This window comes from Pseudomonas sp. Irchel s3a12, assembly GCF_900187485.1.
GTDB lineage: Bacteria > Pseudomonadota > Gammaproteobacteria > Pseudomonadales > Pseudomonadaceae > Aquipseudomonas > Aquipseudomonas neuropathica.
In genome coordinates this window covers 170,928-219,637 of sequence record NZ_FYDN01000014.1, presented here as the reverse complement: position 1 = coordinate 219,637, position 48,710 = coordinate 170,928, and the positions used below count along the sequence as shown (strand labels likewise).

Annotated in this window: 33 protein-coding genes and 1 pseudogene (1 of these 34 only partly in view); 16 read left to right on the top strand and 18 right to left on the bottom strand. The window is 59.1% G+C overall.

The features are described 5' to 3' along the window. Positions 1-200: 200 nt before the first annotated feature. Positions 201-1,652, bottom strand: coding sequence for a pyruvate kinase (gene pyk, locus CKW14_RS23230; RefSeq protein WP_095048237.1), 1,452 nt, complete (start codon positions 1,650-1,652; stop codon positions 201-203). A gap of 170 nt (positions 1,653-1,822) precedes the next feature. Between pyk and CKW14_RS23225 the strand changes: the two genes are divergently transcribed. From CKW14_RS23225 to CKW14_RS23200, 6 genes are all read left to right on the top strand, one after another. Beyond that, positions 1,823-2,209 carry a tol-pal system YbgF family protein gene (locus tag CKW14_RS23225; protein ID WP_093430516.1) on the top strand — a complete coding sequence of 129 codons (387 nt, stop codon included), beginning with the start codon at positions 1,823-1,825 and terminating at the stop codon, positions 2,207-2,209. Positions 2,210-2,438: 229 nt separating this feature from the next. After that, positions 2,439-2,795, top strand: a complete 357-nt coding sequence (locus tag CKW14_RS23220; RefSeq protein WP_095048390.1) for a PilZ domain-containing protein — start codon at positions 2,439-2,441, stop codon at positions 2,793-2,795. Between the two features lie 423 nt (positions 2,796-3,218). Next, complete coding sequence (locus CKW14_RS23215; protein ID WP_095126203.1) at positions 3,219-6,317, top strand: hypothetical protein; 3,099 nt, start codon at positions 3,219-3,221, stop codon at positions 6,315-6,317. A gap of 150 nt (positions 6,318-6,467) precedes the next feature. After that, positions 6,468-10,163 (top strand): Tc toxin subunit A, encoded by a 3,696-nt coding sequence (locus CKW14_RS23210; protein WP_095126202.1) that lies wholly within the window; start codon positions 6,468-6,470, stop codon positions 10,161-10,163. 50 nt (positions 10,164-10,213) lie between these two features. Next, positions 10,214-14,290, top strand: coding sequence for a neuraminidase-like domain-containing protein (locus CKW14_RS23205; protein ID WP_095126201.1), 4,077 nt, complete (start codon positions 10,214-10,216; stop codon positions 14,288-14,290). Then, entirely contained in the window at positions 14,283-18,311 is a 4,029-nt protein-coding gene (locus CKW14_RS23200) for an Ig-like domain-containing protein (RefSeq protein WP_095126200.1), read from the top strand. Before CKW14_RS23205 ends, CKW14_RS23200 begins: the two co-directional genes overlap by 8 nt. Positions 18,312-18,318: 7 nt before the next feature. On the opposite strand, the gene CKW14_RS23195 is transcribed toward CKW14_RS23200, so the two are convergent. The 6 genes from CKW14_RS23195 to CKW14_RS23170 are packed head-to-tail and all read right to left on the bottom strand — an operon-like array spanning position 18,319 to position 25,038. After that, positions 18,319-19,650: a DUF58 domain-containing protein gene (locus tag CKW14_RS23195; RefSeq protein WP_095126199.1), complete on the bottom strand. Its 1,332-nt coding sequence runs from the start codon at positions 19,648-19,650 to the stop codon at positions 18,319-18,321. After that, the gene (locus CKW14_RS23190; protein ID WP_095048231.1) at positions 19,647-20,648 is read right to left on the bottom strand and encodes a MoxR family ATPase; all 1,002 of its coding nucleotides are present in this window, start codon (positions 20,646-20,648) and stop codon (positions 19,647-19,649) included. The genes CKW14_RS23195 and CKW14_RS23190 overlap by 4 nt, the downstream gene beginning before the upstream one ends. Beyond that, the gene (locus CKW14_RS23185; RefSeq protein WP_095048230.1) at positions 20,645-21,808 is read right to left on the bottom strand and encodes a DUF4350 domain-containing protein; all 1,164 of its coding nucleotides are present in this window, start codon (positions 21,806-21,808) and stop codon (positions 20,645-20,647) included. The genes CKW14_RS23190 and CKW14_RS23185 overlap by 4 nt, the downstream gene beginning before the upstream one ends. After that, on the bottom strand, positions 21,805-23,352 hold the full coding sequence (locus tag CKW14_RS23180; protein WP_095126198.1) for a DUF4129 domain-containing protein: 1,548 nt from the start codon (positions 23,350-23,352) through the stop codon (positions 21,805-21,807). Before CKW14_RS23180 ends, CKW14_RS23185 begins: the two co-directional genes overlap by 4 nt. Next, entirely contained in the window at positions 23,339-24,316 is a 978-nt protein-coding gene (locus tag CKW14_RS23175) for a stage II sporulation protein M (RefSeq protein ID WP_095048389.1), read from the bottom strand. Before CKW14_RS23175 ends, CKW14_RS23180 begins: the two co-directional genes overlap by 14 nt. After that, positions 24,313-25,038, bottom strand: coding sequence for an RDD family protein (locus CKW14_RS23170; protein WP_095048228.1), 726 nt, complete (start codon positions 25,036-25,038; stop codon positions 24,313-24,315). Before CKW14_RS23170 ends, CKW14_RS23175 begins: the two co-directional genes overlap by 4 nt. A 181-nt stretch (positions 25,039-25,219) precedes the next feature. On the opposite strand from CKW14_RS23170, the gene sbcB reads away from it, so the two are divergent. Next, positions 25,220-26,650 carry an exodeoxyribonuclease I gene (gene sbcB / locus CKW14_RS23165; RefSeq protein WP_095126197.1) on the top strand — a complete coding sequence of 477 codons (1,431 nt, stop codon included), beginning with the start codon at positions 25,220-25,222 and terminating at the stop codon, positions 26,648-26,650. Positions 26,651-26,746: 96 nt separating this feature from the next. On the opposite strand, the gene mvaT is transcribed toward sbcB, so the two are convergent. Then, positions 26,747-27,124 carry a histone-like nucleoid-structuring protein MvaT gene (gene mvaT / locus CKW14_RS23160; protein WP_007912775.1) on the bottom strand — a complete coding sequence of 126 codons (378 nt, stop codon included), beginning with the start codon at positions 27,122-27,124 and terminating at the stop codon, positions 26,747-26,749. Positions 27,125-27,460: 336 nt separating this feature from the next. Between mvaT and purU the strand changes: the two genes are divergently transcribed. Together purU and CKW14_RS30020 are read left to right on the top strand one after the other, a co-directional pair. After that, positions 27,461-28,309: a formyltetrahydrofolate deformylase gene (gene purU, locus CKW14_RS23155; RefSeq protein WP_007912774.1), complete on the top strand. Its 849-nt coding sequence runs from the start codon at positions 27,461-27,463 to the stop codon at positions 28,307-28,309. Positions 28,310-28,393: 84 nt separating this feature from the next. Continuing rightward, a complete protein-coding gene (locus CKW14_RS30020) occupies positions 28,394-28,570 on the top strand; it encodes a hypothetical protein (RefSeq protein WP_176471326.1) in 177 nt (58 codons plus the stop codon). 48 nt (positions 28,571-28,618) lie between these two features. Here CKW14_RS30020 and CKW14_RS23150 read toward each other — a convergent pair whose 3' ends face one another. The 5 genes and pseudogenes from CKW14_RS23150 to CKW14_RS30565 all read right to left on the bottom strand — a co-directional run. After that, on the bottom strand, positions 28,619-29,614 hold the full coding sequence (locus CKW14_RS23150) for a lysylphosphatidylglycerol synthase transmembrane domain-containing protein (protein ID WP_095048226.1): 996 nt from the start codon (positions 29,612-29,614) through the stop codon (positions 28,619-28,621). Continuing rightward, entirely contained in the window at positions 29,611-30,387 is a 777-nt protein-coding gene (locus CKW14_RS23145; RefSeq protein WP_095126196.1) for a DUF2334 domain-containing protein, read from the bottom strand. The genes CKW14_RS23150 and CKW14_RS23145 overlap by 4 nt, the downstream gene beginning before the upstream one ends. Beyond that, the gene (locus tag CKW14_RS23140; RefSeq protein ID WP_176471328.1) at positions 30,380-31,471 is read right to left on the bottom strand and encodes a glycosyltransferase family 1 protein; all 1,092 of its coding nucleotides are present in this window, start codon (positions 31,469-31,471) and stop codon (positions 30,380-30,382) included. Before CKW14_RS23140 ends, CKW14_RS23145 begins: the two co-directional genes overlap by 8 nt. Positions 31,472-31,862: 391 nt before the next feature. Then, positions 31,863-32,627 (bottom strand): methyl-accepting chemotaxis protein, encoded by a 765-nt coding sequence (locus tag CKW14_RS30570; RefSeq protein ID WP_371043227.1) that lies wholly within the window; start codon positions 32,625-32,627, stop codon positions 31,863-31,865. Positions 32,628-32,720: 93 nt separating this feature from the next. Beyond that, positions 32,721-33,752: pseudogene (locus CKW14_RS30565) on the bottom strand (cache domain-containing protein); the annotation flags it as partial. Positions 33,753-33,942: 190 nt separating this feature from the next. Here CKW14_RS30565 and CKW14_RS23130 point away from each other — a divergent pair. Further along, positions 33,943-35,430: a helicase HerA-like domain-containing protein gene (locus tag CKW14_RS23130; protein WP_095126207.1), complete on the top strand. Its 1,488-nt coding sequence runs from the start codon at positions 33,943-33,945 to the stop codon at positions 35,428-35,430. 124 nt (positions 35,431-35,554) lie between these two features. Here the strand turns inward: CKW14_RS23130 and CKW14_RS23125 are convergent, their stop codons facing one another. After that, positions 35,555-36,010: a DUF721 domain-containing protein gene (locus CKW14_RS23125; RefSeq protein ID WP_016983197.1), complete on the bottom strand. Its 456-nt coding sequence runs from the start codon at positions 36,008-36,010 to the stop codon at positions 35,555-35,557. Positions 36,011-36,318: 308 nt separating this feature from the next. On the opposite strand from CKW14_RS23125, the gene secA reads away from it, so the two are divergent. The 4 genes from secA (at position 36,319) to CKW14_RS23105 (ending at position 42,130) form a co-directional block, all read left to right on the top strand. Next, positions 36,319-39,054, top strand: coding sequence for a preprotein translocase subunit SecA (secA, locus tag CKW14_RS23120; RefSeq protein ID WP_095048223.1), 2,736 nt, complete (start codon positions 36,319-36,321; stop codon positions 39,052-39,054). Between the two features lie 122 nt (positions 39,055-39,176). After that, positions 39,177-40,394 (top strand): bifunctional glutamate N-acetyltransferase/amino-acid acetyltransferase ArgJ, encoded by a 1,218-nt coding sequence (gene argJ / locus CKW14_RS23115; protein ID WP_095048222.1) that lies wholly within the window; start codon positions 39,177-39,179, stop codon positions 40,392-40,394. 159 nt (positions 40,395-40,553) lie between these two features. Beyond that, positions 40,554-41,186 (top strand): glutathione S-transferase family protein, encoded by a 633-nt coding sequence (locus CKW14_RS23110; RefSeq protein WP_095048221.1) that lies wholly within the window; start codon positions 40,554-40,556, stop codon positions 41,184-41,186. Further along, entirely contained in the window at positions 41,183-42,130 is a 948-nt protein-coding gene (locus CKW14_RS23105) for a Nudix family hydrolase (protein WP_095126194.1), read from the top strand. Before CKW14_RS23110 ends, CKW14_RS23105 begins: the two co-directional genes overlap by 4 nt. A 120-nt stretch (positions 42,131-42,250) precedes the next feature. Here CKW14_RS23105 and CKW14_RS23100 read toward each other — a convergent pair whose 3' ends face one another. Genes CKW14_RS23100 through CKW14_RS23090 form a run of 3 tightly spaced genes read right to left on the bottom strand, consistent with a single transcriptional unit; the run spans position 42,251 to position 45,838 of the window. Further along, positions 42,251-42,835 (bottom strand): cob(I)yrinic acid a,c-diamide adenosyltransferase, encoded by a 585-nt coding sequence (locus CKW14_RS23100; RefSeq protein ID WP_095126193.1) that lies wholly within the window; start codon positions 42,833-42,835, stop codon positions 42,251-42,253. A gap of 3 nt (positions 42,836-42,838) precedes the next feature. Further along, a complete protein-coding gene (locus CKW14_RS23095) occupies positions 42,839-44,875 on the bottom strand; it encodes a HAMP domain-containing sensor histidine kinase (protein WP_095048218.1) in 2,037 nt (678 codons plus the stop codon). A gap of 45 nt (positions 44,876-44,920) precedes the next feature. After that, on the bottom strand, positions 44,921-45,838 hold the full coding sequence (locus CKW14_RS23090) for a putative 2-dehydropantoate 2-reductase (protein ID WP_095048217.1): 918 nt from the start codon (positions 45,836-45,838) through the stop codon (positions 44,921-44,923). Between the two features lie 140 nt (positions 45,839-45,978). On the opposite strand from CKW14_RS23090, the gene CKW14_RS23085 reads away from it, so the two are divergent. Beyond that, complete coding sequence (locus CKW14_RS23085; protein ID WP_007912755.1) at positions 45,979-46,464, top strand: YajQ family cyclic di-GMP-binding protein; 486 nt, start codon at positions 45,979-45,981, stop codon at positions 46,462-46,464. 139 nt (positions 46,465-46,603) lie between these two features. Further along, complete coding sequence (locus CKW14_RS23080; RefSeq protein ID WP_034153426.1) at positions 46,604-47,446, top strand: mechanosensitive ion channel family protein; 843 nt, start codon at positions 46,604-46,606, stop codon at positions 47,444-47,446. A gap of 119 nt (positions 47,447-47,565) precedes the next feature. Here the strand turns inward: CKW14_RS23080 and CKW14_RS23075 are convergent, their stop codons facing one another. Next, on the bottom strand, positions 47,566-48,710 hold the 3' portion of the coding sequence (locus CKW14_RS23075) for an OprD family porin (RefSeq protein ID WP_095126192.1). 220 nt of this gene lie beyond the right edge of the window; the window shows 1,145 of its 1,365 coding nt (coding positions 221-1,365); the start codon falls outside the window, past its right edge; the stop codon is at positions 47,566-47,568.

Sequence of the window (48,710 nt, the reverse complement as noted above, 5' to 3'; positions counted from 1 at the left end):
ACTGTACCTTTGCAGCCACTGTTTAGGCAGGCTTGAAAGAGGCGCCAAACGCGTTTCAAGCCTGTAAAGGTGTAAACGATGTCCCCGGTCTAATTTGTAAAGGATGTACCGGTCTCTACAGTGAGGGGCTTTCGATTCAACGCAGACAACAAAAAGCCCCGGCACTCACATGCCGGGGCTTTGGTTTTTCAGCGCGTCACTCAGACCTGCGGGTCGCCCACGTGCAGGATCTTCATGCCGTTGGTGCCGCCGGTGGTGTGGTAGCTGTCGCCCTTGGTCAGGATGACCCAGTCGCCTTTTTCCACAACGCCGCGTTTGGTCAGCTCGTCGATGGCCTTCTGGCTGACTTCGTGCGGTTCCAGCGAAGCCGGATCGAACGGAATGGTGTACACGCCACGGAACATTGCCGCGCGGGCCTGGGCTTCGCGGTGCGGGGTGAAGGCGTAGATCGGCACCGAGGAGCGGATACGCGACATGATCAGCGGAGTGAAGCCACTTTCGGTCAGAGCGATGATCGCTTTGACGCCCGGGAAGTGGTTGGCGGTGTACATGGTCGCCAGCGCGATGCTTTCGTCGCAGCGGGTGAATTCCTTGCCGATACGGTGGCTGGAGGTCTTGCCGGTCGGGTGCTTCTCGGCGCCGACGCAGATGCGCGCCATTGCCTGCACGGCTTCCAGCGGGTACAGGCCAGCGGCGGATTCGGCGGACAGCATCACGGCGTCGGTGTAGTCGAGCACGGCGTTGGCTACGTCGGACACTTCAGCGCGGGTCGGCATCGGATTCTGGATCATCGACTCCATCATCTGGGTCGCGACGATCACCGCCTTGTTGTGGCGGCGTGCATGCAGAATGATTTTCTTCTGAATGCCGACCAGTTCGGCGTCGCCGATTTCCACGCCCAAGTCACCACGGGCAACCATCACCGCGTCGGATGCCTTGATCAGGCCGTCGAGGGTTTCGTCGTCCGCTACGGCTTCAGCGCGTTCGATCTTCGCCACCAGCCAGGCAGTACCGCCGGCTTCGTCGCGCAGTTGACGGGCGTATTCCATGTCGGCAGCGTCACGCGGGAAGGACACCGCGAGGTAGTCGACTTCCATTTCTGCAGCGAGCTTGATGTCGGCCTTGTCTTTTTCAGTCAGGGCCGGCGCGGTCAGGCCGCCACCGCGACGGTTGATGCCTTTGTGGTCGGACAGCGGGCCGCCGATGGTCACGGTGCAATGCAATTCTGTTGCGGTGGCGGTATCAACGCGCATCACCACACGGCCGTCGTCGAGCAGCAGCTCGTCACCCACGCCGCAGTCCTTGACCAGATCCGGGTAGTCGATGCCGACCACTTGCTGGTTGCCTTCGGTCAACGGATGGCTGGTGGAGAAGGTGAACTTGTCACCGATCTTCAGCTCGATCTTCTTGTTGGCGAATTTGGCGATACGGATTTTCGGGCCTTGCAGGTCACCCAGCAGGGCGACGAAGCGACCGTGCTTGGCGGCGAGGTCACGCACCAGCTTCGCGCGAGCCTTGTGCTCGTCGGGGGTGCCGTGGGAGAAGTTCAGACGGGCAACGTCCAGACCAGCCAGAATCAGCTGTTCAAGAACTTCCGGCGAGTTACTGGCCGGGCCAAGGGTAGCGACGATTTTGGTACGACGGACGGACATGCAAAGACTCCTGAGTTCAAGCGCTAGCGAAGGCTACTATGCTCTTGGGGTGTAGTCATTGTTCGTTTGCACTACTTATTACTTTCTTTATTGAACACGACGATTGGCGCAAACACTTCTGAAGAATTCCCGGCAGGGGTCGATACAGAGCACAAGACAGGAGAACCCCCATGCGATTGTTGCCCATTGCCGCCCTTGCCCTCAGCGTCCTCGCCGTTTCGGGCTGCACCCGTTGGTCGATGAACCACCATTTGAACAACGCCTACAGCGCCTATGACCGCGGAAACTGCGAGCAGGTCATGCTCGAACTGTCCAAGGTCGAACGCGCCAGCCGTGCCCGCCCGTACGTGTGGCCGGAAGTGTCGATGATGCGCGGCCAGTGCCTGGAACGGCAGAAAATGTTTGTCGACGCGGCGCAGACTTATCAGTTCATCATCGCCTCGTACCCGAACAGCGAATACGCCTACCGCGCCCGTGCCCGTCTGGAAACCTTGCAGAGCCTGGGCCACTACCCGACGCGCAGTGCCGCTGCCGTGGTGCGCCCGACCCGTTTCTGATGACAGTTGTCATACAAAATCTGGCTGTGTGTACAAGCTGAGCTATAGTCGAATAACCCGGATTCAGCGTCAGGTTCCTGAATCCGGAGCAACACCCGCGACTGGCAGTTGTAAGGTGACGGCGACGTAGCGACCGTTACACCGGAAGCGGGGAGAGCGGCCGGCGAAACCGGCTCGTTCCGAAGCAAGGGTGCGGCTCTGTGATGGAGCCTTGCATGGCGAACTGCGCATGTTTACCGAACGGATCGAACGGCATCAGTTGCCGTATTTCCTCAGAGTGTTCAACAGCGTCACCGACAAGCCCATCGGTTTTCTCGGCAACCTCTCCGAAGACGGGCTGATGCTCATCAGCCAATTGCCCATGATGGTCGGCGTGGACTTCCAGTTACGCCTGAAAATCCCCGCCAGCGATGGCTGTCAGCAGGTAATCGACCTCACGGCGTGTTGCGTGTGGTGCCATGAGGACGCCACGCCGCTGCACTACGACGCCGGCTTCGTCCTGCAACGCGCACCGCCGGAATTTGGGCAACTGGTGCAGGCGTTGCGGCGTTATTTCAGTTTTCAGCCGTTGCCGGCTTCGGCCTGATTTAAACCCGCTAAAAGCTTCGCGAGCAAGCTTGCTCCTACACTGGATCCGGTGCACGTGGATCCTCTGAGCTTGTCGACGAACGCGTCCTCCCCGGCACACGAACACTGACGGACAGGCTCTGTCATTTGGCCGTTCGTGATCCAGGTTCTATGCCAGCCACATTCTCATCTCGCTCAACTGATTGATCCCATCGCGAGACGCGGCGGCCTGTCAGTTCGATCCGTAAGCGTACAGACCACCAGACTCCAAGAGATGCGCAGGTAATGGTTGTGTGATGTACCCACTGGCTGCAGTCGCATGACGTTGCCGGTTTGATCTACCGCTCGTCGGGACTGTCAGATTTTACAGGTGCCTAGGTATCCGCGTGTTCTGTAAAAACAAGACTTATCGGCCGAAGGCCCAGGCGAAAGGCGCGCGATCATGTCAGAGAATACTTTTAATCAGAAGGTTGAGCATGCTCTGAACGAGGATGACGGGAATTCAGATGTTCGGGCTTGGAAACCTCTCCAGTTTCTCCACGCAGACAGCACGATTCTTGTTAGCCCCGATACGCCGCTTAAATTCAGTATCCCATCGTATGTCGGAGAACATAATCAGGTGTGGATGGACTTTCATTCTGCAAACTCGAGCAGGAAGATTCTTGATGGAGACTGGTTTCAGGCAGTTCATTGGAACACTATTCAGGTCAATGGACTTGTAGAAGGGAAGGCCAAATTTGATGGTGTCTGGAGGCGAGGTGACGAGTGGGCTCCGTGGACTTCCCAGCATGTTGAAGTGAGGAAGCCTGCCGCGTTTGATGCCGCTAATGTGGTTGGCGTAAGGGTATCAGGCACTGCAAGTCCTGGCAGTGTAATAAGGCTTGTGCGTCCTGCCGACAAAGCCGTAATGAGCACCACGCACACCACTCAATCTGATAGGCGCTGGACTGTCACATTATCGACGGGTCTTCCCCAAGGTGTGCGCGAGCTACAAATCCGTGAAGACGTCGACGGAACGGTGGGGCGATATACCCAGACGAAGACGTTCACCGTTTTAGGCAAAATCAAAATTACGTCCCCGGATATCAATCTGCCCGTCGAGAGTGTTCTACCCGTGTTCAAGGGCAACGGGGCGCTGCAGGGAACCCGCATCAGTGTTTTCTTAGTAAATCCCCTCATGCCTGTGGCCTCATCCGATCCGGTTGATTCCGACGGCGAATGGCTTGCAACCAGTAGCCATACTTTCGCGCGAGGGGCACGTTACACCATTATTGCCAGACAGAATCTGGGTGGCGGCTACTCCGAGTGGAGCGATCCTCAAGAGTTTTATCTTATTGGTCCTCCCGTGTTTATAACGCCCAGACCCAATCCCGCGTCGCCGCCAATCGTGGAAATGAAATCGATGTTCGAGGGGATCGGCGCCACCGGTTTTTATCAGAACAGAGTCGACGTGTATTCAGAGCAGATGGGGGACGATGCCGTGGCTGTGGGCTGGCCACATCCCGACACTGGTGAATGGCGCCGAGAATGCACCCTTACGCCCGGCCCTCATTCGATTTTTGGCACGCAGACAGTCAAGGGGATTACCTCAATAACGAGTGAACCCTTCGGCATACGGGTACGCCCGGGCAAACCGACGGTCGAGTACACCCTCAATCAGGAAACCATGACGTTTTTCAGTAGTGGCCATTACGACCAGTACCTCGAAACGCAGATTCAGTTCACCATCAAGAGCTATCCGGGCGACCTGCCACCGAACACGCCGCCTAATGCCATTGTGCGAGCCGATGGTAGCTGGACAACAACATCGACAGGCTGGGCTTTGGGGGCTTTTTCAGTCGAGGTCGTGCAGAAGATCGTCGACAACGCCAGTGGCTGGATCGAATCGCTGCCTCTTGAATTCAAACTCCAGAACGACATGCCGGATGTCACCGACGTGACCCACACCAAGGCTTATCGGCCGGTCTTCAGCGGTAAGGGTTACAACGGCGCCACCGTGAGTTTTTACCATCCTGATGGCGACCTCAAGGCAGCCCCTGATGCAGTCGTGAGCGGTGGGACCTGGTCGAGCACAGCCAATGAAGACTGGGGGCCGGTGAAGGATCAGGAAGTCCATATCCAGCAGTGTCTGGAGGAGCATTGTTCACTCAACCGTGTAGTGTTGAAGGTCTCGATTCCACCCCTGCCTCCCACAGTGAACGAGCCACCCCGGGAAGGCCTGACACCGATGTTCCGCGGCACCTGCCTGGAAGGCGCAACAGTGAGCATCACCTTCAGCGGTGACAGCAGCGTTTATGCCGGAATCGTCGACAACGGCACATGGACGTTCCAGCGAACAGAGCCGTTTCCCGCGGAGGTCCTCCAAACCATCTTCGTTACCCAAAGGGCAGCCGAGCAAAACTCTGAGGCGCAATCCAGAAACTTCACGCTTTACCCGGCCATGCTCAAACCGGTCATTACCTATCCGGTCGAGAGCGGTGACGTGGAGCCGGACGTGATGATCAAGGGCATCGAAGGTGTGAGCGGCGCCTTGATGAAACTGCACGAGTCTCAGTTTGGAAACGAAATAGCAGAAGCTCAGCTTGTCGAGGACGGTGAATGGGCCATCCAGCTCACTGATTTGAAGTTCGGTGAGTCTACGATCTTCGCGAAACAGGAGCGCAACGGGCGTCCGTCCGAAAGAAGCGACCATCGAACCTTCAACGTGGTGGTGCCGCCACCGCAGATCACCACGCCGCAGGACGGCGGCAACCTGACGCGTACTGCCACGCTCAGGGGTGTTGGTTTCCCTTCAGCCCAGGTCGAGATCTGGTTCAAGGGCACTGACGTACCGTGGTTGAGCGATATTACGGTGCCCGGTAGCGGTGACTGGCAACGGGAAGTCACGCTGCCGGTCGGCAACTACATTATCCGCGCCCGACAATTGTTCACGGAAAACAACAAGACACATGAATCTGCCTTCACAGACGACTTGACCTATGAGGTGGTCCCGGCAGCGCCTTTTGTCGAAACCCCAGTCGAAAACGAACAGGTTGGCCGGCAGTTGGTGGTGTCAGGTTTCGGTGTGCCGGGCGATACCGTCACGGTGACGCTGGGGAGCGCCACGCCCAGTGCTGTCGTCCTGGAGGACCGAACCTGGTCGATCAGCGTGGAAGCTCAGACCGACGGCGACATGGTTCTGGAAGTGACATCAATGCTGGATGGTTTCGAGTCAGGCGCTGCCATGCGCAAGGTCGTGGCGGGGCTGTATCTGCCTATCATCGCTGAACCGGCAGCGGGACGCTGGGTGCATGATCCGGTGGCCTTTGCCGGTACGGGCGAGGGCGGTGTCGGGCAAGTCGTGAGCTGGTTCAACCCGGAGCAGAAATGGACGCCGCTGCTTACCGTCGCCGGCAGCGCTTGGCGCGGTGAGTCCGCTGTGTCGTTACCACTGGGCGGCAGATGGTGCCGTTTCCGGCAAACCCTCACGCCGGGAACAAGCATGTCCGATTGGGCCGAAAGCGCACGCTTTGAAGTTGTGCAGGTTCCCCCGGACCACTGAATCGCGAAAAGCCGACGGGCGGTCATTAAACCTGTCATTTCTGACAGTAGACGCTTCGGGCTATCCAGCGCCAAATTGTCCTGAACACATGTGCAGCCTGACGAACACGTCGGGCAGTTCAGGCCCGCTCTCGACCCAAGGAATTCGATCATGGCTGATTCGCGCCTTCCCGGTCTGCAACTGTACAGGCAGTTGTTTCCAGAAGAGGAAAATGCTAACGACACTGTTCTGCAACCACTCCACGCCTACCTGAAAAACGGTGGCTCGATTTTCCCGCTGGTGGAGAAGGGCGTGGAGCACCTGGCCAGCCAGTATCAAATGAACCGGGAGGACGCCCATCGGTTTTTGCGCCGTGCCAACAGCATGGCCACTTACGTGAGCCGTCAGTTCATCGAACAGCAGATGAGCGGTGGCGATGGTGTGCCTGAGCCGGCGGGCGGATTGCTATCGTGGGTGACCGGGCCACGATATGAGCTGCTTTTCAAGACCGACTTCGAAAAGCGGGCTCTGCCGGAGTCTCTGGAGTCCATGATATCCCCGGTGGCCTACCTGATCTTTCTGTTGCTCTGGATCCGCGACCGGATCGAGTCCGTAAAGCTTGATCCACCGGGCTTCCCCCTCGAAGAGCGGCGTGCTGATCTGATGGACCTGTCCGTGGATTTCAATGCCGTGTTCCGGCCGGTGTCTTCGGTGGACATCATCGTCTCGGTTCTGGAACGCTTCATTGCTGAACATTCAACACAAACCGATCCGCCAGAGACAATCGAAGACGCGATGATTGAAGCGCGTTATCCCAATGGCCTGCCGTACTACCAACACTGGGTCACCCTTGACGGTGTTGCGCAACTCAACAATCTGTCAGTAGGTGATTTTGCCCGCGCGGTCCATTTGGACTACCCCTACTTTTTGCAGTCCGGCACCTGGATTGATTTCGCCGAACGTGCGCTGGCGCATTCCTCGCGATTCGGCCCCTATCAACGGAACGTATTAACGGAGCCTCCCGTAACGACTCAAGACCGTGATGCATTTTATCGGGACAACTATGGCTCAGACATAGAACATGATGCGGGGCCGCAGAACCTGAATCAGGTTCCGTACTTCGGCGAACACACAAAGCTCGACACGCTGGCGATCGAACGTTTGCTGTCCATTCGTGATTTCGCCCCGGTACTATCGGCCAATTTTGACCCCGAAGATCCTCCTCCGTTACCTTCTACCCCTGCCAGGGGCGCCGAAGTTTCCGTCTCGCCTCTGCCAGAAAGCGGGCGTTCTGGGTCGGTGTACATCAACGCCAATGCCCACCCCGGCGTGAATATCAACGTTGCGGATGAAAATCCTGCGTCTCTGCATCGATTATCTGTTGTTTACAACGATGACAAGGGGCTTGCCACCTTCGACCGGATGAACCGCATGATACGCCTGTGCAACTGGCTGGAACTGCCCAGTGACCAGGTGGACGTCTTGGTGGCTGCTGCGATCAGGGCTGAAGTGCGCGGCGGTGCGGATGAAGGGAAATGGTGGATCACGGACAACGTCGTGCATGCCATTGGGCTGTTCCAGACCTTGCGCGAACGCTACAACTGCACAGCGGCAGATTTTGCGGTATTCATCGATCAGTTGGCCATTTACGGGCGCGGCGAAGCGTTATCGCAATTCGATCAAGTGTTCAACAGTCAAGGCCGCTACCGGGAACCTTTGGTGCTGGATGACGGCGATTTTCCGGTAACGCCCGGACCGGGCGAAGTCAATCTGCCCATCAGCCAGTTGTGTAATAGCCTGGGGATCGACACACAGACTTACCAGTATCTGGCGTTGCAAGTGGCCACGGCCCACGGCATCAGCGACAACACGTTCAAGCGCAGCCTGCCGATCATTTCCAGTTTCTATCGACTGGTGCGGTTGTCCCGATTGCTGAGCATGACCCCCGTTGAAGGCGTGCTGATGCTGCTACTGGTGGGGGGGGAGGCCTGGCTCAAAGAGTTGGCAGGCACTCCAAAAATTGCTTCGGCCGTCAGCCAGACGCCTGATGTTCTGAACATCATTGACGCCCTGCAATCGTGCGTGCAGTGGTGCGAGCAAAACAACTTGCCTGTGCTGTGGATGTTGCAACACGCGGCAACACCGCAAGCCGCCCGTGAAGCCTCTGAACAGGAACAGCAGCTGTTTGATCAGATACGCAATCTGTTGCCCACGGCGCTGTTCTCCAACGCGGCTGTATTGATGGCTGGTTTACCGCCCGCCGGTGCGGCCAGTTGGCTGGATTTCTTGGTATCACCTGAAGACGAACTGGAGCCTGTTGTCGATGCCGATGGGTTGATGTTGGCGCCCATCGGCACGCCGGAGCAGTATTTGATCGATATGCTGAGAAGGGTCGAGTGGGCAGTCGATCACGCACTGGGTAACCTGGAACCCGGAGTGCGCACGAATTTAGTCAATACCCTGCTCCAAGTCCTGCTCGACGCCAGGGATGCTCAGGCATCGCTGGTGAAGGAAACGCTGGCGGTCTATGCCGGTATTGAACCGGATCAGGCAATACCGGTACTGAACTGGGCCGACAAAACGGTTTACCAGTTTTTGCGCCAGGTGAAATCACGCATCGATTCGAGTACCGAACCATCCAAGCGCAGTCCGGATTCCGATGTGTTGCTTACGCTATTGGCCGAGGTTCGGCGGCGCAGTGAGGTGGTTTCAACGCTGGGGCTGAGTGCCACCCTGCTCCAGGATTATCTGGATTACGGTTTTCGGGCCTGGATGGGGCAGTCCGACAAGTATGCACTCACGGTCACCACGCTTTATCACCTGACCACGCTGACCCGGGCATTTGGCTTGAGCACGCAGCCGGCGCAACAGTTGCTCGACTACCTGCGCGAAGCCAACTCACTGGAAACAGTGCTTGGCGAGGATGCGTCGCGACTGGCGGAGCAGGCTTCTACCCTGCGTCTGGCCGAGTTTTTCGACTGGAGCGTGCAGGAGGTGCGTGAGTGCGTCAGTCGCATGGACCCGATTCCGCCGGTGCTGAGCAACCTTAGCCAGCTGGCTGTGCTCATCCGCGTCCTTGAGATGTCCAGGAAAACGGGGATGGATGCGCTGACAATCTTCCTGCTGGGCCATTTGCCTGAAGCGGTGAGCAAGGAGGCCTACGCCGAGGCCGCTGAACTGGCCTTGCTGAGTCAGTCCGAGGCGCGTACGCCGCTCGCGCAAGTGCCGGGGGATCTGCGGCAACTGGTGACCATCAGCTGCGATGTGCAACCCTCCGAGCTGATAGCTCGATCCACCAACACCGCTATTTACACGGTGACGCTCAAAGATCCCGCAGGAGCGCCTTTGAGCGGTATCCGCGTGCATTTTCGCGCCAGCCTGGGCGATATCGAAACCGGCTATACCGGTCACAACGGGCAATTCGAGGCCACCTACACCCCCGGCGCCAAAATGGGCGAGGACACGCCCGTTTTCTGGCTGGACCTGTTTGAGCCCGAGAACGCCAAAACCATCAAACTCATTTCCCACGATAAAAGCCTGGATTTTGTCACGATGCTGAAGTCGCCGGTTCCATCGGGGGTCGTGCCAAGCGGCAGGGAAGTCGAGCTCTATGCAACGTTGATGGATGAGTTCAAGAACCTGGGTGTAGACGAGCTGGTGGATTGGGCTGTCGAAAGTGGTGAGGACGAAACGCACAGGGTGATCTTCCGGGGACGGCACGGGAGCACCAATCAGGAAGGGCTCACGCGCGTCTACGTTTCCAGCGCTACGGGCGGCACATTCAGGTTAAGCGTGCTCTGCCAAGCGAGTGAAAAGCAAGCCTACTTCGATGCCATTACGTTCGAAGGTAGTGCATCACCCAACTGACATAGCCGGTGCAGCACTCACCCCCGGAATTTGATCAAGGAGCCATGATCATGGCATTGAATTACATTGGCGATCTGCAGGAAAAACGGCGTTCCGCTTTGCTTGAATATTGCATCGGCCATGCCAGCCAGGTGAAGTATCCCTTTGTGAAAACGTCGGCAGACCTCTTCGAACTGCTGCGCATGGACCCGTTGGACACCTTCGCCGTGCAAAGCTCCTGGGTGGCCGAAGCGACCAGTTGCGCGCAGCAATACATTCATGCGGTGTATCGCAAACTTGAGCCCGGATATACCACCCACCAGTTTCCCGCCAGCGATCTGGCCGAGTGGGAACTGTGCAACAACTATCCCGACTGGGCGGCGGTGCATTTGATTCCGCTCTACCCGGAAAACTTCATTATCCCGTCTGTCCGCCAACGCAAGAGCAGTCTGTTCAAGATCCTCGAAAACGATCTTAATCAGACCCGTTTGACGACTGATTCAGTACAGCTGGCGTTGCAGAACTATCTGCAAGCGTTCGAGCAGGTCTGTGACCTGGATGTCATCAGTTGCTACATGGACGGCGTCACACCTGACCGCGCCGATTACTACTTTGTCGGCCGTCAGCGGGTGCCACCCTACCAGTACTTCTGGCGCAAGGCCGAGATTGAACTCACGCCGAGCTGTGTCGCTGTCAATCCAGCTGCATGGGGTGAATGGCAGGCTGTGGAGATTCAGCCAGCGTATCGGGTGCTGGATATTCGCCCGGTATTCTGGAACGGCCGGTTGTGCCTGGTCTGGGCCGAGTGGAGTGACAGGGTTGAAGGCAAAACGAATGACGAATTCATCCCCGAAAAACTCAGCGTCAACCTGGCGTTCATGAAGCAGAACGGTCAGTGGTCGGCACCGCTGAGTTTGTACAGTGCACAAGCCGAGCCGGGTGACGACAAGGGGTTTCAGTTGATTGCCTCGGTGTGGATCGATCTGGATTCTCCCAAGGGCAAGCTGGGGGTGTTGATTCCGCTGGTGGACAAGGAATCAATTCCGGAAAAACCAGTGATATACAGGATTTATGACGTACTGATGCGGCCCGATACCACTGAAGGAGGTGGCTGGCTGGATTTCGCGAAAGACCGGTTTGTCACGCCCGAGACGGTGCAGCACTCATTCGGCAGCCAAGTGACGATGACCTCGGAGGATCAAACGCCCGGTTCGATGTCGCGTTATCTCGGCCTCCGGGCCGCGGCCCAGCGTGTAAACGGTCAGGATGTGTTGACCGTCAACGGGTTTTGCAGGCCTACCGGGTTGTCCGGCGGCGTTACTCCAGAGTTCGAGTTGACGCTGGTGGGCAGAACCGGTACGGACCCTGCGCCTTTAAAAGCGCAGTTTTCGCAAGCCGGAGACTGGGCCACGGCATCGCTGGAGTTCAAACGTGACCAGGGGTCATGGCCCGCAGACACCACCGTCACTCTGAAAGCTACGGACACGCAGTATGGCGGCAAGGCATTCAAACTCAAGATCGTCAATCTGGCGAACTTCACCGTGCCAACGCTTGTGAAAAACACCCGCGATGCCGCGCAATTCATTGCCTACGGGTTGCCGGCTCCCTACCTCAAATACAGCCGGCTGAACTCACTGTTCGGCCCTGAACTGGTACTGCGTGCCAGTATTTCCGTTGAAGCCGTACTGCACTGGGATACGCAGTTTCTTGCCGAACCACCGCCGACGGGTAGTGAGTTTATCGAGCCCAACGGCGCCTTCGATGGCGCCAATGGCCTGTTTTTCTGGGAGTTGTTTTTTCATGTAGCGCACCTGTTGTACACGCGGCTGCACGTTGAAGGGCGTTTTGCCGAAGCGCAGAAATGTTTGCACTACGTATTCGACCCGCAAGCCATCGCGGAACCGGACAGCCCCGTTCCCAAAGAGGCGTACTGGCGCTGCCGGCCGTTGGCCCTTGACGCTGGCAATTCAGGTTGTGAGGCGCTGGCCCCTGCCGATCCGGATGCCATCGGCTATTCGGCGCCCAAGCACTTCAGGATTCTGATGTTCTGCGAGTACGTGAAAAACCTTATGGCCTGGGGCGATTGGTATTACCGTCAACTGACCCGAGATAGTCTGGTGGCGGCCAAGTTGTGTTACGTGCAAGCCGAGTTCCTGATGGGCAGGCCGCCTCTGGCCCGTGCGGTGAATCGTTGGCAAACCACGACAGTGAAAGAAATTTTGGACGCAAGCAGTAGCCGTCCGGCGCTGGAGGCGTTTGAACAATCGCTCGAATTCGATCTGGCGGATGTCCCGGCCGGTTCCGAGCGTGCGCCAAGGCTCGGTTTGTTGGCTTACGGGCCATTCAGGATTCCGATCGATCACTCGCTGGAGGACTTGTTTGCCGCCCCCGGTCAACGCCTGCATAACTTGCGTAACAACCTCACGCTCGATGGCAAACCGCTGGATATCCCGTTGTTCAGCCCACCGTCCGATCCGAACGAGTTGCTGCGTTTTCTGGCCTCGGGTGGCGTCGGTGGGCCACGGCCGATGGGCGGGCGGCTGGTGGTCGGCGCATTCCGTTGGCGTCCGGTCCACGAAATCGCCTTGCGTGCGGTGCAGGTGCTACAGGATTTCGGCAGTCAGGTGCTCAATATGCTCGAACGACGTGATCGTGCCGAGCAGGAAGAATTGCAGCAAACGCATTTGGTAGAGCTGGGCGACTACGCCCAGACCGTACAGGAGCAATCCATTGCTCAATTGGAGGCCAGCGTTACAGCGCTCGAACAGAGCCGGGTCGTGGCGCAACAGCGGGCGGATGCCTACGCGCAGCGCTACGACGAGAACGTTTCGGCGGTTGAGTATCAGGTCATGGCGAGCCTGAAGCAGTCGAAAACCAATGCCTTGACCGCCAAAGTCCTCAAACCCACCGGGGCGGTTATCGCGGCGCTGCCGAAAATCTATGGCATGTCCAATGGCGGGATGAAACCCGAAAATGCGATTGATGCGGTGTGTTTCGGCCTGGAAATCGCCGCGTCAATGTTGCAAATCGACGCCGACGACCAGGCCACTACCGAGGGTTATCGTCGACGTCGCAACGAATGGGGGCTGCAACGTGATCAGGCCTTGGCCGAGGTCGACGCGCTCAACGCGCAGATCGAGGCGCAGCGCCATGCGGTTACTGCGGCTCGCTCCAACCTTGCACAGACTCTGCGGGCCAACGCTCAGGCTTTGGCGGTTTACAACTTCCTGAAAAAACGCGCGAGCAATGCCGAGTTGTTTGGCTGGATGCTTGGCCAGTTCAAGGCTTTGCACTATCAGGCCTATGACGCCGTGATCAGCCTGTGTCTCAGTGCTCAGGCTTCTCTGAATGCCGAAACCGGCGATTACGACGCGCAGATCCCTTTGCCGAACGTCTTTCTGGAACAGCGTCATGGTTTGACGGCCGGCGAGCACTTGCGTGCGCATTTGCTGCGGATGGAGCGCGAATATGTGCAGCGCTACGAGCGCCGGCCGGAGTTTTTGAAAACCGTTTCCCTGCGCAAACTGTTCAACGACACGGTTGACCCGCAGCCAGGTATCGCCAACTGGGAGGCTGCGCTCACGCAGCTACAGACCACCGGCACACTGGAATTCCAGCTGACCCAGTTGCTCTTTGATCGTGATCACCCAGGCCACTTCTGTCGGCAGATCGACTCGGTGGAAGTCGACCTGCCGGTGCTGACCGGACCGTATGAGGATGTGCGGGCGACCTTGCTGCAGATCTCAAGCAAGTTGGCGACCCGGGCAACGACGCAGTCAGTGCAGTACTTGCATAAACCAGGGAACGTGGCGCCTGGCGACGTGTTGATCAATTTGCGCAGTGGCCAGCAAATCGTGTTGTCGGCAGGGGTCGCCGACAACGGTCTGACGGCCATGAAACCCGATAATGACTTGCTCAATCCCTTTGAGAAAACGGGTGCAGTGTCGAACTGGCAACTGACTTTTCCCTGGCATTTGAAACAACCGCAAGCAGGCACGCTGCGTTCCATGAACGACGTCATCCTGCGTATCCGCTACTCGGCCAAGGTTGGCGAGTCGACCTTTGTCAGCAAAGTCGAAGACCTGGTCAACGAAGCTGAAAATGCCGCGCGCAACACTCAGGTTAAAGGAGTGAGTCGTCATGAATGAGCCGATTGTTCAAGCCAACAGGAATCTGCTGTTCAATGGTGATTTCAGCGAAGGGACAGACGGCTGGAAAAAAAGCGGTCCTTCGATCGGTGTAGCGGGCGACTGGTACGCCGGGGATCGAATCCTGCTTCTGCACCTCTCTCATGAAAGTTATCTCAGCCAAGAGTTTGAAGTTCCCAGAAAAACCGCCAGCGATGCGCAATACCGGCTGAGTTTCCTATGCGAGACGATCCACGAACAGTCGGGATGGCTATACCTCTTCAAGGGCTCGGAAGAAATATTGAAGGTAGAGCTGAAACCCGCGACTGGCCGCAATCTTGAAGAGGATCTGGCCCGATTGGCGGTAGGGCAACCTCTGGATTTTGTCCCGATTGAATACGAACAAACGCTGAACTCATCGTTCGACGCCGGCGACACCCTGCGTATAGAGATCAAGAGCCCGCCAAACGATGATGACGACTATTCCTCGAAAGTCCGTATTACCCGCATCAACCTCCTGTTGCACCTGGCCCCGTTGAAACTGCGAACCATGAAACTGGATGATCAGGTTCTGGACGAGGGCAGCACGTTGTGTTTTTGTCTGGGGGCAACGGACGCCAACCCACACAGTTTGACCTTCGAACCTGAACCAGAGCATGCCTGGGAGAATACCGAGGCGGCACTGACGCTTACTGATAATCCACAGCAAGCAATCGTCGTCAAACCGGGGCCTGAGGTTGAACAGCTGCTGACAGAGCAGTGGTCGCTCGATTGTCCGGTGGTCGGTGACGAAGATCCTTATTCATTCACACTGAACCTGATCAACCGCTACAACGCAGAGCCTTTTACGATCCCGGTATCGCTGGGACATCATCGCCTGAAGTTTCGCGAGAGACTCGAAGCCGCGTATTACCCGGTACTGGAGTATCAGCAAAGCGTGCGTCTGGGTGTGCGGGTGGCGTCTTTCTATACCCAGCAGAGCGTCGCTGGCGTGACGGTCAATTGGTCGACGGCAGAGCGTGTGACAGCAGCCTCTGTTTCCGATGAGTACGGTTGGGCCTACTTTGATTTTCAGCCGACAGTGGCGGTAGAAGCGCTTATCGAAGCGTCGGTCGGGAGCCCTTATTACTCCAGCGGCGTTTACACCGAACAGTTCAACGTGCGGGTATTGGCCACTGATCCGTGGAAAGATCTGCGGGCCGTTGTCGATGAAGTCGAAACAGCCTGGGATGCAAACGGTTATCCGAACCGTGGCAGCACCCATGATCTGCTGGTACGTCTGCCGGATAACAGTCCATTGCTTGATACAGAGCTGTCTTTGCATTGGAGCGGCGACAGTCATGAACAACTGGGCGTTGACGTCAGCCCGCCACTGGAGGATCCGGTACAGGTCGCGCGGCCCGACATGCTCTGGACGCTGACCTGTGATGATGAGCTCGACGGCCGATTTCTGCTGTCGCTGGTTTGCTCGAAATTGCTGCTGCCATCGCCGGGCAAACCGATGTCGCTGGCGCGTAATCGGGTCAGGGTCGGCGAGGTGCACGAAGCCAACAAATTTCCGGTCGTGGACGAGCAGGAAAGCGTGCTGTTACGCGTGCAAGTGCTGCATGAAACGGCATCCGCTGACGGTGATCCGGTTCGTAACGCGCTGGTCGAATGGCACACACCTGAAGACGTTATTACTATCTATACGGGCTACGGTGGTTGGGCGAACGTGTTCTACACACCGCTGAGGGCCGGGGATTTGAAGGTCATCGCCCACGTTAAGGCACACCCGGAAGCCGTGCCGATCACTCGAGAGTTCGAAGTCACTGCGATCGCTACGAGCCCCTGGAAAACCGAGGTCGAGATCCGGCTGGATGGGGAAATTATCCAGCGCAATACGCTCGGTCTGGTGTGTAAGAAAGGTCTCCCGCACACCTTGAGTGTCGTTCCTGTCGCCGGCAGTTCGTGGATTGGCAAAGGTATCAGCCTGCAATGGCGTAACGATGATCCCGCTGACATCGGCTTGCAGTTCTCTGAACCGGGAGTCAGCAAACCGCTGACGGCAGAGGGGGTGCGATGGACACTGAGTTCAGCGGCAGAAGGCAGCATCAGCAGTCTGTTTGAGCTGGAGCTGCGCCTGCAAAGCGTCGAGATTGTTCGAGAGTTGTCCGGGCGCCTGTTGTCTGCGGATTTGAGTACGGAAGTCAGCCTGCTGCTGGATCAGATTCGGGCTGCGCCGGATGAACAAGCGCTTTATCCGTGTCTGGGCGCCACTCACCGTTTCAATGTTCTGCCCAATGAGTTAAGCCCGCTGGTGGGTTTGCAGGCCGCGCTGAGCTGGTCGGGCACCTCGATGGATGACCTCGACGCCAGCGTCCGCCCCTCGTTGGATACTTCACAGACATTGAACGATGGGGGCACGATCTGGGAGCTGGACTTTTCCGCCAGCGAGCAGCCCGGCCGATTTGCGCTGACCCTTGCCTTGCCTGAGCTGGATTATGTCGCCCAAGGCAAGCCGATGGTGTTGGGCCATAACAAAGTGAAGATCCATGCCGTGCGCGAAGCCACCGTGGATCCGGTCGTGGGTCAGACACCCGCCTGGCTGTGGGTCCAGGTGTACTCGCATTTTACCGACCGCGCGGTGGGGCGGGTTCCGGTGAAATGGTGGGACGGCTTGGATGGCGCGACGACGTTGACCGATGCCGAGGGTTGGAGCGGTTTCGGTTTCCGTCCGGACACCGGCGATATGCATTCGGTGACGGCGCTGGTAGAGAGCTACTTTGATAACTTCGAAGACGCTCGCACGATAGCCGTCAAAGCGCAGCTAACGGATCCGTGGACCGAATTATGGGTCAGTTTCGACAACAAGCCGGCACAGCTGTGGGGTGAGAAAACCTGTTTCCCGCGCCGCAAGGGCCAGCACCGGATCGATGTGAAAGCCGCGGCCAACAGCGCGTTGCTCGATTGCAGCCTGGCACTGGGGATGACGGGAAACGGTCCAGAGGAATTGGGCATACGCTTCGATGGACCCATGCTCGGCGAATTCCAGCGTTTCACTGAGGAGGGACTTACCTACCTCTATTCGGCCGGCGACCTGAAGAACGGCCGCTTCGGGCTGTGCTTTGCCTGCGAACGACTGGCGAATCTTTCTCCCGTCAACGCGATGTCTTTGGGCGAAGGCGCCCAAGTGGTGAAAATCGCCGAGCGTTCGCGGGGCAGTCAGACGTTGCTTTGGGGCGAGGCTGTGTCCGAGCAGATCACCGTTGTTTCGGCCATCAGTGGCAGGCCGATGGCGGGGATGAACGTTGTCTGGCGCAGTGCGGATCTTGGCGAGGTGACGACGACCACCAACTTCTATGGCGAGGCGCGGATCCGCTTTGTGCCCAAGACGCCCGGAGCGGCGCAACTGACCGCGACGGTGGGGGACGCGCAGTATTCGGAATCGATTTCGTTGTCGTATTTCCTGCATGAGCCTCGACAGATCAAGGAACTGTTCAGCGATGATCTGACCGGTTATCCGGGGCAAGAAATTTCAGCTCAGGCTTTGGTGGTTTCAGCCAATACCGGGGAGCCTTTGGCCAATGTCGAAGTGATGTGGGAGTACGACAACAAATATTTACCGGCCACACTGACGGATAAAGATGGCATGGCAACGGTGCGCTTTTTCCTGGGCTCTGCTGGTGAGACTGGGTTGTGGGCGTCGGTAAAAGGCGGCTTGGCTGGCTGGGATGTGAAAGCGTTGTCGTTCAGCGTCAGTGAGCGTCCCGCGCTCGTGGCATCCGTTGTCGCCTCGCCTAATCCGGTTCCCTTGCATTATTACGTCTCCATGACTGCGCTGATCGTGGATAAGTACTCGCGAGAGCCAATGCCTGACAGAAAAATCCTGGTCTCGAATAATGGAGCACCATTTATCGAAAGCAAGACCGATCACAAGGGGCGATATGAATCTCAGTGGAGGCCGACGGCTATAACGGAAACCGTTTCCCTCGCCGTCAAGGTCAATAACCCTGATGGCACATCCGAAAGTGGTGCCGTTACTGTGAAAGTCACAAGTTGACCGAGCTTCAAAGCGCGGCACTGCGTTTCCAACTGAGATACTGCGTCACCAGTTCGGCCCCCAACTCGGCGGGCCGGACATCCACCACCGGAACGCCATGAGCACTCAACCGCTCATGGAGTTCTGCCCGCTCATTCAGGTAACTCACCGTGCCGCAGTAAGCCAGCGCTTCGGGCAGCGTTTGCACCGTGGTCTGGCGTAACGTATCCAGCGTCTCTTCGCGCAGGCTGGCGACCAGTACCCGATGTTGTGCGCTCAGGCGTTTGACCGCGCTCAGCAGTTCCTCATCGTCCTCATCGCGCAGGTTGGTTACCAGCACCACCAAGGCCCGGCGCTTCTGTCGCGTCAGCAGTTGATTGGCGGCGGCCTGATAATCGGCAGGGCGCTGCGTGCTGTCGAGGTCATAAACCGTGTTCAGCAGTACATTCAGTTGTGCGCTGCCTTTGACCGGCGCGAGATGGCGTGGGTGTTCGCTAGCGAAGGTACTCAAACCCACCGCATCGCCCTGACGCAAGGCTACATAACTGAGCAACAGGCAGGCATTGAGCGCGTGGTCGAAGTGCGACAGTTCATCGTCCTGGCTGCGCATGCGTCGGCCACAGTCGAGCATGAGGATAATCTGCTGATCGCGCTCGTCCTGATATTCACGGGCAATCGGTGAGCGTTGGCGTGCGGTGGCTTTCCAGTCGATCTGGCGCAGGCTGTCGCCTTCACGGAATTCGCGCAGTTGATGGAATTCCAGGCCCTGACCGCGCCGTTGCCGTTGGCGCACGCCGAGCTGGCTGAGCCAATTGTCCACCGCCAGCAACTCACCGCCGTAGAGCCGGGCGAAGTCGGGGTAGACGCGGGTCTGGTCGCTGACCCTGAGCAAGCGTTTGCCTGACCATAATCCCAAGGGGCTGGGCAGGTTGATTTCGCACTGGGTGAAGTTGAAATGACCGCGTTTGAGCGGGCGCAGACGGTAGCCGAGCAGGCTGCGCTGGCCGGGTTGCAATTCAATCGACAACGGCAGGTTTTCGAAGCTCAGGCCTTCTGGCGGATGGTCGAAGAGTTGAATGTGCATCGGCTCGCTGAAGTCGTGTTCGATTTCCAGGCGCACCTCACTCCAACGGCCGAGTGCCAGGCTGCCGGGCATCTGCCGAGTGATGCGCGGTGTTGGCAAACGGTGCAGACGCAACGCATCCAGCGCCGCCAGAGCCAGCAGCGCGAGCAGCAATCCCCAGTTGATCGATATCAGGCTCGCCGGGATATCGATCTCCAGTGCGCGCAACGTGCCCAGCACAATGCCGATGAGCAGCAGGAAGGCCAGCCAGATCAACAGCAGGCGCGAGGGTTTCACAGGCGCGGCGCCGGAACTTGGTCGAGTAATTGTGCGAGCACCTGATCGACCTGCAGGCCTTCGATGTCCAGCTCCGGCGCGATGCGTACGCGATGGCGCAGCACGGCCAGCGCGCAGCCCTTGATGTCGTCGGGAATCACGAACTCGCCGCCACGCAACAAGGCGCGGGCACGGGCGCAACGCACCAGAGCAATCGAGGCGCGCGGCCCGGCGCCCAGGGTCAGCCCCGGCCAGGTGCGCGTGGCGCGCGCCAGGCGCACGGCGTAATCGAGAACCTGATCGTCCAGTGGCAAATCACTGGCAATCCGTTGCAGGGCTTGCACATCCTTGGCTTGCAACACGGTGCGCAGCGGTTGCACATCGAGCATGTCGGCGCGGGTCGAGCGGCAGACCTGGCGCACCATGTTCAGCTCCTGATCGGCGTCGGGGTAGTCCATGCGCACCTTGAGCATGAACCGGTCGAGTTCGGCTTCCGGCAGGGGATAAGTGCCTTCCTGTTCGATCGGGTTTTGCGTTGCGAGAACCATGAACGGTTGCGCGATGGGCAGGGCACGACCTTCGAGTGTGACCTGACGCTCTTGCATCGCCTCGAGCAAGGCAGCCTGGGTTTTTGCCGGGGCGCGGTTGATCTCGTCGGCCAGCAGCAGATTGGTGAACAACGGGCCTTTGCGCAGCTTGAACTGCTCGGTTTGCAGGTCGTACACGGCATGGCCGGTGACGTCGCTGGGCATCAGATCCGGGGTGAATTGAATCCGCGCAAACTCGCCGCCGAAACAACGGGCCAACGCCCGCACCAGCAGGGTTTTGCCCAATCCCGGCACACCTTCGAGCAGCACATGACCGCCGGCGATAAGCGCCGTCAGCACGTCATCGATCACCTGGTTCTGGCCGATCAACGCTTTTTGCAATTCGCCACGTACTGCTTGCGCCAACTGGCTGGCACGCTGGCGTTGCTGGGCGGCGTGGCTGGCGCTGCCGGGCTCGATCTGTTCAGTCATAGCGTGTTCCTCAAAGTTTGCAGGTGGGCGACCTGGCGGCAGAAATCGGCGCTGGACATGCGCCGATCCGGCACCGGGCTCAGGGCCTGGCTGATGGCGCGGGTGGGTTGTCGGGTCAGACGCGACAAAGCCAGCCATTGTTCGGCAACGTTTAATTGGTCAAAGCCGGGGTGACGGCGACGGGCACGGCGCAGAACGTCCTGTTGCAGTGCTTGCAGCAACGCCTGCTGGCCGTTGTGGCGCAACAGGAAATCGGCGCTGGCGCGCAGGTGTTCCTGCAATTGTCGGCGTCCACTCGGGGCGGGTAGTTGCAGTGGGCCGTGACGCACGCCGACGTGCCAGAGCCAAAGGCCGATCAACGCGAGCAAAGCGACAATGGCTTGCGGGAAGTAGCGCCAGAGCAAGGTCAGCAGGCCATCGTGCTCGGTGTTGTAGATCAACGTGACGTCGGTGTCGGCGCTCAAATACCAGAGCAGCCAGGCGTTGTCGTATTGGCTGATGGTCTTGTTCTTCCACAACTCGGCGTCGGTGACCACGGTGATCGTGCCCAGGCTGTAGGGCAGCTGCATCATGTGCGTGGCCTTGGCGCTGTTGGCCCACGCTTGCGCCAGATTCTTCGGGTCGTCGAGGTGGAAGTCGGTGTCGAAGCCAGCGTAGGCCGGTGCGTCTTCGTCTTCCAGATAGAGTCTGGTCAGTTGCGGGAAGCGCTCTGGTTCAGCGTCTGCGGGTAAGTCTTTCAGATCCTTGCTCAGGGATTGATGCAGTTGCACGCGATCGAGCAACAGATCGTTGCTTTGTTTGCTCTGCTCATCCCACAGCGACTCGGCGACGAACACCAGTCGCCCACCGGCCCGGGTCCAGTTCAACACTTGGTCAACCTGACGCGGGGTCATGTGTGAGCGGTCGTTGAACAACAGCAACGTGTGGCGGCGCGGGTCGATATCGGGGAGTGCCGCGAGGCTTTCGGCATGGCTGACGTTGAGCCCGCGTTCACGTAAAAACAGCTCGGCGGCCAGATACGGATTGGCTTGCGCGGCGGGCGAGGGGCCGTGATCGACTTCTTCCTGATAAGGCGTGGCGTTGAGGTAGAGGAACACGCTCAGCGTGCCGATTAACAGGGCTATCAACGCAGCCACCCACCACAGTGTCCGGCGATTCAACGGGCGGCTCCGGGACCAAACAAGGCGCGCCAGCCATCGCACAGCTCCTGCTTCAGGGAGGCTGCCGGGGCGCGATGCCCATAGGCCATGTTCTGCCAATGGGTGGTTAGGCTGCGGCTGAAGGCGAGCAGTTCCGGGCGTTGCAATTGTTCAACGTGCGCGAGCACCTGAAGTTCGGTGTCAGCGGGTTTCAGGGTCATATCGAAGTCGTGGAGCAGATGGCTGAGCAGCCCTCGATACAGCAGGCCCAGCGCTGCACGGGGTTGGCTTTGCCAGAGGTGTTCGGCGCTGCCTGCAATGTCGCCAGGCAAGGTGTCGCGGTTCAAGTCCAGACCGAAGGCTTGTTGCGGCACCGCGCGTTTCGGTTTGGCAAGCAGTCTCGGGCGGCGGCTGACGAACGCTTGGAGATAGTCGCGATAACGCCAGATCAGCCAGCCGAACGCAGCAATCACCGTGCCCCAAAGCAACACTTCAATGATCTTCGCCAGCACATTGAAGTGTTGCCCGTCGAGCCAATCCAGCAGGGTTTTCAGCCACTGCGGTGCTTCACCGGGTTTTTGCGCTGTGGCAGGTTTCGCCGGATCGTCGCTAAAGCGATAGCGGGTGACGGATTCCTTGTTCTTGAACGGCGGTTGCTCAAGCAGTGCCTTGATGCTGTCCCGTGAGGCCTGACTGGTCAGAGGCTGATTCAACAGTCGCGGTGCCTGTGGACTGTCATCCGGCTCTGCCGCCCACGCCGAAGGCACATTCGGCAGCACCAGAAAGACCGCCAGCAGCACTCCCAATACACCGTTGTTCAGGCGCTGTCGCAAGCGGCGAAACACCAGTTCGATATCCCAGGCTTCCAGTTGTGTGCGCCGGTTCAGATAAAGACTGAAGCCGCAGGCGACATAGATCGGCTCCCACACCACCAGCACCAGTGCGTAGAAGGCATTGGTCAGGTGTTCGAGCCAGCGCCAGTCTTGATCCGCCGCGAGTATCAGCGACTGCCAGCTCCAGTCCGTTTCGATTTGCTGCGGCAGCAGCATGTAGAACAGCACCATCAGGCCGATCCACAACGCGGTTTCCAGGTGCACGCCGATGATGGTCAACCACTGCGCGGCACCGGCGTTGCGTTGCAGGAGCACGTGCAGGCGTTGTTGTCGGGCGCTGCCATCGAGGCTTTCGAGTTGCACCACCGGCAGCAGAAAGCTGCGGCTGAAACTCAGACGGCGCCAGGTCAGGCTGGCCAGCAATTGCGGTTTGAGCAGGCGCGGCCATTCGCGCAGGGCTTGCTTGAGTGTCGGCGTTTCGCCAAACAGCGCTTTCGACAGGATGTACAGCGGCAGGCGTTCATAAGCCGGTTTCAGCCACCAGAAGATAAACACCGCCAGTGACGGCGAATCCCACAGCAACAGACTCAGCAAGGCGAACAGCGGCAGGGTGACAATCGCCCAACTGGTCATCAGCAGACGCCGATGTTGCTGGCTCATCAGCACGCCCAGGTCCATGGCTTCCCAGGTCGTGCGCGGGCGGATCACCACGGTGGCGTCACTCAGGCGCATGGCGGGTCCTTCCGGCGAACAACAGATAGACCGCGACCAGAGCCCAAAGCGCGGCGCCGACCAGATACTTGGTCAGTGGTGTGACGCTGGTTTTCGACGACCAATAAGCTTCGATAAACGCGGCAATCAACAGGAACAACATCACGCCGCAGACCAGCAACACGCTTTTGCGTGCGGCGCGTTTCAGCGCTTCGCTGCGGGTCAGCCGCCCGGGCGCGATCAACGCCCAGCCGAGTTCCAGGCCGGCGGCCCCGGCGAGGGCGATGGCACTGAGTTCGAAGGCGCCATGGGCGATGACGAATGACCAGAAGGTCTGGCCGAAACCGATCTCGCTGAGGTGCCCGGCCACCGCACCGATGACCATGCCGTTGTAAAAGAGAAAGAACGCACTGCCGACGCCTAGCAACAAGCCACTGGCGAAAGTCTGAAAGGCAATGCCGATGTTGTGCATCACGTAGTAACCGAACATCACCCAGTCCTCGCTGGCCGCACGTTCGGCGGGGCGCCCGAGGTGTCCGGCGACCGGGTCGTACATGCCTTGCATCTCGCGCACCTGATCGGCGGGGAGCAGGTTGTAGACCAGTTCGGGAAAGAAATACACCAACACGCCGACGCCGATCAGACTGCCGAAGAACAGCAGGCTGGCGACCAGCACAAAGGGCCATTCGGCACGAACCAGGCGGGGGAAGTCGGCGAGGATGAAACTCAGCAGATTGGCGCCGAGTCGACTGCGGTGACGGTACAGCTGTTGATGGCCGCGCAGTACTTGTTGTTGCAGCGAATCAATGAGGAAGCTGCTGTAGCCGCGTTCCTGCGCCAACGCCAGATGCTGGCAAAGCCGGCGGTAGGCTTTGGGGAAACCGGCGACTTGCGAGGTCTCCTTGCCGCGCTCAAGGCGTTCAAGGGCTAGCGCAAAACGCTCCCATTCGGCCTTGTGCCGCGTTTCGAAAAGACTTTGCTTCATGTCGGGCCCAACAAACCGCGAGCGATGCCATTGAGTTCAGCCACAGCCTTGGGCGCAGAAATGTGCAATGGCTGGGCGAGCAGGGCCGCCAGTTCATTGACCCGTGCTGGCGACAGTTCTTCTTGGCGTTCGGCAAAGCCCAGCACGGCGCGTTGTTCGGCGAGTGTCAGGGGCACTGGTGAGCGTCGAGGTTCGGCATCAGGCAGTTGCGGACGACTGAGCGGGCGTTCGCTGTAGACCACCAATGTGCCGGCGGCGATGTCGCCAAGGCGTTTGAAGGTCGGGTGTTGCAGGCAACTGAGGGTGCCGAGGAAGTAGCCGAAGGGCAGCAGATCGACAAAACGCAGCAGGTTGCGCAGCAGTGAGGCCGACCAGCCAACCGGGGTGCCGTCATCGTGCACCACGCGCAGGCCCATCCATTGTTTACCCGGCGAGCGGCCCTGACGCAGCACTTCGAACAGCACCATGTACCACCAGCTGATCGCAAACAGCAGTAGCGAGCCGAGGCCCATGCCGAGCTTGCCGAGAAACGCCAGGGCGATGAACAGCACCCCCATGATCACGCCGCGCAGGGCCAGATCGATCGCAAAGGCTACGGCACGCACCATTAACCCGGCGGGACGCAACGGCAGGTCGATGCCTTCCGGCGTTTCGACCTGATGCCGCGTATCCAGCGGCGGGGCCAGCGGTGCTTTCCTTGGCGGTGCTGTGGTCTCGAGCATGGGCTACCTGGTGTTCGCCTGTTCGGGGTGCAAGTGAGGTCGATGCTAGCAGCCTCTCGGGGGAAAACGACATAACTATGTATTGCACATCGTGAAGTACGAAGTGTTTGAATGACACGAGGCTGGCCGCGAGCGCGGTCGAGCGCCTAGACTTTGCCGATCTTCTGTTCAGGAACCGCCCGTGACTTCAATCTTCTGGTACGACTACGAAACCACTGGCATCAATCCGCGAAACGACCGCCCACTGCAAGTGGCCGGAATTCGCACCGACCATGCGCTCAACGAGATCGACGAGCCGGTCAACCTCTATTGTCAGCCCAGCGAAGACATCCTGCCGCATCCGGCGGCCTGCGCGATTACCGGCATCACCCCGAGCCAGTTGGCCGAAAAAGGCTTGAGCGAGGCTGATTTCATGACGCGGGTGCATGCCCAACTGGCGGCCCCCGGCACCTGTGGCGCGGGTTACAACACCCTGCGTTTCGACGACGAGATGACCCGTTACAGCCTGTATCGCAACTTTTTCGACCCGTACGCCCGGGAGTGGCAGGGCGGTAACAGTCGCTGGGATCTGATCGATGTGGTGCGCGCTGCTTATGCGCTGCGTCCTGACGGCCTGGTCTGGCCGACCGATGACGAAGGTCGGGTGACGCTCAAGCTAGAACGCCTGACCGCCGCGAACAATATCGATCACGGGCATGCCCACGAAGCGTTGTCGGATGTGCGCGCGACCATTGCACTGGCACGGTTGATCCGCGAGAAACAGCCAAAACTCTATGACTGGCTGTTCCAGTTGCGTAGCAAGCAAAAGGTCATGGATCAGATTCGTCTGCTGCAGCCACTGGTGCATATTTCCGGGCGTTTCTCGGCCGCGCGCAGTTATGTCGGTGTGGTGCTGCCATTAGCCTGGCATCCAAAAAACCGTAACGCCTTGATCGTCTGCGATCTGCACCTCGACCCGCAGGGGTTGCTCGATCTGGACGCGCAGACCCTGCGCCAGCGTTTGTACACGCGTCGTGATGATTTGCTGGAAGGCGAATTGCCGGTGCCGCTCAAGCTGATTCACATCAACCGTTGTCCGGTGGTGGCGCCGCTTGCGGTTTTGCGCGCGCAGGATCAGCAACGTCTGGGGCTGGACATGGCGCTTTATCAACAGCGAGCACTGCGGCTAACTGACGCACAGCAAGTTTGGAAAGATAAAGTTGCAGAGATTTATGTCAGCGAAGATTTCATTCCGAGCGAGGATCCGGAACAACAGTTGTACGACGGATTTATCGGTGACCGTGACCGACGTCTATGTGAGCAAGTGAGGAGCGCTGACCCGGCACAACTAGCGCAAGAGCAATGGCCTTTCGATGACGAACGTTTGCCTGAATTACTCTTTCGATATCGCGCACGCAACTTTCCCGAGACGTTGAATTTCGAAGAGCAAGAACGCTGGAGAATATTTTGTCAGCAGCGTTTGTCCACGCCTGAGTGCGGCGCACCGAATACCTTGAAATCTTTTACCGAGGCGGCCGAGCAATGGTCGATTAATGCCACGCCGATGCAGAGTGAGGTGCTCAATGAATGGCAGAATTATGTCCAGGCATTGCGCAAACGTTTGAATCTTTGAATTCGAACATGACCGGGCTTAAATCCCTGGCATAAAAAAACGCCAGCATTCGCTGGCGTTTGTTTTTCGCGGATCGCTCTGCGAAGACGTTGCGGCTTAGCCCAGCAGGGTAGCCCAGCCTTCAACCACGTCACCGCCCCACTTGGCTTTCCACTCTTTCAGAGTTTTGTGGTTGCCACCTTTGGTTTCGATGACTTCGCCGTTGTGCGGGTTTTTGTATTGTTTAACTTTGCGAGCACGCTTGGTGCCGGTAGTTTTTACTGCGCCGCCGCGTACTGCTTTGGTTTTAGCTTCCGGATCCAGCAGCGCGATGATGTCACGCAGGGATTTGGAGTATTCGCCCATCAGGGTGCGCAGTTTGCCTTCGAATTCCAGCTCGGCTTGCAGTTTGTCGTCTTGGGACAGGTTCTTCAAACGGGCTTGCAGCTCTTTGATGGCTTCTTCGGTGGCGCGATATTCGTTGATCAAGGACATGATTACTACCTTAGTAGAGTGCGGGGTGGCAGGGGGACAGTGCCGCAATAATAGTCAGGCTGTTTCATCAAGTAAACATTTAACCAGGGTTTTTATTTAAATTAGTTACGAGAAACTGCTCTCTATTGAATATTCAGTTAAATAGTGTGATCGAGTCATCACAGATATTCACAGTTGTCTGATCAAGCGATCCCGCAGGATCAGTACCAGTCTGTCGGTTACTCATCAAGAATCCGTAGCACTGAGCCTGGCGCCTCCCGCTGCTGATCAATACTGCAGTTTTCCTGCGCAGCCGCTAGAATGGCGGCCTTTGCGAAGTTCTGGAGTTTCCCCCTCATGCGCACTTTTCGGCTGGTGATATCTTGCCCGGACCGCGTTGGCATTGTTGCCAAAGTCAGTAATTTTCTGGCAGCCCACAACGGCTGGATCACCGAAGCGAGCCACCACTCGGACAACCAGGTGGGCTGGTTCTTCATGCGTCACGAAATTCGTGCCGATTCGCTGCCTTTCGGTATTGAAGTGCTGCGCGAGAAGTTTGCGCCGATCGCCGAAGAGTTCTCGATGGACTGGCGCATCACCGACACCGAGCAGAAAAAACGCGTTGTGCTGATGGCCAGCCGCGAATCGCACTGCCTCGCGGACTTGCTGCACCGCTGGCACAGCGATGAACTGGACTGCGAAATCTCCTGCGTGATTTCCAACCACGACGACCTGCGCAGCATGGTCGAGTGGCACGGCATTCCTTATTACCACGTCCCGGTCAATCCGCAGGACAAGCAACCGGCCTTCGACGAAGTGTCGCGTCTGGTCAAACAGCACGATGCCGAAGTGGTAGTGCTGGCGCGTTACATGCAGATCCTGCCGCCAGACATGTGCCGTGAATACGCACACAAGGTCATCAACATTCACCACAGCTTCCTGCCGTCGTTCGTTGGTGCCAAGCCGTATCACCAAGCGTCGCTGCGTGGCGTGAAGCTCATCGGTGCGACCTGCCACTACGTGACCGAAGAGCTGGACGCCGGCCCGATCATCGAGCAGGACGTGGTGCGTGTCAGCCACAGTGACAGTATCGAAGACATGGTGCGTTTCGGTCGTGATGTCGAGAAAATGGTGCTGGCTCGTGGCCTGCGTTATCACCTCGAAGACCGCGTACTGGTGCACGGCAACAAGACTGTGGTGTTCTGATCTCAACCCCACGGGCTTGAAAAACCAAGGGTCTGGGCGTTCAATCGTCCAGACCCTTTTTCATTTCAGCTGTGAGGAAAAGCCATGACCGATCCACTGGACAAAGCCACTTCCAAAGCGCCGGCGACGTTGGGCGAAGGGTGTTTGAGTCGATATGATCCCGAGGACATGAGCCCGGAGGATGGCACCGAGTTTCCCGGCGCTGCCGAGTTGTGGGAACAATTGCAAGAGAAGTCCAGCGACAACAAAGACGATGGCTGAAGCGCGATCATGCAGGCGCAGCCAAAGGCTCGGGCCGCGACCGGACGATCAAGCCTGCCCCACCTTCATCAGTTTCCTCAACAGCGGTCGGCCCAGCATCAACAAAAACACCGGCCCCCCGACCAGCAGATAAAAGTAATACGTCACCACCCGCCAAATCAGAATCGCCGCCGCTGCGGTGGATTTCCCCACCATCGGCGCCAGCAATGCTGCCGACGTCAACTCCGCCGCCCCCGCGCCGCCCGGCAGCAGGCTGAATTGCCCGGCGCCCAGTGAAAGCATCTGCACCAGAAAACTCCACGCCCACTGCAAGTCCGCGCCCAGCCCGCGTAGCGCCAGATACAGCACGCTGTAGCGCAGCAACCAATGCACACAGGTCAGGGCGAATACTTTGATCAAAGTTTGCCAGGGCAGCTTCAACGTATCGGTAAACGCCGCGAGAAAATGCAGCAACTTGCGCGCCCAGCGGCGGCGGGTACTGGCCTTGACGTTCATCCTTGCCAACAGGCGACCGCTCAGGCGGATCAAGGTGCGGTGATAGCGCGCGACCAGCACACAACTGAATAAACCGCCGAACAGCGAAATCGCACTGACGATCAGCAACCACTCGAGGCGATCGCTGAGGTGCTGGAACAGCGCATAAATCAAAATGCCGCTGAGGGCGCAGAGAAAGAACAGCAAATCGCTGAGCTGATCCATGGCAAACACCGCGCTGCCCCGAGCCGGCCGCACGCCCGATCGGGCCAACAGGGCCATGATCGTCAACGGCCCGCCGCTGCCACCGGGAGTCGCGCAGTAGGCGAATTCGGCGGCCATCACTACACCAAGGCTTTGCAGCGGCGTGACGCGCTCGCGCTGATCGCCGAGTAGCAGGCGCAGACGCAAGGTATTGATGCCCCAGCAAAGCAGGATCATGCCGAACATGATCAACAGCCAGTGCAACGGGAAACTCTGCAGCCGCGCCCAGGTGTCGCCGCCACCCAGCACAACCGGAATCAGCACCGCCGCGAGCAGGCCGATCAGCAAGAGAATGCCGCGACTCATGCGGCGCTTCCCAGTTGACCGCGCTGTTGGGCGAGCCAGTGGATTTTGGTCATCGGTACGCGTCCTTCGCTCAGTAGTCGTTCGAGGGTGTGCAGCCAGTAATCACGGGAAAAGCCGTGGCGCATGTCCACGGGATGCAAGCCTAGACGAATCACCGACGCCCGACGCCAACGCTGTTGACGCTGCTCGCTGACAATCTTCGACAGACCCCTTCGCCAGGCGCTGCGAGCGCTCCAGACCAGACCCGGCGCATCGATCGCGGTGAAATCCGGCAACCGATACAGATGCTGCGGATCGCTGGTGTAGCGCAGGGGCAGCTCGCGCAGGGCCTGGCGGGTGCCGTCGCTCATCAACCACGCCGGGGCAACGAAACCGTGCAGTGGCCAGTCGTGGCGCTGGAAGACTTCGATGCCGGTGCGCAGGCGAGCGAGGGCGGTTTCACGAGACAAACGGTAAAACTCCCCCTCATGGGTGTAAACGCGGCGCATGAACCAGTCGTGCGGCGTCGTCGGGCCGGGCTCCTGGTCATCGTGGAAATAACCATGCAACGCCAACTCATCGCCACGGGCGACGCGCTCATCGAGCCGTCGGCAAAATGCCGGGTGATCGTCGAGGACATTGTGCCGGTGGAAATTCGGAACGACCAGCCACGTCATCGGCACGTTGCCCAAGGCGTCGACGGCCTCGACAAACGGCTGGTAATCCGCCCACGTCGACGGAGCGACGTCGTGCAGCACCAGCAACACGGCGCGGTTGTTCATCGATTCAAGCATTGGCCACCTTGGGCAGTGTATGTCCGAGTACGGCGTGATAGTGGCCCAACAAACTGTCGACCACCGTATCCCACGCATAGCGGGTTTCGACATGCTGGCGCGCCTGTGTGCCAAGTTTGCTACAGCCGCGACTGAACAGTTCCCGCACGGCATTGGCCATCGCTTGCGGGTTGTTCGGTGCGCACAGGAGGCCGCAGGAATCAGTGACGATCTCTTCGAAAGCTCCGGCGGCCACGGCCACCACGGGAATGCCGCAGGCCATGGCTTCGAGGATCACCAGGCCGAAGGTTTCCTGGTCGCCGGCATGCAGCAAGGCATCCGCACTGGCCATCAACTGCGCGACGCGTGGCGCGGGGCAGAATTCGTCGATCACACTGACGTTTTCCGGCACAGCGGTGGGCATCGACGAACCGACCAGTAGCAGGTGATAGCGCGGGCCGAGGCGTTGCATGCATTTGAGCAATACCGGCAGGTTTTTCTCTTTCGAGCCGCGTCCGGCAAAAATCAGCAGCCGGGTGTCTTCGGCGATGCCCAGTTCTGCACGCAGTTGCGGGTCGCGGGCTTTGGGGTGAAAGGTTTGCAGGTCGACGCCCAGCGGTTGCACGAACACATTGCGTACACCGAGGCCGCTGAGCTTGTCGGCCATGATCTGACTGGGCGCCAAAACCCGATCGAAGTTGCCGTAAAGCCTGGTGACATACGCCTCGATATTCGGTGTGACCCAATGGCCCATGCGATTGCCGATCAGCAAGGGCAGATCCGAGTGATAGAAACCGATTACCGGCACATCCAGCTGTCGTCGCGCATCAAGGGCGGCCCAGGCGGTCAGATAAGGGTCGCCGACTTCGATCAGATCGGGCTGTAAATCCTGCAGGACGTTTCGCCATGGCGCGAGGCGAAGGGGGAATCGATAGCCTTTGCCGAAAGGCAGGGCGGGGGCGGGAACCGTGTAAACGCCGTCGTGTTCGCCGAAGTGCGCACCGGGAATCAGCAGGCTGTGGCGGGTACCGGATTTGACTCCGAGCCGGCGGTGTTTGGCATCCAGATAAGTACGCACGCCGCCGCTGGCCGGGGCGTAGAACATGGTGATGTCGGCGATATGCACGGTGATCAACCCTCCGTTGCGTGGTTCTCCCTTGGTTGACCTTTATCAAGAATAGATGTTCGGTCGGGATTGCGCGGCCCCCTCACCCTAACCCTCTCCCAGAGGGAGAGGGGATTGACCGAGGTGGATGTTGGAGGTACGCCGACTTGAGAGACCTGAGTCGAACTCAGGTTTTGAACAGCACGAAGATCGGCTCCCTTTCCCCACACCATTTTGAGGGAGAGGGACTGACCGAGATGTTTGGGTTTTATGCATCGACCGGAAAGTCTTCAGTCGAACTCAGGTTTTGAGGAACATGAAGATCTGCTCCCTTTCCCCCTCGCCCCCCCTGGGGGAGAGGGCTGGGGTGAGGGGGTAAGGCTCTTGATCTTCAGATGCGGAAACTGCCAACCAGTTGTTTCAGACGCGAAGCCTGCTGCTCCAGGTCCGAACACGCGCGCAACGTCGCCTGCAAGTTCTCCACGCCTTCCTGGTTCAGCGTGTTGATCTCGGTGATGTCGACGTTGATCGACTCCACCACAGCCGTCTGCTCTTCGGTCGCGGTGGCCACCGACTGGTTCATCCCGTCGATCTCGCCAATGCGCTGGGTCACGCTGTTCAAGCGCTCCCCGGCAAGGTTGGCAATCTCGACGCTGTCCTGGCTGTGACGCTGGCTGTCGCTCATGGTGCTCACCGATTCACGGGCGCCGACTTGTAGTTCCTCGATCATGGTCTGCACCTGTTGCGCCGATTCCTGGGTGCGGTGCGCCAGATTGCGCACTTCATCCGCCACCACGGCAAAGCCCCGGCCGGCTTCACCGGCACGTGCCGCTTCAATGGCCGCGTTGAGCGCCAAGAGGTTGGTCTGTTGGGAAATGCTGGTGATCACTTCGAGAATCTGGCCGATGTTCACGGTTTTGCTATTCAGCGACTCGATGTTGCTGCTCGACGCGCTGAGCATGCTCGACAGTTGATTCATCGCCTTGATGCTGCGATCCACCACTTGCTGGCCGTCTTCAGCCAGACCGCGCGCGTCGCTGGCCTGATTCGAAGCCTGGGCGGCGTTGCGGGCGATTTCCTGCGCCGCGGCGCCGAGTTGGTTGATCGCCGCGGCGACACTGCTGGTGCGTGAGGCTTGTTGGTCAGAGTTGTACATCGATGAGTTCGATGCCGCGACCACGCGCAGGGCGACTTCGTTAACCTGGCCGGTGGCCGACGACACTTCGCGGATCGAGCCGTGAATACGCTCGACGAAACGGTTGAATGCGGTACCGAGCACGCCAAATTCATCGTTATTGACGATGGTCAGGCGTTTGGTCAGGTCGCCTTCGCCATCGGCGATGTCTTCCATGGCGCGGGTCATCACGTGCAGCGGCTGGATCAGCAGGCGGATCAGCATACCGAGCAGGGCAATGATGATTGCCACGGCAATCACGGTCGCGATCACTGCCGAGGTGCGGAATTCGCTGAGCATCGCAAAGGCCTGATCCTTGTCCACCGACAGGCCGATGTACCAGTTCACCGACGGCAGGCCTTTGATCGGCGCGAAGGTGACGATGCGGGTCTTGCCATCGACGGTGACTTCGCTGAAGTCGCTGCTGATGCGCGGGGTGTCCTGTGGATAGGCTTCTTTCAGTGATTTCATCACCAAGGCCTTGTCCGGGTGCACGAGGATCTTGCCGTCGGCGCTGACCAGGAACACATAGCCCATGCCGTCGAAGTCCCGGGCGGCGAGGGTGTCGACCAGCGATTGCAGGCTCAGGTCGCCGCCAACCACACCCACGCTCTGGCCGGCCTTTTTCGAGGCAGTGGCGATGGAAATGATCAACTGGCCGGTAGCAGCGTCGATGTACGGTTCGGTCAGGGTCGAGGTGCTGCTGCCCTCGGCACCTTTGTACCAAGGGCGCACGCGCGGATCGAAACCGTCGGGCATCTTGGTGTCCGGACGGATGGTGAAGTGCCCGGTGGCATCGCCCAGATAGGTCGCCATGAACGTCGAGGTCAGGCTTTTCTGTTCCAGCAGACTGGCGACGTTGGCGGGCTCGGGGTTGATGGCGATGTTTTGGGCGGCGTTCTCGATCAGTAGAATGCGGCCGCTGAGCCAGGTCTGGATATTGCCGGCAGTGACCTCGCCCATCTCGTTGAGATAGTTGTTCAGGTCATCGCGGATCGCATTGCGCTGTAACCAGTCGTTGTACAAGGTAAACGAGGCGAAGGCGGCGATGACGATGAGGGCGGCGGCAAGCAAAATTTTATGGCTGAAGCGCAGATTTTTGTTCATGGCTTGGGGTTCCGCTAAGGTCTTAATGTCCAGGGCATGCTTTTATAGAAGCGCGCAAAATGGGCAAGGGTGAAAACAAGCTGATATTTCCGTCTCTCCTTAGGGAAATGTCCGGCCTGACTTGTGGTCGGGGTCTCTCACTCCTCTTTATCGGCCATGCGCAATCAAAGATTAACCATTGGGTGACAAAATGCCTGACTCCTCGCAACTCGTAATCGGCGCTGATCTCGCAGGCCAACAGATCGCTCAGGCCATGCGCCTGGCCAACCGCCACGGACTGGTCGCGGGCGCCACCGGTACCGGTAAAACCGTCACTTTGCAGCGTTTGGCCGAGGCGTTTAGCGACGCCGGGGTCGCGGTATTTGCCGCCGACATCAAGGGTGATCTGTGTGGCCTCGGTGCGGCGGGCAATCCGCAGGGCAAGGTGGCCGAGCGCATTGCCGGGATGCCGTGGCTCAAGCACAAGCCGCAGGCCTATCCGGTGACCTTGTGGGACATCCACGGCGAGTCCGGTCATCCGTTGCGCACCACGTTGAGCGAAATGGGCCCGTTGCTGATCGGCAGCTTGCTGGAACTGACCGACAGTCAGCAGTCGGCGCTATATGCAGCCTTCAAGGTCGCCGATCGCGAAGGCCTGTTGCTGCTGGACTTGAAGGATCTGAAAGCGCTGCTCAATCACCTCAAGGACAATCCGCAGCTGTTGGGTGAAGACGCGGCGCTGATGACCACCGGTTCCAGTCAGGCGCTGCTACGCCGTCTGGCGATCCTTGAGCAGCAGGGCGCCGAAGCTTTGTTCGGCGAACCGGCACTGCAACTTGAAGACATTCTGCAACCGACCGCCGATGGTCGCGGGCGCATTCATTTGCTCGATGCCAGCCGTCTGGTGCACGAGGCGCCGAAGGTCTACGCGACGTTCCTGTTGTGGTTGCTGGCCGAGTTGTTCGAGCAGTTGCCGGAGCGCGGCGATGCCGACAAACCGCTGCTGGCGCTGTTTTTCGATGAGGCGCATTTGCTCTTTGGCGACACACCCAAGGCACTGCAGGAGCGGCTCGAACAAGTGGTGCGCTTGATCCGTTCCAAAGGGGTTGGCGTGTATTTCGTCACGCAGTCGCCGGCGGACTTGCCCGATGACGTGCTGGCGCAGCTCGGCCTGCGCATTCAGCATGGCTTGCGCGCCTTTACCGCCAAAGAGCAGAAATCCCTGCGCGCGGTGGCGGACGGCTTCCGGCCGAATCCGGCGTTTGACAGTTTGTCGGTGCTGACCGAGTTGGGGATTGGCGAAGCGTTGGTCGGCACGCTGACCGAGAAAGGCACGCCGGAAATGGTTCAGCGCGGGCTGGTGGCGCCACCGCAGTCGCGAATCGGGCCGCTGACGGAAACCGAGCGCACGCTGTTGATTGCGGGTTCGCCGTTCAAGGGGCGCTATGACAAGCCGATCGATCGTGAGTCGGCGTATGAAATTCTGATGGGGCGTAAAGGGCTGGCGCCGGAGGCCGAGGTGCCAGCGGGTAAGCCAGCAGATGAAGAGCCGAGCCTGGCCGACAGGGCAGGGGAGTTTCTCGGGACGGCAGCCGGGCAGGCGCTTAAGTCGGCGATGCGCCAGGCAGCCAATAACCTCGGTAAGCAATTGGTGCGCGGCTTGATGGGCTCTTTACTCGGTGGCAGCAAACGCCGCTGATCTAATGTAGGAGTGAGCCTGCTCGCGAAAGCGGTGTGTCATTCAACTTCAATGTTATCTGACACAACCTCTTCGCGAGCAGGCTCGCTCCCACATTAAATAATTATTCACGTTCGGATAGCGCTCAGGTCTTGGCTTTGGCGTGCGCCGCAAGGCGTTCCAGCGCCGCACGCAGATTCGGATCAGTGATCCCGTCCGCTGTGGCCTGAATCGTAGCCGCCGCATCCGTGGACAAATCCATCGTGTGCCCGGCCGCCCCGCGCTGCACTGTAGGCGGCTGCACCTTGAACAGAATCCGCGTCAAACTGGCGAACTCATCAAACATCTGCAGCTGCCTCTGCAAGCGTTTTTGCTGATAACGCAGACGTGTGGCCCAATGGCCATCGGTGACAATCAGCAACAGACTGCCCTCACGCCACGACGCTACATGGCAATGTTCACGGGCGGCGGGTTGCAGTTGGCTTTCGAGCAGACGCTGCAAATGCCCCAGTCGTTGGGCATGGCCGAGGATGGCTTTGAGCGGCTTGGCTTCGCGCAGGAGAACGGCGGGTGCTCTGGCCGTAAGAGGGCGAAATGCCATGATCGAACACCTGAAGTAACAGAAACGCCATGGTAGCAGAAAGGCCGAAATCACTCGCCCATTGCTTTTGCCCTCGCTTTGCCCATTAAATCAACGACTAACTTCTGCCTTGTATGACTTGAAGTTGAGCAAAACGCCCCTATTTTAAGTGAGCCCCGTCAAAGCGCAGTGCCAGCATCGTGGAACATCGCCACTTTCCTCACTTCCGTTTCCGGGTAGAATGCTCGTTCGCATGCGGCCATGAGGGCTGCACGGGCGACGCTCACGGGGCCGCCCTCCATCCCTTTAGTGTGGAAGATCCTGCCGATATGTTTGCGCCTTTGTTAAAGAAACTTTTTGGAAGCAAGAACGAGCGTGAAGTCAAACGCATGCTCAAGACGGTGCAGCTCGTCAATGCCTTCGAAGAGCAAATGGTGGCCCTTTCGGACGATCAATTGCGCGCCAAGACCGCTGAGTTCAAGGCCCGCATCGCCAAAGGGGAAACCCTCGACAAGCTGTTGCCAGAAGCCTTTGCGGTCGCCCGCGAAGCCGGCAAGCGCATCATGGGTATGCGCCACTTCGACGTACAGCTCGTCGGTGGCATGACCTTGCACGAAGGCAAGATCGCCGAAATGCGCACCGGTGAGGGTAAAACCCTCGTAGCGACCCTGGGTGTTTACCTCAACGCACTGTCCGGCAAGGGCGTGCACGTTGTGACGGTGAACGACTACCTGGCGCGTCGTGACGCCAACTGGATGCGCCCGCTGTATGAATTCCTCGGCCTGACCGTCGGCGTCGTGACGCCGTTCCAGCCGCCGGAAGAGAAGCGTCTGGCCTACGCCGCCGACATCACCTACGGCACCAACAACGAATTCGGTTTCGACTACCTGCGCGACAACATGGCGTTCAGCATGGAAGAAAAATTCCAGCGCGAACTCAACTTTGCCGTGATCGACGAAGTCGACTCCATCCTCATCGACGAAGCGCGTACCCCGCTGATCATTTCCGGTCAGGCCGAGGACAGCTCCAAGCTGTACATGGAGATCAATAAACTGATCCCGCAGTTGGAACTGCACGTTGAAGAAGTCGAAGGCGAAGTCACCAAGGCTGGCCACTACACCGTTGACGAGAAGACCCGTCAGGTCGAACTCAACGAAGCCGGTCACCAGTTCATCGAAGACATGCTCACCCGCGTCGGCCTCCTGGCTGAAGGCGAGAGCCTGTACTCGGCGCATAACCTGGGCCTGTTGACCCACGTGTATGCCGGTCTGCGTGCGCACAAGCTGTTCAATCGCAACATTGAATACATCGTGCAGGATGGTCAGGTCGTACTGGTCGACGAACACACCGGTCGTACCATGCCGGGTCGTCGTTTGTCCGAAGGCCTGCACCAGGCCATCGAAGCCAAGGAAGGCCTGAACATTCAGGCCGAGAGCCAGACTCTGGCCTCGACCACCTTCCAGAACTACTTCCGTCTGTACACCAAGCTGTCCGGCATGACCGGTACCGCGGACACCGAAGCGTTCGAATTCCACCAGATCTATGGTCTGGAAGTCATGGTTATTCCGCCGAACAAACCGTTGGCGCGTAAAGACTTCAACGACCTGGTGTTCCTGACCGCCGAAGAGAAGTACGCGGCCATTGTTGCGGACATCAAGGAAAGCATGGCGGCCGGCCGTCCGGTGCTGGTGGGTACTGCCACCATCGAAACCTCCGAGCACATGTCCGCATTGCTCGTGAAGGAAGGCATCGAACACAAGGTTCTGAACGCCAAGTTCCACGAAAAAGAAGCCGAGATCATCGCGCAGGCCGGTCGTCCGGGCGCCCTGACTATCGCCACCAACATGGCCGGTCGTGGTACCGACATCCTGTTGGGCGGTAACTGGGAAGTTGAAGTCGCGTCGCTGGAAAACCCGACCCCTGAGCAGATTGCCCAGATCAAGGCCGACTGGCAGAAGCGCCACCAGCAAGTGCTGGAATCCGGCGGTTTGCAGGTGATTGCCTCCGAGCGTCACGAATCCCGTCGTATCGACAACCAGCTGCGTGGCCGTGCCGGCCGTCAGGGTGACGCCGGTTCCAGCCGCTTTTACCTGTCGCTGGAAGACAGCCTGATGCGCATCTTCGCTTCTGATCGAGTGAAGAACTTCATGAAAGCCCTGGGCATGCAGCCGGGCGAAGCGATCGAACACCGCATGGTGACCAACGCGATCGAGAAGGCGCAGCGCAAGGTTGAAGGCCGCAACTTCGATATCCGTAAGCAACTGCTCGAGTTCGATGACGTCAATAACGAACAGCGTAAAGTGATCTATCACATGCGTAACACGTTGCTGGCCGCCGACAACATCGGTGAAACCATCGCCGATTTCCGTCAGGACGTGCTCAACGCCACCGTCAGCGCGCACATTCCGCCGCAGTCGCTGCCTGAGCAGTGGGACGTGGCCGGTCTGGAAGCCTCGATTGCCAGCGACTTCGGCGTGACACTGCCGATCCAGCAGTGGCTCGACGAAGACGATCACCTGTACGAAGAAACCCTGCGCGAGAAGCTCATGACCGAGCTGATGGCGGCGTACAACGAGAAAGAAGACCAGGCCGGTGCCGACGCACTGCGCTCGTTCGAGAAGCAAATCGTACTGCGCGTGCTGGACGACCTGTGGAAAGACCACCTGTCGACCATGGATCACCTGCGTCACGGTATCCACCTGCGTGGTTACGCTCAGAAGAACCCGAAGCAGGAATACAAGCGCGAGTCGTTCACGCTGTTCTCCGAACTGCTCGACTCGATCAAGCGCGACTCGATCCGTGTGCTGTCGCACGTTCAGGTGCGCCGCGAAGATCCGGAAGCCGAAGAGCAACGTCTGCGTCAGGAAGCCGAAGCACTGGCCGCCCGCATGCAGTTCGAACACGCCGAGGCCCCAGGTCTGGAGCAACCGGAAGTTCTCGGTGAAGAGGTCGATGTGGCCCTCGCCACCGCGCCGGTTCGCAACGAGCAGAAGCTGGGCCGCAACGAACTGTGCTACTGCGGTTCGGGCAAGAAATTCAAGCATTGCCACGGGCAGATCCAGTAAACCCCGTTTCAATCGCTGAAATACCCGCGCCGCGACCGGCTCCTGCCGTCGCGGCGTTTTGCCATTTAAACCACCGTCGCTGCGAGTGACGGTGCTGACATCATTGAGTAAGGAGCGCATTCATGGCTGTTGGTCTTGGTCCTTTGCCAACGTTGCACCCGGTTGCCGGTTTTGAACTCGGTATCGCCTCGGCCGGCATCAAGCGCCCCGGGCGCAAAGATGTCGTTGTGATGCGCTGCGCCGAAGGCTCGACCGTGGCGGGCGTGTTCACCTTGAACGCATTTTGCGCGGCACCGGTGATCCTGGCGAAAAAACGCGTGCAGAACGCCGTGCGTTATTTGCTGACCAACACTGGCAATGCCAACGCCGGTACCGGCGAGCCTGGCCTGGCCGCCGCTGAACGTACCACTGCCAAACTGGCCGAGCTGACTGGCGTTGATGCCAGCCAGATTCTGCCGTACTCCACCGGTGTGATCGGCGAGCCGCTGCCGGTCGAGAAGATCGAAGGCGCGCTGCAAGCCGCACTGGATGATCTGTCGGAAAACAACTGGGAAGCCGCTGCCACCGGGATCATGACCACTGACACCCTGCCGAAGGGCGCCAGCCGCCAGTTCGAGCATGACGGCGTGACCATCACCGTCACCGGCATCAGCAAAGGCGCGGGCATGATCCGTCCGAACATGGCGACCATGCTCGGCTACATCGCCACCGACGCCAAAGTCTCCCGCGACGTCCTGCACAACTTGATGCTCGACGGCGCCAACAAGTCGTTCAACCGCATCACCATCGACGGCGACACCTCGACCAACGATTGCTGCATGCTGATCGCCACAGGTAAGGCTGCGCTGCCGGAAATCACCCGTGCTGAAGGCGAGTTTTTCGCCAAGTTGAAGCAAGCGGTGTTCGAAGTGTGCATGGACGTGGCCCAGGCCATCGTGCGTGACGGCGAAGGCGCGACCAAGTTCGTCACTGTTGAAGTCAACGGTGGCGGCAACCATCAGGAATGCCTCGACGTCGGCTACACCGTGGCGCACTCGCCGCTGATCAAGACCGCGCTGTTCGCCTCCGACCCGAACTGGGGCCGTATCCTCGCCGCGGTCGGCCGTGCCGGCGTGCCGGATCTGGACGTGAGCAAGATCGACGTGTTCCTCGGCGACGTGTGCATTGCCAGCCGTGGCGCCCGTGCGGCGACCTACACTGAAGCCCAGGGCTCGGCGGTGATGCAGCAGGAAGAAATCACCATCCGTATCGAGCTGGGTCGCGGCGATTGCAGCGAAACCATCTGGACCACTGACCTGTCGCATGAATACGTGAAGATCAACGCTGAATACCGCACTTGATCTAACCTGAGACCGAGTCGCCTGCATCGCCAGCAGGCTGGCTCCCACAGAGATCTGTGTCATTCACAAATCCCCTGTAGGAGTGAGCCTGCTCGCGATGGCGACCTGTCAGGTACCGAAGATTCCGGCCTGTCCCTCCTGATGAAAGGCACCCCCATCATGTCCCTGCACCTGATCATCGGCGACAAACTGCTTTCCTCCTGGTCCCTACGCGCCGCCCTGGCCGTTGAACTGACCGGCGCACCCTACAGCGAAGAACTGATCAAACTCGGCAAGCCCGACACCCGCGCGCTGCTGCTCAAGCATTCGCCGACCGCTAAAGTCCCGCTGCTGCAAACGGCGCGCGGCACCATTGCCGATTCATTGGCCATCGCCGAATACCTCGCCGAGCAGTTTCCGTCCGAGCAACTCTGGCCGAGCGACATATTCGCCCGTGCCCAGGCGCGATCCGCCTGCGCCCAAATGCACAGCGGCTTTTTCGCCATGCGCAATCACATGCCGTTCAACCTCAACCATGACGCGCCTCTGAACCCGGTGCCGCCGGAAGTGAAGGTCGACATCGAGCGCATGCTCGCGCTGTGGGCCGAGTGCCGTGCTGCTGCCACCGAGAGCGGGCCGTACCTGTTTGGTCGGGTGAGTCTGGCCGATGCCTTCTTCGCGCCGATTGCCGTGCGTTTGCGCACCTATCAGGTGACGCTGCCGGCCGCCGACGAAGCCTATGTTGAAACCGTCTACCAATGGCCCGCCTTCAAGGCATGGCAGAAGGCTGGACTGGAGGAGTTGAATCCGTGAAACGCGTACACGTCGCCGCTGCGGTCATTCGTGACAACAATGGCAAAATCCTCATCGCCCGCCGCGCCGACACGCAACATCAGGGCGGTCTTTGGGAATTCCCCGGCGGCAAGGTCGAGGCTGACGAAACAGTTGAAACCGCGCTGACTCGTGAGTTGCATGAGGAGTTGGGCATCGTCGTTGGCGCCGCTCGACCGCTGATCAAAGTGCGTCACGATTACCCGGACAAGCAGGTTTTGCTGGATGTCTGGGACGTGTCGGACTTCAGCGGCGAACCTCACGGTGCCGAAGGCCAGCCGTTGGCCTGGGTCACTGCGAAAGAACTGGCGAACTACGAGTTTCCGGCTGCCAACCAGCCGATCGTTGCCGCCGCGCGTTTGCCTGCGGAGTACTTGATTACGCCGGAGGACCTGGAAACGCCGGCGTTGCTGCGCGGTATCCAGAAGGCGATTGCCGGCGGGATCAAACTGATCCAGCTGCGCGCACCGAACGGCTATGACCCCAAGTATCGCGATCTGGCGGTCGATGCGGCCGGGCTGTGTGCGGGCAAGGCGCAACTGATGATCAAGGGGCCGTTCGAATGGCTCGGTGATTTCCCCTCTGCCGGTTGGCACATCACCTCAGCACAGCTGCGCAAATACGCGGCGGCGGGGCGCCCGTTACCGGCGGAGCGCTGGTTGGCGGCGTCGTGCCACAACGCTGAAGAACTGGCGCTGGCCGAGCAGATGGGTGTGGACTTTGTGACCTTGTCGCCGGTGCAGCCGACACTGACCCATCCGGATGCTCAGCCGCTGGGCTGGGAGCAGGCTTCGACGTTGATCGAAGGCTTTAGTAAGCCGGTGTTTCTGTTGGGCGGGGTTGGCCCGGCCGAGCGCGAAAAAGCCTGGGGCGTTGGTGCACAAGGCGTGGCGGGGATTCGCGCGTTCTGGCCTGACTCTCTGTAAAGGCTGCTGACCTCATCGCTGGCAAGCCAGCTCCCACAAGGTTTTGTGTCGTTCACAACTGTTGTGTACAACTCGAAACCTGTGGGAGCTGGCTTGCCAGCGATGGCGGCCGGTCAGGCGCTACATCTCTGTCGGTTTTGGGGCCGGCTGCCAAAGAATCTCCGCAACCCCCTGCCGCCGCGCAATCAACCGCGCCGCGACAAACAGCAAATCCGACAACCGATTGATATACGCCAGCCCGACCCCGGCCAACGGCTCAATCGCATTCAAATGCTGACAGCGCCGCTCGGCACTCCTCGCCAGGCTGCGACAAACATGCGCCTGGGCAATCAACATCGAACCGCCTGGCAGAATGAAATTCTCCAGCGGCCCCAATTCCTCGTTCCACACATCGATCGCTGCTTCCAGTCGTTCGATTTCCGCCGTATTCAGCGCCTGATACGCCGGCATGGCCAGCTCGCCACCGAGATCAAACAAGCGATGCTGACAAGGCGCCAACACCTCGATCAGTTCATTCAGTTCCGGATACGTTTCGCGTTCGGCAATTAACCCGGCCAATAACACGCCGACCTGACTGTTCAGCGTATCGACCTCACCAATGGCCTCCACGCGTGGATGGTCTTTGGGCACGCGGCGGCCGTCACCCAGGCCGGTTTCACCTTTGTCGCCGGTGCGGGTGTAGATTTTCGACAGGCGAAAGCCCATGGGTTACCTCGATAATTGATTGGTTTCGGCAGCGATGGGCAGCGGTTGCGTCAACGGCAGGCGCAGGGTGAAACACGTGCCCTGGCCCGGTGCTGACTGCACCTCCATCTGCCCTTTGTGATTGTTGGTAATGATGAAATACGACACCGACAAGCCAAGCCCGGTGCCCTGACCGATTTCCTTGGTGGTGAAGAACGGCTCGAAGGTGCGTTTGCGCACGTTCTCGCTCATGCCGATGCCGTTGTCTTCGACCTGGATTTCAGCCCATGGCGGATTGAGCTTGGTGCGCAGGATGATCCGCCCCGGCTCACTGTCGTCTTCGCGCTGGTGAATCGCCTGCGCGGCGTTTTTCAGCAGATTGAGCAGCACCTGTTCCAGTTCGTTGGCGGTGCCCGGCACCGGGCCGAGCGCCGGGTCGAACTGACGGATGATCGCCTGGCCCTTGAAGTCGAAGCCGATGGCCAGGTCGAAGTCGTTGCCGGCGATTTCCACGGCTTGATCGATCAGTGCCGGCAGATCGCATGGCGCCATCTGCCGGGTACTGCGACGGCTGAAGCTGAGCATGTGGGTGACGATTTTCGCTGCCCGAGCGCCGGCCTGTTGAATGCCATCGAGCAATTGCGGCACTTCGCGGCCCTGCAGGTAGCGGTTCACCGTGTCCAGGTCGATGTTCAGTTGCTCGGCGGTTTCGAGGTTCTTCGGCAGGTCGGCGGACAGGCGTCGACGGATGTTTTGCACGTTGTGCAGGATCGCCCCCAGCGGGTTGTTGATTTCGTGGGCCATGCCGGCGGCGAGGCCACCGACCGAGAGCATTTTTTCCGACTGCACCATCATTTCTTCCAGCGACAGACGCTGGGTGATGTCATCGATGCGGATCACCACACCACGCCCGGCACCACCCATCAACGGGTAGAAGGTCAGTGCGTAATGCTTCGGTTCATCGTCCTTGAACCAGGTTACCCGCTCGATTTTCGCCACGGTGTGCTGCTCGACGGTCTGCTTGAGCTGCGGCAGAAACGGCTTGAGCGGTTCGAAGGCAAGGAAAATTGGCTGGTTCAGTGCTTCGTCCAGCCGCGTACCGGAAAGGGCGCTGGCCTCCTGATTCCACTGGGTAACATAGAGCTGCTCGTCGAGGGCGATCAGCGCCGAGGGCATCGAGTCGATGATGCTGTTGAGGTAGTTCTGGAAACCGGTGAGCTTCTTCTCGATCTTGCTGCGCACCTGGACTTCCAGTTCCAGCTTGCGGTTGGTGTGGCGGGTTTCCTCGGCCAGCCCTTGGGCCTGATCGTACGCGGCTTGCGAGTCGTCGCGGGCGCGCTTGAGTTGCTGCTCACGGGCTTCGATGCGCGACAGCATGGTGTTGAACGCCTCGGCGAGGCTGCCGATTTCGTCATGATTGCCGCGTGAGGCGCGCAGGGCGTAGTTCTCTTCGCGGGTCACCTGACGCGACAATTCCTCAAGCTGATGAATCGGCCTGGTGATCAGGCGTTTGATCTGTCGGGCAATCACCAGCCACAACAACACGCTGAAAATCAGGATACCGAGGCTCGCGGTCAGCGTGCCGGTGTAGAACGCCATCGGCAGCTCGCTGCTGGCCACCAGCAACAGATGGCCCGGCGCGGTGCCGGGGCGGGGCAGGGTGATCAACTGGTTGCTGCGAAACTCGGTCAGTTGCCACGCTTCGATGTGCCGATAGCGTTCCGGCAGGCTGAGTTTTTCGCCGCGCTGGACTTGCGCCAGCCGTTCGCCCTTGCCGTCATAAAGGGCGGCGGCGCGCAGCGGTGAGTAACTGTCGAGTTCTTTGAGCAGACGCTCGGCGCTTTGCGGTGATTGCAGCGCTTCGCTGACCAGACTCGGGTTGGCAATCAGTCGGCCGATGGTCTGCAAGGCCTGCGGTGCCATGCTTTCCTGGGAGATGTAATAGGCGGCGCTGATAAAGGTCAGGTTGGCGACCAGCAGAACCGTGGTCAACAGCACCAGCAGGGCGGCCAGCAGTTTCTGGCCGACCGGCAGGTTTTCGAGACGCTGGCGCAATGGCATCAGGTTTATCGCAACAAAGGAACAAGTGGCCAGCGTAGCCGCTGCTCAGTCGCTGGGCAATCCAAGGCTGTGCAGATGAGCGACCAGTCGTTGCTGCAATCGATTGAGGTGCGGCAGGTTCAACTGGTGGCGCGTGGCGACTTTGCAGGCGTGGCCCAACAGATAGCTGATTTCGGTGCGGCGCCGGTTGGCGACGTCCTGATACATCGACGAGTAGTTGGCAGCCGTAGCGTGGATCACCCTTTCGACTTCCTGTTGCAGGTTGTCGGCGGCGGCGGGTTGGCCGCAGCGCTCGAGCAATTCGGCGAGTTCGGCGCACAGGGTGGCGACTTCGCAATGGTGCTCCTGCAAGCCACCGTTGCGGCAATGGTGCAGCACGGTCAGCGGATTGATCGCGCAGTTGAGCGCCAGTTTGCGCCACAACCGCGTAAGGATATCGGTGCTCCATTCGTGGGGGATCTTTGCCGCGTCCAGATTGTCCAGCCAGATCGGCGCGACCGGATGGCCCGCGTCGCCCAGCCAAGTGAATCCGTGACCGGCGAACACGACACGCCAGTCGCCATCGCGAAAGGCACCCTCGGTGCTTGAAGCGCTGATGCAGCGTGCCAGCGGCACACGGTTGGCGACGGCGTCCTGACTGCCGAGGCCGTTTTGCAGGAGGATCAGTTCGGCGTCCGCAGTCAGCCGTGGGGCGAGGCGGGCGACGGCGCTTTCGGCGTCGTAGGCTTTGCAGGCCACCAGCAAACGGCGGATCGGCTCGGGGCTGTCGGGTGTTTCCCCGGGCACGGCATAGGTGCTGGCCTGACCTTGTTCGACCAGCGTCAATCCGCCCACGGCTTCATAGCTGCGCAAGCGCTCGGCATCACGCACGATCAGCCGGACCGGCAGGCCGGCCCGCGCCAGACGTGTGGCCCACAACATGCCGAGGCTGCCGGCGCCAAGAACGTGCCAGGGGGTGGCCATCAGTTTTTTGCTCGATTGCGTACAGGCATGTGCGGCTCGCCGTGTCGGTGGGAAAAGACCCGTTATAATGAGCCCGATTTTAACCGCAAGCCAAGCGCGCTCCATCCATATCGAGCGCGCCTTTTTATTGGAGAGATTACATGCCGTCGTTCGACGTGGTATCCGAACTGGACAAACACGAACTCACCAACGCGGTCGAGAACGCCGTGAAGGAACTCGATCGTCGTTATGACCTGAAAGGCAAAGGCAGCTTCGAGTTCAAGGAAAAGGACCTCACCGTCAGCCTGACCGCTGAAGCCGGATTCCAGCTGGAAGCGATGATCGAAATCCTCAAGCTGGCGCTGGTCAAACGCAAGATCGATGTGCAGTGCCTTGAAGTCAAAGACGCCTACGCATCGGGCAAGCTGATGAAGCAGGACGCGGTACTTAAGGAAGGCATCGACAAGGAACTGGCGAAGAAAATCGTCGGCCACATCAAGGACGCCAAACTGAAAGTGCAGGCCGCCATTCAAGGCGAGCAGGTACGCGTGACCGGCAAGAAGCGTGATGACCTGCAAGAGGCCATCGCGGCCCTGCGGGCCAAGGAATTCGGCATGCCCCTGCAGTTCAACAACTTCCGCGACTAAACTTTCCGGTCGGGGAACCTCTCGGCGTTTTCAGCGTCCGAGGCCCAAGCAACGGCAGAAACGATTGAGCCCCAGCGGGTTCGGTCTTTCTGCCGCTGATTTTTTACAGCCCGGGAAGCCGGAAATCAGGAGATAGAACATGGATTTGAATGCTGAGGTGGACAACCTGGTCAAGGCATCCCAGGCGTGGATCCCGATGATCATGGAATACGGCAGCCGTGTGCTGCTGGCAGTGATCACCCTGGCCATCGGCTGGTGGCTGATCAACAAGGTCACGCAAAAGCTTGGCGGTTTGCTGGCCTTGCGTAATGCCGATCTGGCACTGCAGGGTTTTATCAGCAGCCTGGCGAACATCATTCTCAAAGTGCTGCTGATTGTCAGCGTCGCTTCGATGATCGGTGTTGAAACCACCTCTTTCGTTGCCGCGATCGGTGCGGCCGGTCTGGCCATCGGCTTGGCGTTGCAGGGCAGCCTGGCGAACTTCGCTGGTGGCGTGCTGATTCTGCTGTTCCGTCCGTTCCGTATCGGTGACTGGATCGAGGCGCAAGGCGTGTCGGGTACGGTCGACAGCATCCAGATTTTCCACACCGTGCTGCGTACTGGCGACAACAAAACCATCATCGTGCCAAACGGCAACCTGTCGAACGGCATTATCACCAACACCAACCGTCAGCCAACCCGCAAGGTTGTGTTTGATGTGGGCGTGGATTACGAAGCCGATCTGCAAAAGGCCCGTCAGGTGTTGCTGGATCTGGCCAAGGATGAGCGCGTGTTGCAGGATCCTGCGCCACAAGCCGTGATTTCGACCTTGGGCGACAGTTCGATCACTGTTTCGCTGCGTGTCTGGGTTAAAACTGCGGACTACTGGGACGTGATGTTCATGTTTAACGAACAGTCGCGTGATCGTTTAAAGACTGCAGGAATTGATATTCCTTTCCCGCAGCGGGTAATTCGTGTGGTGCAGGAATCGGCAACACAATGATAGGTTGCTAATTAATTGCCTGACTTGTCGGTCAGGCAACTATTGCAAGTGACAGGCAATAAAAAAGGCCCATCGCGAGATGGGCCTTTTTGTTGTTACCGCAAACTAGTGTTTGGCGATTACAAGATCGACAGTGGGTAGTCGACGATCAGGCGGAACTCTTTAACGTCGCCTTCACCCTCGTCGGCGTTGGCAGTGTGCCAGGCTTGACGAATACGGAACGAAAGATCCTTGGCCGGACCATTCTGAACTACGTATTTGACTTCCAGGTTGGTCTCGTGGTGTTTGCCATCTTCGCCGTAGAGCGGATTGCCATCCCTATCACGATACCGGCTGTTAGCTGCCAAGCCGGTGCCGTCGATGTCCCAACCTTTAACGTAGCGAGTCATGAAGCTCAGGCCCGGCACGCCGTATTCAGCCATCTTCAGGTCGTAACGGATCTGGGCGGATTTCTCGTTTGGACCGTTGAAGTCAGAGTACTGAATGGAGTTGGCAAGGAAGATCGAGTCGCCGCCACGGTTGTTCTTGCCCACACCGATGTAGTCGAATGGTGTGTCGCCGTTGACCTTCTGGAAGGCCAGGGTAATGGTGTGTGCTTTCAGGAACGAGAGCGCAGTTGCCAGGGAGAACGTAGTGTTGCTGATGTCGCCTACGTTTTTGTCACCGGTATCAGTGGTGCGGTAGATGTTGAAGTCAGTGTTCAGCGAGGTGTCACCACCGAATGGCGTGGTGAGGTTCACGTTGGCGTAGTACTGGTTCCAGATATCTTCCAGCTTGGCACCGTACAGCGATGCGCTCAGGTTCTCGGTGATGCCGTACTTGCCACCGAAATAGTCGATGGAGTCGGCGTCTATACCCGCGTAGTTGGCATACAGCTCGCCATCACGGGAGTTCTTGTCCTGGCTGGTCGACGAGTAGAAGTGGCCGGCCTCGAGGTCAAGATCTTTGATTTCGCTGCTCTGCAGCTGGAACCCGCTGGCAGATTGAGGAAGGATGCGCGAGCCCCCCACAGCGAATACTGGTGCGGTGCTAGGCTGCATGTCGCCGACTTTCAGCTCGGTTTTGGAAACGCGGAATTTGACCGCTGCACCGGCTTTGCCTTGGCTGTCGTTGACATCACGAGAACCGTTGTTCGGATCGACAAAGTCGCTGCGGCTCATGTTGCCCGAACCGGAGGTACCATCACCGCCGTCGAGTTTGATGGCCAGATAGCCGAACGCATCGATACCGACACCAACAGTACCTTGGGTGTAGCCAGAGCTGA

Bases quoted from the DNA above. Each gene is read 5' to 3' on its own strand.
- CKW14_RS23110 (WP_095048221.1), top strand. From the start codon at position 40,554: ATGTCCCTGCACCTGATCATCGGCGACAAACTGCTTTCCTCCTGGTCC.
- CKW14_RS23100 (WP_095126193.1), bottom strand. From the start codon at position 42,835: ATGGGCTTTCGCCTGTCGAAAATCTACACCCGCACCGGCGACAAAGGT.
- CKW14_RS23090 (WP_095048217.1), bottom strand. From the start codon at position 45,838: ATGGCCACCCCCTGGCACGTTCTTGGCGCCGGCAGCCTCGGCATGTTG.
- pyk (WP_095048237.1), bottom strand. From the start codon at position 1,652: ATGTCCGTCCGTCGTACCAAAATCGTCGCTACCCTTGGCCCGGCCAGT.
- CKW14_RS23080 (WP_034153426.1), top strand. From the start codon at position 46,604: ATGGATTTGAATGCTGAGGTGGACAACCTGGTCAAGGCATCCCAGGCG.
- secA (WP_095048223.1), top strand. From the start codon at position 36,319: ATGTTTGCGCCTTTGTTAAAGAAACTTTTTGGAAGCAAGAACGAGCGT.
- CKW14_RS23085 (WP_007912755.1), top strand. From the start codon at position 45,979: ATGCCGTCGTTCGACGTGGTATCCGAACTGGACAAACACGAACTCACC.
- CKW14_RS23210 (WP_095126202.1), top strand. From the start codon at position 6,468: ATGGCTGATTCGCGCCTTCCCGGTCTGCAACTGTACAGGCAGTTGTTT.
- CKW14_RS23145 (WP_095126196.1), bottom strand. From the start codon at position 30,387: ATGCTTGAATCGATGAACAACCGCGCCGTGTTGCTGGTGCTGCACGAC.
- CKW14_RS23220 (WP_095048390.1), top strand. From the start codon at position 2,439: ATGTTTACCGAACGGATCGAACGGCATCAGTTGCCGTATTTCCTCAGA.
- CKW14_RS23225 (WP_093430516.1), top strand. From the start codon at position 1,823: ATGCGATTGTTGCCCATTGCCGCCCTTGCCCTCAGCGTCCTCGCCGTT.
- CKW14_RS23200 (WP_095126200.1), top strand. From the start codon at position 14,283: ATGAATGAGCCGATTGTTCAAGCCAACAGGAATCTGCTGTTCAATGGT.
- purU (WP_007912774.1), top strand. From the start codon at position 27,461: ATGCGCACTTTTCGGCTGGTGATATCTTGCCCGGACCGCGTTGGCATT.
- CKW14_RS23125 (WP_016983197.1), bottom strand. From the start codon at position 36,010: ATGGCATTTCGCCCTCTTACGGCCAGAGCACCCGCCGTTCTCCTGCGC.
- CKW14_RS23170 (WP_095048228.1), bottom strand. From the start codon at position 25,038: ATGCTCGAGACCACAGCACCGCCAAGGAAAGCACCGCTGGCCCCGCCG.
- CKW14_RS23130 (WP_095126207.1), top strand. From the start codon at position 33,943: ATGCCTGACTCCTCGCAACTCGTAATCGGCGCTGATCTCGCAGGCCAA.
- mvaT (WP_007912775.1), bottom strand. From the start codon at position 27,124: ATGTCCTTGATCAACGAATATCGCGCCACCGAAGAAGCCATCAAAGAG.
- CKW14_RS30020 (WP_176471326.1), top strand. From the start codon at position 28,394: ATGACCGATCCACTGGACAAAGCCACTTCCAAAGCGCCGGCGACGTTG.
- CKW14_RS23205 (WP_095126201.1), top strand. From the start codon at position 10,214: ATGGCATTGAATTACATTGGCGATCTGCAGGAAAAACGGCGTTCCGCT.
- CKW14_RS23190 (WP_095048231.1), bottom strand. From the start codon at position 20,648: ATGACTGAACAGATCGAGCCCGGCAGCGCCAGCCACGCCGCCCAGCAA.
- CKW14_RS30570 (WP_371043227.1), bottom strand. From the start codon at position 32,627: ATGTACAACTCTGACCAACAAGCCTCACGCACCAGCAGTGTCGCCGCG.
- CKW14_RS23215 (WP_095126203.1), top strand. From the start codon at position 3,219: ATGTCAGAGAATACTTTTAATCAGAAGGTTGAGCATGCTCTGAACGAG.
- CKW14_RS23150 (WP_095048226.1), bottom strand. From the start codon at position 29,614: ATGAGTCGCGGCATTCTCTTGCTGATCGGCCTGCTCGCGGCGGTGCTG.
- CKW14_RS23180 (WP_095126198.1), bottom strand. From the start codon at position 23,352: ATGCGCCTGAGTGACGCCACCGTGGTGATCCGCCCGCGCACGACCTGG.
- CKW14_RS23140 (WP_176471328.1), bottom strand. From the start codon at position 31,471: ATGTTCTACGCCCCGGCCAGCGGCGGCGTGCGTACTTATCTGGATGCC.
- CKW14_RS23095 (WP_095048218.1), bottom strand. From the start codon at position 44,875: ATGCCATTGCGCCAGCGTCTCGAAAACCTGCCGGTCGGCCAGAAACTG.
- argJ (WP_095048222.1), top strand. From the start codon at position 39,177: ATGGCTGTTGGTCTTGGTCCTTTGCCAACGTTGCACCCGGTTGCCGGT.
- CKW14_RS23175 (WP_095048389.1), bottom strand. From the start codon at position 24,316: ATGAAGCAAAGTCTTTTCGAAACGCGGCACAAGGCCGAATGGGAGCGT.